General features: G+C 67.1%; 49 protein-coding genes and 1 pseudogene (1 of these 50 cut by a window edge). 33 read left to right on the forward strand and 17 right to left on the reverse strand.

The genetic code is table 11. The features are described from left to right. Nucleotides 1-329: 329 nt before the first annotated feature. Nucleotides 330-1625, forward strand: a pseudogene (locus tag K5K93_RS05560) (NAD(P)/FAD-dependent oxidoreductase); the annotation flags it as partial. A gap of 56 nt (nt 1626-1681) precedes the next feature. Here the strand turns inward: K5K93_RS05560 and K5K93_RS05565 are convergent. From K5K93_RS05565 to K5K93_RS05575, 3 genes are all read right to left on the reverse strand, one after another. Then, nucleotides 1682-2791: a polyamine ABC transporter substrate-binding protein gene (locus K5K93_RS05565; protein WP_222390060.1), complete on the reverse strand. Its 1110-nt coding sequence runs from the start codon at nt 2789-2791 to the stop codon at nt 1682-1684. Between the two features lie 91 nt (nt 2792-2882). Further along, a complete protein-coding gene (locus K5K93_RS05570; RefSeq protein ID WP_025875326.1) occupies nt 2883-4277 on the reverse strand; it encodes a glutamine synthetase family protein in 1395 nt (464 codons plus the stop codon). Next, nucleotides 4274-5035: a gamma-glutamyl-gamma-aminobutyrate hydrolase family protein gene (locus tag K5K93_RS05575; RefSeq protein ID WP_222390062.1), complete on the reverse strand. Its 762-nt coding sequence runs from the start codon at nt 5033-5035 to the stop codon at nt 4274-4276. Before K5K93_RS05575 ends, K5K93_RS05570 begins: the two co-directional genes overlap by 4 nt. 200 nt (nt 5036-5235) lie before the next feature. On the opposite strand from K5K93_RS05575, the gene K5K93_RS05580 reads away from it, so the two are divergent. After that, a complete protein-coding gene (locus K5K93_RS05580) occupies nt 5236-6474 on the forward strand; it encodes an FAD-binding oxidoreductase (protein ID WP_261311965.1) in 1239 nt (412 codons plus the stop codon). Between the two features lie 198 nt (nt 6475-6672). Beyond that, complete coding sequence (locus tag K5K93_RS05585) at nt 6673-8283, forward strand: MASE1 domain-containing protein (protein WP_261311936.1); 1611 nt, start codon at nt 6673-6675, stop codon at nt 8281-8283. An 82-nt stretch (nt 8284-8365) separates the two neighbouring features. Here the strand turns inward: K5K93_RS05585 and K5K93_RS05590 are convergent, their stop codons facing one another. Then, entirely contained in the window at nt 8366-8695 is a 330-nt protein-coding gene (locus K5K93_RS05590; protein WP_235189914.1) for a hypothetical protein, read from the reverse strand. Nucleotides 8696-8951: 256 nt separating this feature from the next. On the opposite strand from K5K93_RS05590, the gene K5K93_RS05595 reads away from it, so the two are divergent. Both K5K93_RS05595 and K5K93_RS05600 read left to right on the forward strand, forming a co-directional pair. Next, nucleotides 8952-10295: a diguanylate cyclase gene (locus K5K93_RS05595; protein ID WP_059063890.1), complete on the forward strand. Its 1344-nt coding sequence runs from the start codon at nt 8952-8954 to the stop codon at nt 10293-10295. 85 nt (nt 10296-10380) lie between these two features. Continuing rightward, entirely contained in the window at nt 10381-10842 is a 462-nt protein-coding gene (locus K5K93_RS05600) for a bacteriohemerythrin (RefSeq protein WP_025875341.1), read from the forward strand. On the opposite strand, the gene K5K93_RS05605 is transcribed toward K5K93_RS05600, so the two are convergent. Further along, a complete protein-coding gene (locus K5K93_RS05605) occupies nt 10843-12123 on the reverse strand; it encodes an MFS transporter (protein ID WP_033830743.1) in 1281 nt (426 codons plus the stop codon). Between the two features lie 147 nt (nt 12124-12270). Between K5K93_RS05605 and K5K93_RS05610 the strand changes: the two genes are divergently transcribed. Next, nucleotides 12271-12924 (forward strand): hypothetical protein, encoded by a 654-nt coding sequence (locus tag K5K93_RS05610; protein WP_229655671.1) that lies wholly within the window; start codon nt 12271-12273, stop codon nt 12922-12924. A gap of 6 nt (nt 12925-12930) precedes the next feature. Here the strand turns inward: K5K93_RS05610 and K5K93_RS05615 are convergent, their stop codons facing one another. Next, nucleotides 12931-14427, reverse strand: coding sequence for an aldehyde dehydrogenase (locus K5K93_RS05615; RefSeq protein WP_222390069.1), 1497 nt, complete (start codon nt 14425-14427; stop codon nt 12931-12933). 202 nt (nt 14428-14629) lie between these two features. On the opposite strand from K5K93_RS05615, the gene K5K93_RS05620 reads away from it, so the two are divergent. The 7 genes from K5K93_RS05620 to K5K93_RS05650 all read left to right on the forward strand — a co-directional run bounded on the left by K5K93_RS05620 (nt 14630) and on the right by K5K93_RS05650 (nt 23522). After that, complete coding sequence (locus tag K5K93_RS05620) at nt 14630-15982, forward strand: aspartate aminotransferase family protein (protein WP_222390072.1); 1353 nt, start codon at nt 14630-14632, stop codon at nt 15980-15982. A 63-nt stretch (nt 15983-16045) separates the two neighbouring features. Then, on the forward strand, nt 16046-16930 hold the full coding sequence (locus tag K5K93_RS05625) for a plasmid replication/partition related protein (protein WP_140226536.1): 885 nt from the start codon (nt 16046-16048) through the stop codon (nt 16928-16930). A 115-nt stretch (nt 16931-17045) separates the two neighbouring features. Then, the gene (locus K5K93_RS05630) at nt 17046-18332 is read left to right on the forward strand and encodes a DUF445 family protein (protein WP_093817793.1); all 1287 of its coding nucleotides are present in this window, start codon (nt 17046-17048) and stop codon (nt 18330-18332) included. A 584-nt stretch (nt 18333-18916) separates the two neighbouring features. Continuing rightward, nucleotides 18917-21142: a TonB-dependent siderophore receptor gene (locus K5K93_RS05635; protein WP_222390076.1), complete on the forward strand. Its 2226-nt coding sequence runs from the start codon at nt 18917-18919 to the stop codon at nt 21140-21142. Between the two features lie 108 nt (nt 21143-21250). Beyond that, nucleotides 21251-21571 carry a DUF3649 domain-containing protein gene (locus tag K5K93_RS05640; RefSeq protein WP_222390077.1) on the forward strand — a complete coding sequence of 107 codons (321 nt, stop codon included), beginning with the start codon at nt 21251-21253 and terminating at the stop codon, nt 21569-21571. Further along, nucleotides 21568-23196, forward strand: a complete 1629-nt coding sequence (locus K5K93_RS05645; RefSeq protein ID WP_025875359.1) for a PepSY-associated TM helix domain-containing protein — start codon at nt 21568-21570, stop codon at nt 23194-23196. The genes K5K93_RS05640 and K5K93_RS05645 overlap by 4 nt, the downstream gene beginning before the upstream one ends. Continuing rightward, nucleotides 23193-23522 carry a DUF3325 domain-containing protein gene (locus K5K93_RS05650; protein WP_032975662.1) on the forward strand — a complete coding sequence of 110 codons (330 nt, stop codon included), beginning with the start codon at nt 23193-23195 and terminating at the stop codon, nt 23520-23522. The genes K5K93_RS05645 and K5K93_RS05650 overlap by 4 nt, the downstream gene beginning before the upstream one ends. Before the next feature lie 154 nt (nt 23523-23676). Here K5K93_RS05650 and rlmKL read toward each other — a convergent pair whose 3' ends face one another. After that, entirely contained in the window at nt 23677-25815 is a 2139-nt protein-coding gene (gene rlmKL, locus K5K93_RS05655) for a bifunctional 23S rRNA (guanine(2069)-N(7))-methyltransferase RlmK/23S rRNA (guanine(2445)-N(2))-methyltransferase RlmL (RefSeq protein ID WP_222390079.1), read from the reverse strand. A gap of 144 nt (nt 25816-25959) precedes the next feature. After that, a complete protein-coding gene (locus K5K93_RS05660) occupies nt 25960-26487 on the reverse strand; it encodes an alpha/beta hydrolase (RefSeq protein WP_025875362.1) in 528 nt (175 codons plus the stop codon). 72 nt (nt 26488-26559) lie between these two features. Here K5K93_RS05660 and K5K93_RS05665 point away from each other — a divergent pair, with 72 nt between their 5' ends. After that, complete coding sequence (locus tag K5K93_RS05665) at nt 26560-27126, forward strand: N-acetylmuramoyl-L-alanine amidase (RefSeq protein WP_093817788.1); 567 nt, start codon at nt 26560-26562, stop codon at nt 27124-27126. A 213-nt stretch (nt 27127-27339) separates the two neighbouring features. On the opposite strand, the gene K5K93_RS05670 is transcribed toward K5K93_RS05665, so the two are convergent. The 3 genes from K5K93_RS05670 to K5K93_RS05680 all read right to left on the reverse strand — a co-directional run bounded on the left by K5K93_RS05670 (nt 27340) and on the right by K5K93_RS05680 (nt 29870). Beyond that, nucleotides 27340-28239 (reverse strand): sulfurtransferase, encoded by a 900-nt coding sequence (locus K5K93_RS05670; protein WP_222390081.1) that lies wholly within the window; start codon nt 28237-28239, stop codon nt 27340-27342. Next, nucleotides 28236-29039, reverse strand: a complete 804-nt coding sequence (locus K5K93_RS05675; protein ID WP_222390083.1) for a CoA pyrophosphatase — start codon at nt 29037-29039, stop codon at nt 28236-28238. The genes K5K93_RS05670 and K5K93_RS05675 overlap by 4 nt, the downstream gene beginning before the upstream one ends. A 129-nt stretch (nt 29040-29168) precedes the next feature. Continuing rightward, a complete protein-coding gene (locus K5K93_RS05680) occupies nt 29169-29870 on the reverse strand; it encodes an FKBP-type peptidyl-prolyl cis-trans isomerase N-terminal domain-containing protein (protein WP_025875366.1) in 702 nt (233 codons plus the stop codon). Between the two features lie 166 nt (nt 29871-30036). On the opposite strand from K5K93_RS05680, the gene K5K93_RS05685 reads away from it, so the two are divergent. The 16 genes from K5K93_RS05685 (at nt 30037) to rnt (ending at nt 43901) form a co-directional block, all read left to right on the forward strand. Further along, nucleotides 30037-30831 carry an enoyl-CoA hydratase-related protein gene (locus K5K93_RS05685; RefSeq protein WP_222390086.1) on the forward strand — a complete coding sequence of 265 codons (795 nt, stop codon included), beginning with the start codon at nt 30037-30039 and terminating at the stop codon, nt 30829-30831. A 4-nt stretch (nt 30832-30835) separates the two neighbouring features. Then, complete coding sequence (locus K5K93_RS05690) at nt 30836-31189, forward strand: hypothetical protein (protein ID WP_033830735.1); 354 nt, start codon at nt 30836-30838, stop codon at nt 31187-31189. Further along, nucleotides 31189-31878, forward strand: coding sequence for an endonuclease III (nth, locus tag K5K93_RS05695; protein ID WP_222390089.1), 690 nt, complete (start codon nt 31189-31191; stop codon nt 31876-31878). The genes K5K93_RS05690 and nth overlap by 1 nt, the downstream gene beginning before the upstream one ends. A 229-nt stretch (nt 31879-32107) precedes the next feature. After that, nucleotides 32108-33319, forward strand: a complete 1212-nt coding sequence (locus K5K93_RS05700; RefSeq protein WP_093817784.1) for an OprO/OprP family phosphate-selective porin — start codon at nt 32108-32110, stop codon at nt 33317-33319. Between the two features lie 110 nt (nt 33320-33429). Further along, entirely contained in the window at nt 33430-34209 is a 780-nt protein-coding gene (locus tag K5K93_RS05705; protein WP_222390091.1) for a hypothetical protein, read from the forward strand. Nucleotides 34210-34346: 137 nt separating this feature from the next. After that, nucleotides 34347-35366 (forward strand): phosphate ABC transporter substrate-binding protein PstS, encoded by a 1020-nt coding sequence (gene pstS / locus K5K93_RS05710; protein WP_025875374.1) that lies wholly within the window; start codon nt 34347-34349, stop codon nt 35364-35366. 497 nt (nt 35367-35863) lie between these two features. Next, the gene (pstS, locus tag K5K93_RS05715) at nt 35864-36952 is read left to right on the forward strand and encodes a phosphate ABC transporter substrate-binding protein PstS (RefSeq protein ID WP_025875376.1); all 1089 of its coding nucleotides are present in this window, start codon (nt 35864-35866) and stop codon (nt 36950-36952) included. An 82-nt stretch (nt 36953-37034) separates the two neighbouring features. Further along, nucleotides 37035-38003 (forward strand): phosphate ABC transporter permease subunit PstC, encoded by a 969-nt coding sequence (gene pstC, locus K5K93_RS05720; RefSeq protein ID WP_140226733.1) that lies wholly within the window; start codon nt 37035-37037, stop codon nt 38001-38003. Next, nucleotides 38003-38866, forward strand: coding sequence for a phosphate ABC transporter permease PstA (gene pstA, locus K5K93_RS05725; protein ID WP_132825510.1), 864 nt, complete (start codon nt 38003-38005; stop codon nt 38864-38866). Before pstC ends, pstA begins: the two co-directional genes overlap by 1 nt. 19 nt (nt 38867-38885) lie before the next feature. Next, complete coding sequence (gene pstB / locus K5K93_RS05730) at nt 38886-39716, forward strand: phosphate ABC transporter ATP-binding protein PstB (RefSeq protein WP_025875381.1); 831 nt, start codon at nt 38886-38888, stop codon at nt 39714-39716. Nucleotides 39717-39780: 64 nt separating this feature from the next. After that, nucleotides 39781-40488 (forward strand): phosphate signaling complex protein PhoU, encoded by a 708-nt coding sequence (gene phoU / locus K5K93_RS05735; RefSeq protein ID WP_049465163.1) that lies wholly within the window; start codon nt 39781-39783, stop codon nt 40486-40488. A 180-nt stretch (nt 40489-40668) separates the two neighbouring features. Further along, nucleotides 40669-41019, forward strand: coding sequence for a hypothetical protein (locus K5K93_RS05740; RefSeq protein ID WP_222390093.1), 351 nt, complete (start codon nt 40669-40671; stop codon nt 41017-41019). Further along, nucleotides 41006-41866, forward strand: coding sequence for a DUF692 domain-containing protein (locus K5K93_RS05745; protein WP_222390095.1), 861 nt, complete (start codon nt 41006-41008; stop codon nt 41864-41866). The genes K5K93_RS05740 and K5K93_RS05745 overlap by 14 nt, the downstream gene beginning before the upstream one ends. Continuing rightward, nucleotides 41859-42614, forward strand: coding sequence for a putative DNA-binding domain-containing protein (locus K5K93_RS05750; protein WP_222390097.1), 756 nt, complete (start codon nt 41859-41861; stop codon nt 42612-42614). Before K5K93_RS05745 ends, K5K93_RS05750 begins: the two co-directional genes overlap by 8 nt. Before the next feature lie 23 nt (nt 42615-42637). Next, complete coding sequence (locus K5K93_RS05755) at nt 42638-43159, forward strand: DoxX family protein (RefSeq protein WP_222390099.1); 522 nt, start codon at nt 42638-42640, stop codon at nt 43157-43159. A 157-nt stretch (nt 43160-43316) separates the two neighbouring features. Beyond that, entirely contained in the window at nt 43317-43901 is a 585-nt protein-coding gene (rnt, locus tag K5K93_RS05760) for a ribonuclease T (RefSeq protein ID WP_012510544.1), read from the forward strand. A gap of 346 nt (nt 43902-44247) precedes the next feature. Here rnt and K5K93_RS05765 read toward each other — a convergent pair whose 3' ends face one another. The 3 genes from K5K93_RS05765 to K5K93_RS05775 form a co-directional block, all read right to left on the reverse strand. Beyond that, nucleotides 44248-47268: a ligand-binding sensor domain-containing diguanylate cyclase gene (locus K5K93_RS05765; protein ID WP_222390101.1), complete on the reverse strand. Its 3021-nt coding sequence runs from the start codon at nt 47266-47268 to the stop codon at nt 44248-44250. 213 nt (nt 47269-47481) lie between these two features. Then, nucleotides 47482-48873: an ATP-binding protein gene (locus K5K93_RS05770; RefSeq protein WP_093817777.1), complete on the reverse strand. Its 1392-nt coding sequence runs from the start codon at nt 48871-48873 to the stop codon at nt 47482-47484. 6 nt (nt 48874-48879) lie between these two features. Beyond that, a complete protein-coding gene (locus K5K93_RS05775; RefSeq protein ID WP_025875399.1) occupies nt 48880-49608 on the reverse strand; it encodes a response regulator in 729 nt (242 codons plus the stop codon). Nucleotides 49609-49813: 205 nt separating this feature from the next. On the opposite strand from K5K93_RS05775, the gene K5K93_RS05780 reads away from it, so the two are divergent. Genes K5K93_RS05780 through K5K93_RS05790 form a run of 3 tightly spaced genes read left to right on the forward strand, consistent with a single transcriptional unit; the run spans nt 49814 to nt 54443 of the window. Next, nucleotides 49814-51052, forward strand: a complete 1239-nt coding sequence (locus K5K93_RS05780; protein WP_222390104.1) for an efflux RND transporter periplasmic adaptor subunit — start codon at nt 49814-49816, stop codon at nt 51050-51052. Further along, the gene (locus K5K93_RS05785; protein WP_025875403.1) at nt 51049-53007 is read left to right on the forward strand and encodes a MacB family efflux pump subunit; all 1959 of its coding nucleotides are present in this window, start codon (nt 51049-51051) and stop codon (nt 53005-53007) included. Before K5K93_RS05780 ends, K5K93_RS05785 begins: the two co-directional genes overlap by 4 nt. Then, the gene (locus K5K93_RS05790; protein WP_222390107.1) at nt 53004-54443 is read left to right on the forward strand and encodes an efflux transporter outer membrane subunit; all 1440 of its coding nucleotides are present in this window, start codon (nt 53004-53006) and stop codon (nt 54441-54443) included. The genes K5K93_RS05785 and K5K93_RS05790 overlap by 4 nt, the downstream gene beginning before the upstream one ends. A gap of 143 nt (nt 54444-54586) precedes the next feature. Here the strand turns inward: K5K93_RS05790 and rlmB are convergent, their stop codons facing one another. The 3 genes from rlmB to rnr all read right to left on the reverse strand — a co-directional run. Continuing rightward, complete coding sequence (gene rlmB, locus K5K93_RS05795; protein WP_025875407.1) at nt 54587-55330, reverse strand: 23S rRNA (guanosine(2251)-2'-O)-methyltransferase RlmB; 744 nt, start codon at nt 55328-55330, stop codon at nt 54587-54589. Between the two features lie 92 nt (nt 55331-55422). Then, nucleotides 55423-55917 (reverse strand): GFA family protein, encoded by a 495-nt coding sequence (locus K5K93_RS05800; protein ID WP_093817773.1) that lies wholly within the window; start codon nt 55915-55917, stop codon nt 55423-55425. Between the two features lie 85 nt (nt 55918-56002). Further along, nucleotides 56003-57524, reverse strand: partial view of a ribonuclease R gene (gene rnr, locus K5K93_RS05805; protein ID WP_222390108.1) — the 3' portion only. It continues 938 nt past the right edge of the window; only the last 1522 of its 2460 coding nucleotides appear in the window; its start codon lies beyond the right edge, outside the window — the gene reads right to left on this strand; it ends in the stop codon at nt 56003-56005.

Below are 57524 nucleotides of genomic sequence, written 5' to 3' on the forward strand. Positions count from 1 at the left end.
GTCTCGTGGCGGTGGTCAGTGCCGTACGGGAAGGTAGGGCAGGCGGCGCCGACGCGGAGTGAACGTGGCGATCGCATCAGCGTGAGACCCGACCACCGGCTTGTCGCCAATGGCCCGTTGGTGCAACGGCACCGACGCCCGGCGACCAACGCCTTCGCCTTGGTCCGTGGCCAATCCATGCAGATGCAACGTTTTTCAGAGCGGAAATCATTGACCCGGCACGCGCTGTCATTGGGGAATCACCTCGACCCTCAAGTGAATCCGACATGGCCCACTCCAAATCATCACCGGTTCTCCCCTGCTGCCCGTCCGCATCTACGCCGCGTGACGTCGTGATCATCGGCGCCGGCCAGGCAGGGCTGTCACTCAGCGCGGCCCTGCAGGAGGCCGGCGTCAAGCATCGGGTACTGGAGGCCGAGGCCGTGGGTGCCAGCTGGAAGCGCCGCTGGGATTCGTTCCAGACCAACACCGCCAACGCGACGATGGCCCTGCATGGCCACGCCTATGCCGGCGACCACCCGGATGGCTTCATGGCCGCACCGGAAGTGATCCAGCAGCTACGCGACTATGCCAGCGAAAGGTTACTGCCGATCCACGAAGGCTGCGCGGTCCTGCGTGTCACGCCCAAGGCGGGCGGCTACGCCATCGAATCCAGCCGCGGACCGATCCAGGCCGCTGCGGTGGTGGTGGCCACCGGCGAATACGGCCGTCCCCGGATGCCCCGCGTTCCCTTTGTGCCCGGGCCGGCACTGGCGGTACTGCACTCCAGCAACTACCGCAATGCTGGGCAGCTTCCCGATGGCGCGGTGCTGGTCATCGGCGGCGGCCAGTCCGGCGCGCAGATCGCCCAGGATCTCCGCGCCAGCGGCCGCAACGTGTATTGGTCGCTGGCCGAGCGCCATTCGCATACGCGCCGGCTGCGCGGCAAGGATTCGATGACCTGGTGGGACATGGCCGGACGCATCCACCAGCATGTGAGTGAATCGGCCGGGGTACTCGCCGGGGAGCCGGACGCGCTGCGCAAGGCCCGGACCGCAGAGTTCCCGCTGATTTCCGGCAAGGGACGCGCAGGCCTGGGCAGCTCGATCAGCCTGCTGTCGATGCATCGCAAGGGCATCACGCTGCTGGGCCGCCTGCAGGGCTTGGACGCGGACATCGCCCGCTTCGCCGATGTCCGCCCACAGCTGCGCACCGCGGTCGAGGCAACGCGCGCCGAGTACGCCTATCTCGATTCACTGGCAAGCGGGTACTACGCCACGCGGCCCGAACCGCGCACCGACGACGCCCGCTACATTCCCGAAGAGGTGTACCTGCACTGGGAGCCGGACGCCTCGCCGCGCAAACTGGATCTGAACGCTGCCGGCATCCGCTCGGTTGTCCTCGCCACGGGCTTCGTCGCCGAATGGCCATGGCTGGATGTTGACGGCGTGCTGGACGAACACGGTTATCCGCTCGGCGAGTTCGGTGTCTCCCCGCAGCCTGGCCTGTTCTTCATCGGCATGCACAACCTGCAGCGGATGAGCTCATCCTTCCTGTGCAACGGCGGTCGCGACGCGCGCGACCTGTTGCCCGCCATCCTGCGGCACCTTGGCCGGGCCGGTGGTGCCGCTTCCGGGAAGGGCTGAGGCCATCCGCCGGGCATGGCCCGGCGCTACCACTTTCTTCCAGCGGGCAGGACCGCTTACCTGCCGGTCTTCACCTCGGTCCACAGCCGGGTGTAGAGCTTGTCGGTCTCCGGCGTGTTGATCGAATAGGTGAACATCTTCGCCGCCACGTCGGCCGGCGGGTAGATGGTCGGGTCGGTGCGGATCGCCTCGTCCACCAGCGGGGTCGCGGTCGGCACCGGGTTGCCGTAGTGGATGAAGTTGGTGTTGGCCGCGGCCACCTTCGGTTCCAGCAGGTAGTTGATGAACGCGTAGGCCGCTTCCGGGTGCTTGGCATCCTTCGGGATGGCCAGCATGTCGAACCACTGCGGCGCGCCTTCCTTCGGGATCGAATAGGCCACGTGCACGCCATTGCTGGCCTCGGCCGCACGGTCGCGGGCCTGGATGATGTCACCCGACCAGCCCACCACCAGGCAGGTGCCGCCATTGGCCAGCGAGCCCACGTACTGCGAGGAGTGGAAGTTCTGCACGTACGGGCGGATCGACTTCAGCAGGTCCGCCGCCTTCTGCAGGTCGGCCGGATCGCCGCTGTGCGGATCCAGGCCCAGGTAGTGCAGCGCGATCGGAATCATGTCCGCCGGCGTGTCCAGGATGGTCACGCCGCAGTCCTTCATCTTGCTGATGTTTTCCGGCTTGAACACCAGGTCCCAGCTGTTTGCGATGTCGGTGCTGCCACCGAAGCGCTCCTTCAGCATGTCCACGTTGTAGCCGATGCCGGTGGTACCGATCATGTAGGGCACACCGTACTGGTTGCCCGGATCCTGGGTGGCGATGCGCTTCATCACCGCCGGGTCGAGGTTGGCCAGGTTCGGGATCTTCGACTTGTCCAGCGGCAGGAACACGCCGGCCTGGATCTGCCGGCCGAAGAAGTTCAGCGTCGGCACCACCACGTCGTAGCCGCTGTTGCCGGCCAGCAGCTTGGTCTCGACCATCTCGTCACTGTCGAACACATCGTAGGTGACCTTGATCCCGCTCTGCTTCTCGAAGTTGGGGATGGTGTCTTCGGCGATGTAGTCGCTGTAGTTGTAGACGTTCAGGACCTGGCTGTCCTGTCCGCCGCCGTTGCCGCCGCCACAGGCGGCAAGCATGGCGGAGGCCAGGCCGAGCGTGAGGATACGCAGCTTCATCGGGTGCTCCAGAATGCGGAAAGGGGGGCCGGCCGGGCCGGCGACGGGTGCCAGCCTACCCCCCGGCGACGGATTTTTCTATTCGCGGCCTTCACACGTTCAGCAGCAGGAACTCGCGCTCCCACGAACTGATCACGCGGAAGAAGGTCTCGTATTCCTTGCGCTTGACCGAGGTGTAGGCGCGGCAGAAGCGCTCGCCGAGCAGCGCCTGCAGCTCGCTGCACTGCTCCAGCCCATCCAGCGCTTCACCCAGCGAACGCGGCAGGTCGTAGCCCAGTTCCTTGGCGCTGCCGGTCACCGGCGCATCCGGCGCCAGGCGCTCACGGATGCCGAGCAGGCCACAGGCCAGGGTCGCGGCCATCGCCAGGTAAGGGTTGGCATCGGAGCCGGCAAAGCGGCTTTCCACCCGCATGTTCTCCGGCGTATCCAGCGGCACCCGCAGGCCGCAGGTGCGGTTGTCGAAGCCCCAGTGCACGTTGCTCGGCGAGACCTCGCCGAACACCAGGCGCCGGTAGGAATTCACGTTCGGCGCGAAGAACGCCATGGCCATCGGCACATATTTCTGCAGGCCGGCCAGGTAATGGGCGAACAGCGGACTGAAATCCTCACCACCATGCTCGCCGGTGAACACGTTCTGGCCGTCGCTGATGCGCAGCAGGCTCTGGTGGATGTGCATCGCACTGCCCGGCTCGTTCTCCATCGGCTTGGCCAGGAAGGTGGCATACACCCCATGGCGCATCGCCGATTCGCGCATGGTGCGCTTGAACAGGAACACCTGGTCGGCCAGGTCCATCGCATTGGCGTGGGTGAAGTTGACCTCCAGCTGCGCCGCGCCGGATTCGTGGATCAGCGTATCCACGTCCAGCTTCATCGCATCGCAGTAGTCATACATCAGGTCGAGGATCGGATCGAACTCGTTGACCGCGTCGATCGAGTACGACTGCCGCGCCGTCTCCGGGCGACCGGAGCGGCCCGCCGGGGGCAGCAGCGGGAAATCGGGATCGGTGTTCTTCTGCACCAGGAAGAATTCCAGCTCGGGCGCGACCACCGGTCGCAGGCCGAGCTCGGTATAGGCATCCAGCACCCGCCGCAGCACGTTGCGCGGCGCCAGCTCATGCGGCTCGCCGTTCTTGGTGTAGCAGTCATGGATGACCTGCGCGGTCGGGTCGGTCGCCCACGGCACCATGCGCACGGTGTCGGGGTCGGGGCGCAGGATCATGTCCGAGTCCGACGGCGAGGTCAGGTCGTAGTAATCGTCCGGAAATTCACCGGTGACGGTGGTCGCGAAGATGCCTTCGGGCAGGCGCGTGCCGTAATCGTGCGAGAACTTGTCGGCCGGGATGATCTTGCCGCGCGCATTGCCGGTGATGTCTGGAACCAGGCATTCGACCTCGGTGATGCGCCGCTCCTTCAACCAACGCAGCAGGCTGCTTTCCTGCGGGGGCGGGGGCGTGGCCGTCTTGCGCGGGCGCGTTCGGGAACTCATGGGGATTCCAGTCGATTCTGTTGGTGCTGCCGGCAAGCTTGGCCGAACGCACGGAAAATAGCGTGATAGAACGGCGTCTGCATGACACGCCACTCCGGGTGCCACTGTACGCCGAGCACGAATCGATGGCGCGGGCTGCGCGCTGCTTCGACCAGGCCATCATCGGCCCAGGCCTCGATCTGCAGGTCGTCGGCGACCTGCGCGATGCCCTGCCCGTGCACCGAATTGACCTGCACCCGATCGGCGGCACACCACTGCGCCAGCCAACCCCCATCGGCCAGGGTGATCGCGTGGGCCGGCCCATACTGCACCTCCACCGGCGCCTGTGGATCTTCGCGATGGTCGGCCAGGCCAGGCACTGCATGTACCTGCGGATGCAGCGTGCCACCGAGCGCCACATTCAATTCCTGGAATCCGCGGCAGATCGCCAGCACGGGTAGATCCATCGCCAGCGCCTCGCGCAGCAGGGCGAACGCAGTGGCGTCGCGCGCCGGGTCATGACAGTTGCCGTTCCAGGTGCGGCCCCCTTCGTAATGCTGCGGCTCGATGTTGCTGACCGCGCCGGTCAGCAGCAGGCCATCCAGGCCCTGCAGCCAATCGCGCGCCGGCAGCAGCGGCTGCAGACTCGGCAGCACCAGCGGTGTTGCCTGCGCAGCGTCAACCAACGCACGCACATACTTTTCCCCGGCCACCGCGAAACGATGATGGCCGAGCACGGTGCTGTCGGTGGGCAGGCCCACCCAGGGCAGGCGGCGCATGGGGCAACTCCTTGGCGTGGCATCAAGGTACGCGCCCGGCATCGACATCGGCAAGCCGCTGCCCTCACACCACGGGCGCCCGGCTTGGGCCAAACTATCGCTGTGAAGCCCGACCGTCCTCCTCCGCTCCGACGCCCTTTCCCGCTTGTGCGAGGCCGCCGGTGAGTGCCGCCTTCCCGCCCAGCTGGTACGCCAGCAGCCTGCCCGAACCGCCCGCATTGCCGCCGTTGCGCGGTGAACTGCATGCCGATGTGGCGATACTGGGCGCCGGCTATACCGGCCTCACCGCCGCACTGGAACTGGCCCTGCGCGGCCAGCGGGTGGTGGTGCTGGAAGCGCAGCGGATCGGCTGGGGAGCCTCGGGCCGCAATGGCGGCCAGGCGCTGGTCGGCTACGGCTGCGAAGTGGACGAGCTGGAACGCCAGCTCGGCCGCGAGGATGCGCGCCGCCTCTTCGACTGGTCGCGCGAGGCGGTACAGGCGATGCGCGCGCGCATCGACCGGCATGGCATCGAGTGCCATTGGGTGGAGGGCCACGCCAGCGTTGCCATCCGCGCACGCCACGAGCGCGACCTGCGCGCCAACTGCGAACACCTGCAGCGACATTACGATTACCCGATGCAGTGGTGGGAGCGCGATACCCTGCGTGGGCAACTGGACAGTCCGCGCTACCGCGCGGCGATGTTCGACCCGCTCAGCGCCCACCTGCATCCGCTGGCCTACGCCCGCGGGCTGGCCGATGCCGCGCGCGCAGCCGGGGTGGCCATCCACGAACAATCGCCGGTGACGCGCATTCAACGCGGCGCACATGCGGTGCTGCATACCGACCACGGCAGCGTGCGCGCGCCGCAGCTGGTGGTGGCCGGCAACGCCCTGTTGCAAGGGCTGGTGCCTGAGCTCGAGCGGCGCATCATGCCGGTCGGTACGTATATCGGCGCCAGCGCACCGCTGGGGGCCGAGCGCGCCCGTGCCCTGATCGGCAACAACATGGCGGTCTCCGATACGGCCTGGGCGCTGGACTATTTCCGGCTCAGCCATGACCACCGCCTGCTGTTCGGTGGCCGCGCCAGCTATTCCGCGCTGCCGCCGCCGGGTCTGCACCGGGTGATGCAGCGGCGCATGCACGAGGTGTTCCCGCAACTGGCCGACATCCCGCTGCAGCAGGTCTGGGGCGGTTATGTGGACATCACCCGCAACCGTGCCCCGCACTGGGGCCGGCTGGATGGGAATGTGTACTTCGCGCAGGGGTTCTCCGGCCACGGCGTGGCAGCGGCCGGGCTGGCCGGTGAAGTGATCGCCGAAGCCATCGTTGGCCAGAGCGAGCGGCTGGACGTGTTCCAGCGCCTGCGCCATGGCCCCTTCCCCGGTGGGCGCCTGCTGCGCATGCCGCTGCTGGTGGCGGCCATGTCCTGGTACAAGCTGCGGGATGCGTTGTGGTGAGCTGATCAGGAAGCGAGCTGAATCTACCGCCCGCCGAAAACTGTGAAACTCGTCGCCGCCGGTATTCCTGTGATGACTTTCTCACTTGCCGGGCCGAGCGCTGAGGCGATTGCATAATCGAACGCGTGTCGATACCGTCGCTGAGAACCGGGTCCCGCGGCGAATGGATGCTGACAGGGAACGTACTGTGAAGGGGTAGTGCGATTGAACTGGTGGAATGAAGGCCTGCAGCTGAAGTTGCGTATCCGCCCGGCGGGGCTGGTCCTTGCGCTGCTGTACGCCATTGCATGCTGGGCGTCGCGCCAGTTGTCGCTCGACCAGTTCTATCTGCCGGCCGGCGTCCGCGTCGCTGCAGTGCTGTTGTTCCCCCCGCGTTGGTGGCCATACCTGCTGCTGGGCGAATACGCCTACTTTACGCAGATGCGCGTGCCAATGATCGAGAAGTATGGGCTGGCCTGGATCGTACTTGGTTCGGCACTGCTGATGCCTGCCGTGATGCTGATCGTGCATCTCCACCGGAAAATGATGGTGACCACGAAGAATGCGTGGCTGATTTCAGTCGCGGCGGCTTCGGCGCTGGTGGTCACCGCGCTCAATCTGATGCTGGCACACCTTCTCTGGCCGACACCACCCGAGATGCCGGTGATTGCCAGCATCGCACGCTTGGTGGTTGGCGACTTCATCGGCATTCTGACCCTTGCGCCGCTCGCGTTGCTGTGGACACGACGGACCAGCAACGCCCGGTGGACGTCAGGCTTTGCCCCGCCTGCACTCGCCGCCCTGACGATGATGGCGATGATTGGTCTGTATGCCGCACAGCTGCCCTTGGACGAAGTCAATGCCAAGACGTCGATGCAGCTGCTGATGGCGCTGCCGGTCGTCGTGCTTACCTGCCTGTACGGCTGGCGAGGTGCGGCGATCGGAGTGCCCTCGCTCAACCTGATCATCGGCCTCACCACGCCCAGTCCCTACACGGGAGCATTCGATCCAGCCGCCTTCGCGACCCAGCAGATAATGGCGGTCACCGGCGCTGCACTGTTGGTGCTGGGGTCGCGCATTACCCACTACTACCACCGTTCGCGATTGGGCGAAGTGGGTGAAAGGGATGCGCTCAAGCATGCGCGAAATTCACTGGTGGCAAGCGAGCTAGATCTCCGCGAGCGCGCGCGGCACCTGAGGAAACTGGGGGACGGTATCGACACCTCGCTCAGCGAGGTGGTGAACTGGCTCAATGCTCAGGGCCATCCCACTATAGCGAACAGCCTTCTGCACATGGCTTCGGTCCATTCGCGACAGTTCAGGGAACAGACCAGCATGGTCTATCCGGCCGCGTTGGAACATCTCGGGCTCTATGTCGCCCTCCAGGCCGGCGGCGTACGTGAAAGCTGGGACCTGAGCCATCGGGTGATGCGCCCTCGCCTGCTCGGCGATCCCTGCCAGCTCAGCGTCGGCCTGCAGCTAGCCGCCTATCGCGCACTCACCGATGCTGTTTCGCTGTTGATCAACAGTGAATCAGGCCAGATCCGCATCCGCGTACGTTGCGGCCAGACAGGCGGACGCCGCGGCATCCTGATGACGGTCGCACTACTGGATTCATACCGCACCCTGTCACCGTCCACCGTTACCGCCACGGTCGAGCGCTTGGCTGGCCGGACGATTGCGTATGGCGGGACAGTGCAGTGCCATCGGAACCGGATACGGATGGCGATGGTGGAAACGGATGATTCCGCCGCCCTCGGCATGGCATCGTTCAACGCGATGGATCACGTAACGGCCTTCGGCCAGGGAAACTCGCAGACCCAGACCTGACGCCCGGGGTCTGCTCGGCCGCGTCCATCGTGGCAATCGCAGCGGCGCGGAGACCCCGACGCCGCTGCGCTCCTCACTGTCTTTAAGGTGTTTCGACCGACCAGATAACGTCGCTGCCGCTGCGGTAACGCACCAGCGAGAAATCACTGGCGCTGTAGATCTGCGAGCGGGTGGCACCTGCCGGTATCTGGATCTGCTGCTGGGGCAGCGAAACCCGGGCCGCGTTGTTGCCTGCTGGCAGCACCCAGTATGTGCCTCCAGCATTGCCGATGATCAACTGCACGTTTCCGAGCAGGTCATTCACCTGTAGATAGGTGATCCCATCGCGCTGGAATCCAAACAGCTGCCAGCTGGGGTCTTGACTGAGATTGATCGCGGCAGGACTTGCCTGACCCAGTCCAGCAGTTGCCAACGGCTTTCCATGGAAGTCCGACGGACCGCCCGCGAATGCCGGGGCAGCGGCGAGAATCAAAAATGCAGTGGTCGCACCAAAACATGAAAATCGCACAGTGACCTCCAGGTCGAAGTTAACATCAGGAACCTCCAGCAGATACTAACCGCTTCCCATCCAATCAATGTGCCAGGCGGCGGGTACGGACGTTTTTGTCCTAAAGTTGCACCTGAAACCGCCGCTATCGGTGCCGAGCCCTCCCACGTGAGCCCGCATCATGCCCGTCCTGCCGCAGGCCGCTGTCGATGGCGACCTGGCCGATCCGCTGCCGCAGCGCATCCTGCTGGTGGAAAATTCCCGTGCCTTCACCGGCATGCTGCGCGAAGCCATCGAACAGCGCCTGGAGCTGCCGGTGGTGGTGGCCAGCTCGCTGGCCGAAGCTGATCGCCTGCTCAGTGAAGAAGGCGGCTGGTTCCTGGTGCTGACCGGGCTGGTGCTGGCCGATGGCGACCGCGACGCGGTGGTCGAGTTCTTCCTCAAGCGCAACCTGCCGACGGTGGTGGTCAGCGGTGTGTACGACGAGGACCTGCGCAAGCGCGTGCTGCAGCAGCAGATCATCGATTACGTGCTGAAGAACACTCCGGGCAGCATCGACTATCTGGTCTGGCTGGTGCAGCGCCTGGAACGCAACCGGCGCATCGCCGCGCTGGTGGTGGACGACTCGCCGTCCGCACGCGGCTATGCCGCCGCCCTGCTGCGCATGTACGGTCATGAGGTGTACGAGGCAGCCGATGGCAGCGAAGGCCTGGCGGCGATCGAGGCGCACCCGGCGATCCGCCTGGCCGTGGTCGATCAGGAGATGCCGGGCATGCAGGGCGTGGAGTTCACCCGACGCCTGCGCACCCTGCGCTCGCGCGACAAGGTGGCGGTGATCGGCATTTCCGGCAATACCGATGCGTCGCTGATTCCGCGCTTCCTGAAGAACGGCGCCAATGACTTCCTGCGCAAACCCTTCTCGCGTGAAGAGTTCTTCTGCCGTGTCTCGCAGAATGTGGACCAGCTGGAACTGATCGGCACGCTGCAGGACCTCGCCACCCGCGATTTCCTCACCGGCCTGCCCAACCGCCGCTGCTTCCTGGAACAGAGCCAGCGCCAGCTGCCGCAACTGCAGCTGCATGGCCAGTGCGTGGCGGTGGCGATGATCGACATCGACCATTTCAAGCACATCAACGACACCCACGGCCATGAGGCCGGTGACGATGCACTGCGCGCGGTCGCCCGTGCTGTCGGCGACCACGCGCGAAGCCAGGACCTGATCGCGCGCTTCGGCGGCGAGGAATTCTGCCTGCTGGTGCCGGACATGGAACAGGACGAAGCCCTGCTCTATTTCGAGGAGCTGCGCCAGCGCATCGCCGCGCTGGAAGTGGACATCGGCAGTGCCACGCTGCGCATGACAGTCAGCATCGGCTTGTGCTGCCTGCGGCCGCAGCGTGATGCGCTGCACCGGCTGATTTCCGAGGCCGATCGCCAGCTGTACCTGGCCAAGGCCGGAGGCCGCAACCGGGTCAGCTGCACCACGGTGGCCAGCCCGCTGCGCCCGCGCGAGGCTGCGCTGTCCTGACAGGCATGCCTTGATCCAGATCAACGCCGCCCGTGCGCGGCGCCTCTACAGTCGGCCCCGACATCAGCATGAAGGGGAGCCGGGGATGGCACTACTGGTCTGGCAGGACGATCTGAACATCGGCATCGATGTGATCGATCAGCAACACCGCCGCATCATCGAAATGCTCAACCACCTGCACGTGGCGCAGACCAGCCTGCAGCGGGCAGCGGTGGGCGAAGTGATCGACGAGGTGGTGGACTACACCATGTCGCACTTCGCATTCGAAGAAGAGCTGATGGAAGAAGCGGGCTATCCATTCTGTGCCGCGCACAAGCGTGTGCATGAGGTCTTCATCAAGCGGGTATCGGAATACCGCATGCGCTTCCAGGCCGGTGAGGACATCAGTGACGAGTTGCGCACCATGCTCTCGCGCTGGCTGTTCAACCACATCCGCGGCGACGACCAGGCCTATGCCGAACAGGTCAAGCAGCACCTGAACCAGTTTGCCCGCGAGCACCAGAGCGGCGGCTGGCTGGGCCGCACGCTCAAGCGCTTCTTCGGCTGATCAGCGCTGGCGGCGCTGCAGGGCGAGCAGCGCGCACAAGGTGATCACTGCGGTCAGGCACAGGTAGTAGCCGACCGCGACCAGCCCATAACGCTCTGCCAGCCAGGTCGCCAGGTACGGCGCCGGGGCTGCGCCCAGAATGCCGGCCAGGTTGAACGACAGCGAGGCACCGGTGTAGCGCACTTCCACCGGATAGATTTCGGCCAGGAACGTGCCGCACGGGCCGTAGGTCAGCCCCATCAGGAACAGACCCAGGCACAGGAACGTCAGTACCAGCCACGGGCTGCCGGCCTGGAACAACGGCGCGAACAGCACACCGAAGCCGATGATCAGCACGCTGGCGATGGCCATCGTGCGGCGCGTTCCCCAGCGATCACCGTAGCGCGCCGACAGCGGGATGCCGGCGGCGAAGAACAGCATCGCCACCATCTGCATCAGCAGGAACTGCTCGCGGCTGTAGCCGAGCACGGCGGTGCCATGGCCGAGGCTGAACACCGTCATCAGGTAGAACAGCACGAAGGTGGCGAACGCCCCCAGCGTGCCCAGCAGCATCGGCAGCGGATGGTCGCGCAGCACCGTCCACATCGGCAGGCGCACCGGCGCCTTGCGCTCCAGCGCGCGCTTGAAATCCGGTGTCTCGTGGATGTTCAGCCGCACCCACAGGCCAAGGCCGACCAGCAGCGCGCTGGCAACGAACGGAATGCGCCAGCCCCATTGCAGGAAATCGTCCTGGCCCAGAAAGCGACCGAGCAGCAGAAAGATGCCGGCTGACAGAAGGAAGCCGATCGGTGCACCCAGCTGCGGGAACATGCCGTACCAGGCGCGCTTGCCCGGCGGCGCATTCTCGGTGGCCAGCAGCACCGCCCCACCCCATTCGCCGCCCAGGCCCAGGCCTTGGCCGAAGCGGCACAGCGCCAGCAGTGCCGGCGCCCACAGGCCGATCTGCGCATGGGTGGGCAGCAGGCCGATGGCGACCGTGGACAGGCCCATGGTCAGCAGCGCGGCCACCAGGGTGGCCTTGCGGCCGATACGGTCCCCGAAGTGACCAAACACCGCCGAGCCCACCGGGCGTGCGATGAACGCCACCGCGAAGGTGGCCAGGGACTGCAGCAAGGCGGCCTGGTCGCTGCTTTCCGGGAAGAACAGGTGCGGGAACACCAGCACCGCGGCGGTGGCGTAGATGTAGAAGTCGAAGAACTCGATGGTGGTGCCGATCAGGCTGGCCAGCAGGACACGGCGGGGAGAATTCACGGGTGGCGCGGCAGCGGTGATCGTCGACATCGGCAAGGCGGGTAACGGCGGATCGACCGATTCTGCCACGCTTGGCCGCCCCGCCGGGGCAATGGTTTCAGGCGACACCGAGGCCAACGAATTCTTTCCCGGGGGCCGCTACGCTGCACCACCGGTCCCTGCATGGATGCTTCACCGATGGGTTCTGCCGCCCCGCAGTCGTGCTCCGATTCCCCGCTGCTGCCTCGCCTGGCTGCATGGCTGGTGGTGCTGCTGGTGCATCTGCTGATGCTGTGGTGGCTGTTGCATGCGGGGCGCATCGCCTTGATCGCACACGACAATTCGCGGATCAGCCTGCGTTGGCTGCCGCCGGAAGCGCCGCCGATGAGCCGTCTGGTTGTCGATGCATCACGGCCGGCGGCTGCGCCGCACCAGGTTCCGCACGCCCCCGCGCTTCCTACTGCGCAGGCCAAGCAGCGCTCAGCGCATGTCGATCGGCAACGCAGCGCGGCTGCGCGCAACCAACCACTGAATCTGAGGCTGCCGGCTGGCAGCATCGATGGTGGCGATGGCATCACTGCCGAGGGTGTGGCCGCAAAGCTGATCGGCCGCCGTGAGGTGCATGCGGCGTTCGCCCCCCGTCGCCCACCTTTCCGGATCCACCGGCAAATGACGCCCGAGCAGATCCTGCAGGGTGTTGCCCAGATGCTCGGCACCTGGCCACCGGGCTACATGGTTGACCCGTGCACGCTGGGCCAGCAGGACATGCACTACTTCCAGAACGCAGTGGAGGAAGTGGACCGGCAGTTGCTGCGCGAGGCGGTGCTGCAGGTCAGTGCAAGCTGCCGGTAGCGCGGTCTACAGCTGGATCCAGGTGGCCTTGATCTCGCTGTACTTGTCGAAGGCGTGCAGCGACTTGTCGCGGCCGTTGCCGGACTGCTTGTAGCCACCGAACGGTGCCGTCATGTCACCGCCGTCCCAGCCGTTCACCCACACGCTGCCCGCGCGCAGTTGGCGGGCTACGCGATGGGCGCGTCCAAGATCCCGCGTCCACAGGCCGGCGGCCAGTCCATAGCGACTGTCGTTGGCCAAGCGCACAGCCTCGGCTTCGTCATCGAAGCCGAGCACCGCCAGCACCGGGCCGAACACTTCCTCGCGGGCCAATGCCTGTTCCGGGCGTACCTGGTCGAACACCGTCGGCTGCACATAGCAACCGCCCGCCTCCACTTCGGCCCTCTGGCCGCCCAGCAGCAGGCGCGCGCCATCGGCTTCGGCCCGGGCGATATCGGCCAGTACCTTGTCCACGTGCGCGGCATCGACCAGCGCGCCCATCGGTGCATCGGCCTCCAGCGGATGGCGGGGCTGCATGCGTTGGCCGTAGGCGATCACCTGGTGCACGAAGTCATCGCGGATCGAACGCTGCACCAGCAACCGCGAACCGGCGGTGCAGACTTCGCCCTGGTTGAAGAAGATGCCCTGCGCCACGCCCTTGGCGGCCGCATCCAGGTCCGGCGCGTCGGCGAACACCACGTGCGGGCTCTTGCCACCGCATTCCAGCCAGACCCGCTTGAGGTTGGAGCGCCCCGCGTATTCGAGCAGCCTGGCGCCGGTAGCGGTGGAGCCGGTGAAGGCCAGCACGTCCACGTCCATGTGCAGGGCCAGCGGCTCGCCCACGCGTGAGCCGTGACCGGGCAACACGTTGAGCACGCCGTCCGGCAATCCCGCTTCGGCCGCCAGTGCGGCCAGCCGCAACGCACTCAGTGGCGAGCGCTCGGAGGGTTTCAGCACTACTGAATTTCCCATCGCCAATGCCGGCGCGATCTTCCAGCACGCCATCAGCAGCGGAAAATTCCACGGCACGATGGCCGCCACCACGCCTGCGGCCTCGCGCGTGACCAGGCCCAGCTCGCGCGGACCGGTGGGGGCGATTTCACCGTACAGCTTGTCCACCGCTTCAGCGGTCCAGGTCAGGCAGCGCACCACGCCGGGCAGATCGATGCGACGCGCATCGCGGATCGGCTTGCCCATGTCCAGCGTTTCCAGCAGGGCCAGCTCATCGGCGTGCGTCTCCACCAGCGCGGCCAGCGCCAGCAGCACGCGCTTGCGATGGGTGGGGCTGGCCTGCGACCAGTGGCCTGCCTCGAACGTGCGGCGCGCCGAGGCCACTGCACGCTCGACGTCCTGCGCATCACAGTCGGCCACCGCACCCAGTACGCGCCCGTCGATCGGGCTGATGCAATCAAAGCGCGCGCCGCTGGCGGCATCCACGTAGCGGCCATCGACGAACGCTTGCCCGGGAATCGCCACGCGGCTGCGCAGGGCCTGCCAGTGGCTGCGGTCGGGGAAGTCGGCCATGGGTCGCTCCAGCAATCAACGTTCCTTGTTTATACCGGCGCGGCCGCGACCCCACCGTGATCGACCGCGCTGCGCGCTCGCCGGGCATGGCCCGGCGCTGCCACAAGGTCGAGGCCCGAACGGTAGCGCTGGGCCATGCCTGCCGACAGAACCGTGACGCGGCTGCGCTAGAGTCGCAACCATCGGACCCGATGGAGCCGGCATGAAAACCCCTGCAAGCGACCTGCACGACCTGGCCACCCAGCGCCCCGATTCACTGGACGCGTACTGGATGCCGTTCACTGCCAACCGCCAGTACAAGGGCGCGCCGCGCATGCTGGTACGTGCCGAGGGCATGCACTACGAGGACATCGATGGGCGCACCATCCTCGATGGCACCGCTGGCCTGTGGTGCTGCAATGCAGGGCACGCGCGCCGGCGCATCGTCGACGCGATCGCCGAGCAGGCCGCCACCCTCGATTACTCGCCGGCCTTCCAGATGGGTTCGCCGCCGGCCTTCGCCCTGGCGCAGCGGCTGGCGGCACTGGCCCCGGCCGGGTTGAACCACGTGTTCTTCACCAGCTCGGGTTCGGAGGCGGTGGATTCAGCGATGAAGATCGTGCTGGCCCACCACCGCCTGCGCGGCGAGGGACAGCGCACGCGCTTCATCAGCCGCGAGAAGGCCTACCACGGGGTCGGCTTCGGCGGCATGGCACTGGGCGGGCTGCCCAACAACCGTCGCCAGTTCGGCCTGCAGCTCGGCGGCGTGGACTACCTGCGGCATACCCTGGACCTGTCACGCAATGCGTTCAGCAAGGGCCTGCCACGCCAGGGCGCCGAGCTGGCCGACGATCTGGAACGGCTGATCGCCCTGCACGATCCGTCCACCATTGCCGCGGTGTTCGTTGAACCCATCGTCGGCTCGGCCGGGGTGATCCTGCCGGCGCCGGGCTATCTGCAACGACTGCGCGAGATCTGCGACCAGCACGGCATCCTGCTGGTGTTCGATGAGGTCATCACCGGCTTCGGCCGGGTTGGCATGGCGTTCGCCGCGCAGCGTTTCGGGGTCACCCCGGACCTGTTGACCTTCGCCAAGGGAGCCAGCAACGGCGCGGTGCCGCTGGGAGGCGTGCTGGTCGGCGACAGCGTGCATGCCAGCTTCATGCAGGGTCCGCCACAGGCCATCGAGCTGTTCCATGGCTATACCTATTCGGGCCACCCCTTGGCCTGCGCGGCGGCGTTGGCCACGCTGGACATCTACGCCGAGGAACGGTTGTTCGAGCGCGCGATCGAGCTGGGCGAATACTGGCAGGAGCGCCTGCACGCCCTGCAGGGGTTGCCGAACGTGATCGACATCCGCAACTTCGGCCTGGTCGGTGCGGTGGAGCTGGCACCGCGCAAGGACGCTCCCGGCAGCCGTGGCTACGAGGTGTTCCGCCGCTGCTTCCACGACGGGCGCCTGCTGGTGCGCTGTACCGGCGACATCATCGCGCTGTCACCGCCGCTGATCGTGGACAAGGCACAGATCGACCAGATCACCGGCACCCTGGGCGAGATGATCCGGGCCACCGCCTGAGGCCAGGCCGGTGCTGGTGAGCGGGTACAATGGGCGGTTCCGCTCCTGCCTGTTGCCGTGCCCATGAACATCGTCGTCAAAGAAGAACTCAAGGCCTACATCGACCCGCTCACCGCCGACGAACACGAGGCGCTGGAGCGCAGCATCCTCGCCGAAGGCTGCCGCGATGCGCTGGTACTGTGGGGCGACGTGCTGGTGGATGGACACAACCGCTTCGGCATCTGCCAGAAGCATGGCCTGCCGTTCAACACCGTGCAGAACACCCGCTTCCAGAGCATGGAAGACGTGCACCTGTGGATGATCGAACAGCACCTGGGCCGGCGCAGCGTTTCCGATTTCCAGCGCGGCGTGCTGGCCCTGCGCAAGCGCGACATCCTGTCCGCGCGCAAGCAGGTCGAACAGGCGCAGCTGCAGCGCGAAAGCGACGGCACCGCCGAGCCGGCCGACGAGGCCGGCGAAGACAGCCCGCCGTGGGAACCGGCGCCGAAGATCAGCCGCGCCGAACTGGCCCGCGAAGCCAAGCTGAGCACCAGCCAGGTGGGCATGATCGAGCGCATCCACGCCCAGGCTGCGGCCGAGGTGGTGGAAGCGGTGAAGGCCGGCGTGATCTCGATCAGCGCCGCCGCCGCCGTGGCCGACCTGCCGGAAGAAGAGCAGCGCGCGGCGGCTGCCGGTGGCAAGGATGAACTGAAGCAGGCTGCAAAGCGCGTGCGTGAGTCCAAGCGCAAGCCGCGTGCGCCGAAGCCTGAACCGGAGTCGGCGGAAATGGACTTCGAAGAGGCCAACGAGGATGAGATCGCCAGCCGCGATGCCGAGGTGCTGGCCGCGCTGGAGCAGCTTGGCGAGGATGCCCCGGCGCTGCGCCGCCGCGTGGTTGCCCTGACCCGCGAGAACGACACCCTGCGCGCACAGCTGGCCCATCTGCGCAGGCAGCTGGAAACGCTGTAACGGGTGGGTAGCGCCGGGCCATGCCCGGCGAGCGCAGCGGCGCCTGAAGCGCCGCCGGGCATGGCCCGGCGCTACCGATGCGTCGGCATCATTCGGTGACGGGTAGACTTCGGGCATGACGTCTGCCATCGATCCGCGCCGCGCCCAGCTGCGGCGCCTGAAAACCCTCGCCCTTGGCCTGCTGCTGCTGATGCTGGCCGGTTTTGCGGTCAGCCACTGGCAGGGCGAGCGTGGCATCTGGGCCTGGGTCTCGGCCTTCTGCGAAGCCGCCGCGGTCGGCGCGCTCGCCGACTGGTTCGCGGTGGTTGCCCTGTTCCGGCGGCCGATGGGCCTGCCGATTCCGCATACGGCGATCATTCCGCGCAGCAAGGAACGCATCGGCGACAGCTTGGCCCTGTTCGTGCGTGACCAGTTCCTGGAACCGACGGTGCTGCTGGCCAAGCTGCAGGTATTCGATCCAGCCAGCCGCCTCGGCAGCTGGCTGGCCGATCCCGGGCGTTCACGGATGCTGGCCGACATGGCCCGTGGCTGGGCGCTGCAGGCGCTGGACTTCTTCGATGAAGCTGCGGTGCGGCGGCAGCTGCACAGCTTCGTGGTGCAGCAGCTGCGGCAGTGGAACGCCGCAGCCACCGCCGGCGAACTGCTGGGCCTGCTGACCGCCGATGGCCGCCACCAGCGCGTGCTGGACGAAGGCCTGCAACGGCTGGGGCGCTGGCTGGAGCAGCCGGAAGTGAAGGAGCGCGCCTCGCAGCTGATCGTGCGCTACATCCAGCGCGAATGGCCGACGCTGTCGAGCACGGTGAACTGGGTCAAGCCGATCGATGAGATCGGCGACAGCCTTGCCGAACGCCTGGCGCGCGCGGTGCTTGAGGAGCTGCAGCAGGTGCTGGCCGAGCCGCAGCACCCGCTGCGCCAGGACTACGAACAATGGCTGGGCAACTACGTGCAGCGCCTGCGCGAAGACCCGGCACTGGCCGAGCGCATCGAGCAGCTCAAGCAGGAAATGATCGACCACCCTGCCCTGCAGGACTACGTGCAGGGCCTGTGGTCGCGCATCCATGCCAGCCTGCGCGGCGATCTGCAGCGCGAGGATTCGGCACTGGTCGGTCATCTGCAGCGCAGCCTGGCCTCGCTGGGTGACAGCCTGCAATCGGACCCGGCGTTGCGCGAGGCATTGAACCAGCACCTGCTGGAAGGCGCTCAGCGGCTCACCGGGCGCCTGCGCGAGGGCGTCACCACCCATATCGCGCAGACGGTGAAGAGCTGGGACGAACGTCATCTGGTCGAGCAGCTGGAACTGAGCGTGGGCCGCGACCTGCAGTTCATCCGCTTCAACGGCACCCTGGTGGGTGGGCTGATCGGGCTGCTGCTGCATGCGGCGACGGTGCTGTTCCGGTTCTGAGGGGGGGGCCCGGCCGGGCTGCGCCCGGCACCCGCAGAGGCGACAGCAACAACCGAAGCGAACGGCAACAGCGGGATTCCGTGAGATGGCGGGGTGGGTCCGCCGCCGGGGGACGCCGTAAATACGTCCTTGGTAGGCTCGATCGCGCCTTGCTCGTGTGCGCCGTCCTGCGCACACGGCAAGCCCGGGGTTGGGCGTCCTGCCCAACCCGCCCGACGCATGCCTCGGGCCCATGGCGCTCACGCCCCCGCCACCGGACCCACCCCACCTCCGACAGCTGTCCGGCTGAAGGCACCAACGGCATCGGATCCACATGTTCGGGGACGAATGGGGCTGTCACACTTGCTTAACGAAATGCGAATGCCTATCATTTACTGATCGGTTGTACGCTTAGCCAAGCGGGGCACGGAAGCACGCGCCCACCCGCCCCTTCGCCCGTGTACATCCCCCGACCACTGGGTCGCCTGCCTGCCGCAGGTGGCGCGCCGTCGATGGGAATCACGCTGGGTGACGTGCGCGGAGCGCATGGCTGCCATGGGTGCGTTTGCCATCGCCTGTTTTTTGTCCTGCATGGAATCGCACCGATGGCTTCTCCCCTGAATACTCCCCGCCCAACCCTGCTGGCCCTGGCCCTGACCGCTGTGATGATCGCCCCGCTGGCCCACGCCGATGCACCGCTCGCTGCCGATGCGCGCACGCTGGACACGGTGAAGGTGACCGCTGACGGCGAGATCGCAAACGGCTACACGGTGAAGAACACCCGCAGCGCGACCAAGCTGGATCTGTCGCTGCGCGAGACGCCGCAGTCGGTCACCGTCATCACCCGGCAACGGCTGGATGACATGGGGTTGTTCTCGTTGTCCGACGTGATGGGCCAGGTCACCGGCGTCAGCGTGTCGGTCACCGACAGCGAGCGCATCAGCTATGTTTCGCGTGGCTACACGATCGAGAACTTCCAGATCGACGGGATGCTCAACACTTTCGGTGGGTCGATCAAGACCAACACCGACAACGTCATCTACGAACGCATCGAAGTGATCCGCGGCGCCACCGGCCTGACCACGGGCGCTGGTGATCCGTCCGGCACCATCAGCATGGTGCGCAAGCGCCCCACCGACACCTTCCAGATGAGCAGCAACCTGACCATGGGGCGCTGGGGTAACCAGCGCCTGGAAGCCGACCTGGGCGGTCCCGTGGCCTGGGACGGGCGCATCCGCGCACGCGTGGTCGCGGCCAAGCAGCAGAGCGATTCGTTCCGCGATGTCTACAAGCTCGACAAGGACGTGTTCTACGGCATCGTCCAGGCCGACCTGACCGACAGCACCCTGTTCGAACTGGGCTATGAATACCAGTCACCGCACACCACGGGCGTTACCTGGGGCGTGGTGCCTTACTGGGGTGCTGACGGCAACCCGGCCAACCTGCCGCGCTCGACCAATCTGTCGGCGTCGTGGAGCGAATGGCCGATCATTGAAAAGACCACCTTCGCCCGCCTCGAACAGCAGCTGGGCAGCGGCTGGTCGCTGAAGGGCAGCGTCAGCCATGCCGTGCGTGATACCGATGGCAGCGTCTGGTACGGCGCAGCCGGCTACCCGCGCGCGGACGGCACCGGCGTCACCGCCTACGTCTCGCACTTCAACGAACACAGCACGATGGACGTGTTCGACGTCAACGTCGGCGGCCCGTTCCAGCTGTTCGGCCGCGAGCATGAACTGGTGTTCGGGCTGGGCCAGTCCGTGCGCAAGGGCGAATCCGAAGCGACCAGCTTCGACACCAGCGCACCGGGCTACATGCAGGTTCCCGACTGGCGCAACTGGACCGGCAAGGTGCCGGTCCTGCCGGTGACACGCTATGGCCGTCTTTCCTCGGAAAACGAGCTGCGCCAGCGCGCCGCCTACATCGCCGCGCGCCTGCGCCTGGCCGACCCGCTGCTGGCCGTGGTCGGCGCCCGCTATGGCAGCTGGGAAACCCGCCAGTGGGGCTACGGCTACGACACCAACGGCAACCGCAACCGCACCACCCGCACCGGCTACAAGCCCGACGACACGCTGACCCCGTACGCCGGCCTGGTCTACGACTTCAATTCGATGTTCAGCGGCTATGTCAGCTACACCGACATCTTCAAGCCGCAGAACTACCGCGACCGCAACGGCAACTACCTTGAGCCGGTGGTCGGCGACATGTACGAGGCTGGCGTCAAGGCCGAATTCTTCGGTGGCCTGCTGAACGCCTCGGCCGCCGTGTTTGAGGGCAAGCAGGACAACGTGGCCGAGATCGATGATTCGGTGCCGCTGAACTCGCTGCCCGACGGCGGCCAGGCCTATCGCTCGACCGGCAAGGGCAACAAGGTGAAGGGTTGGGAACTGGAAACCCAGGGCAGCATCGGCGAGCAGTGGAACATCTCGGCCGGTTTCGCCCGTACCCGGATCCGCAACGCCGCGGGTGTGCTGCAACGGACCACCACCCCGCAGGAAACCTTCCGCCTCAACACCAGCTGGCGGCCGGGCGGCATCGAAGGCCGCTTCTGGCTGGGCGGCGGCGTGACCTGGCAGAGCCGCATCTGGAACAACAGCACCAAGCCGACGGCCGACTACCTGAGCACCGGCCGCACCGAAAGTGCGCGCATCACCCAGGACGCGTTCTACCTGCTGAACCTGGCCGGTGGCTACCGCTTCAACGAGAACTTCAGCGCCCAGCTCAACATCAGCAACCTGCTGGACAAGAAGTACTACAACAACGTCGGCTTCTACCAGGGCGTGTACTGGGGCGAACCCCGCAACGTCAGCGTGACGCTGCGCTGGAAACTCTGATGACCTGATGGATGGTGCCGGTTCTGCGACCGGCACCCGGCCACGGATGGCCAACCCCGGCGCGCTTCGTTGCGCCGGCCTTCTCTTCATTCAACCTGCAGGACCGCCGTGGACCGCTCGCCCGCAACCGCCAGCCCCCGCCTCAGCACCTTCTTCGCCAACCCGCGATGGGGCGTGCTGTCCCGATCCCTTGCCTCCATCTTCGGCGGCTACGCGCTTGCCTCGATGACCACGGTGTTCTGTGCGCTGGCGCTGCCGGGCGCGCGCGGCCAGGCCGTGCTGACCGGCATGCTGCTGGCGATCCTGGTCGCCGCCTGCGCCGCGCTGTGGGCGTTCGCCACGCGCAGTGCGCTGCGTGCCTGGGTCGGCATTCTCGCCCCCACCCTGCTGTTGGCCGGCATTTCGCGCCTGCTGGGAGCGTGGGCATGAAGAATGGATTCCGCCAATCCATGGCCTGGCTGCATACCTGGACCGGCCTGCTGGTCGGCTGGCTGCTGCTGCTGATCTTCATGGCCGGCACCGCCAGCTACTACCGCGAGGAAATCAGCCGCTGGATGCGCCCGGAGCTGCCGCGCAGCACGGTCAGCACCGACGAAGCGGCGCAGCGCGCGGCCGACTACCTGCTGGCCAACGCACCACAGGCCGAGAGCTGGTTCGTCACCCTGCCGCAGCCACGCAATCCGGCCATGCAGATGTTCTGGCGGTTGCCGGCCGAGCTGGCCGACCCCAGCAAGGGCCGACGCGGCGCCTTCGGTGATGCCACCCTGGACCCGAACACCGGCACCGAGCTGAAGGCCCGCGAGACACGTGGCGGCGACTTCTTCTACCGCCTGCATTTCGACCTGCACTACATTCCCGTGCTGTGGGCGCGCTACCTGGTGGGCTTCTGCGCGATGTTCATGCTGGTGGCCATCATCACCGGCGTGATCACCCACAAGAAGATCTTCAAGGACTTCTTCACCTTCCGGAAGGACAAGGGCCTGCGTTCCTGGCTGGACTTCCACAACGTCAGCGCGGTGATGGCCCTGCCTTACCACGCGATGATCACCTACACCGGCATCGTCACGTTGATGATCATGTACCTGCCGTGGGGAGTGAACGTGGCGTACGGCACCGACCAGGATGCGTTCTACGCGGAGGCCTTTGGTGGCCTGCCCGAGGTCACCGCGCCCGCCGAAGGCAAGGCAGCGCCCCTGCCGCTGCGGCAGCTGCTGGACAGTGCCCGCACGCATTGGCACGGCACCGAGGTCGCCGGTTTCAGCGTTGCCAATCCCGGTGCCGCCAATGCGGTGATCGACATCCGCCAGCGCGATGGCAAACGCCTGTCCATCGATACCCCGGCGCTGCGCTATGACATGGTCACTGGCGCGCTGCTGCAGGAAACGCCGCCTTCCGGTGGCGCCACCGCCACCCGTGGCGTGCTGTATGGCCTGCACCTGGCCCGCTTCGCCGATTGGGGCCTGCGCGCGTTGTTCTTCCTGTCCGGCCTGACCGGCTGCCTGATGGTGGCCAGCGGCGTGGTGCTGTGGGCGGTGAAGGAGCGGCCGAAGCATGCCAAGAGCGGTCGCACCGGCTTCGGCCTGCGCCTGGTCGATGCACTGAACATCGGCGCCGTGGCCGGTCTGCCGATCGCCTTTGCCGCCTATTTCTGGGGCAACCGCCTGCTGCCGCTGGGCTTGGCCGAGCGCTCCAACGCCGAAGCGAACGTGTTCTTCTACGCGTGGGGCGCCTCGCTGCTGGCAGCCTTCATCTGGCCCAAGCGGATGATGTGGGCGTGGCAGCTGTACATCGGCGCGGCCGCGTTCGCGCTGATTCCGGTAGTGAACGCGCTGACCACCCACGCGCACCTGGGCGTCACCTTGTTCAACGGTGACTGGGCATTGGCCGGTTTCGACCTGTCGATGATCGCCTTCGGCGCCATGCTGGCCCTGTGCGGCTGGCGCATGCAACGCTGGACGCCGCCGCTGACTGCCGCCGAGAAGAAGAAACGCGCGGCGGCCGCTGCAGCGACGAAGGCACCGGCCGATGCAGTGGAAGCGGAGGCCAGCGCATGATGCTGCTGGTACTGGGGTTGTCGTTCACGGCGTTCACCGCGCTGTCGCTGGCGATGGAAAAGCATCAGCAGGAACTGCACGGCAAATCCGCGGCATCACCGGCACGGCGCACGCAATGGCGGGTGCTGGGCTGGGTACTGCTGACGGTGGCTTTCGCACTGTGCGTGGTCGACCACGGCTGGGCGATGGGCCCGGTGCTGTGGCTCGGCGCGCTCACCCTGGGTGGAATCGTGCTGGCGTTCGCGCTGTACCCGTACCGGCCGAAATGGATCGCGCCGCTGGCGATCGCGTTGCCGGTGATCGGGCTGGTGGTGGCGCTGTTGTAACCCGTGCGGTGGGCCGCATCCACGCATGGCGTGGATCTACTACGGCTCTCATCCACGCATGGCGTGGATCTACCGGACCCACGCTCGCCGGGCATGGCCCGGCGCTACCGTTCTGCGCGCACGTGGGTAGCGCCGGGCCATGCCCGGCGACGCGTCACGCCAGGCGCTTCAGCTCCCACGCACGATGGATGCGCGCGTTGCGCTCGAAATCCGGGCCGATGGTGCTGGCGCTGATCTCGCGGCACTGGGCGAATTCGGCGATGGCGTTCTCTTCCAGCTTGAAGCGGCGGAAGTTGTTGGAGAAGTACAGCACGCCACCCGGCGCCAGTCGCGCGACGGCCGCACGCAGCATCTTCACCTGCTCGCGCTGTACGTCGAAGTCCTCGGCGCGGGCCGAGTTGGAGAACGTCGGCGGGTCGCAGAAGATCACGTCGTACTGGCCGCGATCGCCTTCCAGCCAGGCCATCGCATCGGCCTGCACCAGCAGGTGCTGATTGCCGCCCTGCCCGTTCAAGGCCAGGTTGTCGTAGCACCACTGCAGGTAGGTGGCCGACAGATCGACGCTGGTGGTGCTGGCCGCACCGGCCACCGCCGCCTGCACGCTGGCCACGCCGGTGTAGCAGAACAGGTTGAGGAAGCGCTTGCCGCGCGCCTGCTCGGCCATCAGCCGGCGCAGCGGGCGATGGTCGAGGAACAGACCGGTATCGAGATAGTCGAACAGGTTCACCTGCAGCAGCGCGTTGTTCTCGCGTACCACGAGGAACTCATCGCGCTGCTCGAAACGGCCGTACTTGCTGCCGCCCTTGCCACGTTCACGCGATTTCATCGATACCTGTTCCGGCGGCACGCCGAACACCTCGCGCGCAGCGGCCAGCAGTTCATTGCGGCGGCGGCGCACGTCGTTCTCGGGAATCGCGGCCGGTGCAGCGTATTCCTGCACATGCAGGAACGTGCGGCGCTGGCCGCCATCTTCCTCGTACACGTCGATGGCCGCTGCGTATTCCGGCAGATCGGCATCGTAGGCACGGAAACAGGTGATGCCTTCGCGCGCGCGCCAGCTCTTGAACTTCTTCAGGTTCTTGCGCAGGCGGTTGGCCACCATCTGCGCGCCTTCGCTCAGCTCGCGCACCTGTGCCGGGTCGCGGCCCGGCACCGCGATCGGATCGCAGACGATCAGTGCGCATTCCAGCGCACCATTGAACATCTGGTACTTCTTGCCCGCACGCAGGCCGGTGGCGAACGCCAGTTCGTCATTGCCGCACAGCAGGCTGGCGCGCCACTGCGGCACGGCCTTCTGCAGGGCATTGCCCAGCTTGCGGTACAGCGCCGGATCGGCGGCCAGGCGCTCGTCATACGGCGGGTTGCAGACCACCGCGCCGATCTCCTGCTCCGGGGTGGGCAGGTCAGCCACATCGGCGCGGGTGAAGCGGATGGCATGGGCGACGCCGGCAACTTCGGCGTTCTCGCGCGCGGCCTGGATCGCCACCGGGTCGATGTCGCTGCCGTGGATGACCGGCTTCAGCGCGGCAAGGCCGGTCGCTTCGCGATCACGCGCTTCGCTCTGGATGGTTTTCCAGGCAGCCTTGTCGAAGCCCAGCCAGCGGCTCGGCGGCAGGCTGCCATGGCGCATCAGGCCGGGGGCGACATCGGCCGCCATCAGCGCGCCTTCGATCAGCAGGGTGCCGCTGCCGCACATCGGGTCCAGCAGGCCGCCACCGGCAGCGTGCAGGCGCGGCCACTGTGCGCGCATCAGCAGCGCGGCAGCCAGGTTTTCCTTCAACGGCGCGTCATGCGCCGCACCGCGCCAGCCACGGCGATGCAGCGGGCCGCCGCCGAGGTCGATCGACAGCGAGGCGCGGCCCTTGCGCAGCGACAGGTTGACGCGCACGTCCGGCAGGTCGGTGTTGACCGAAGGGCGCTCCAGCCCTTCGTCACGCATGCGGTCGACGATGGCGTCCTTGATCCGCTGCGCGGCGAAACGGGCATGGGTGATCTTGTCGCCGGACACATGTGCGTCCACCGCTAGGGTCATCTCGGGCCTGATGTGTTCGTGCCACGGCAGCGCACGCACGCCGTCGTACAGCGCCTGCTCGTCCGGGCATTCGAATTCGTCGATCGGCCACAGCACGCGGCTGGCCAGCCGCGACCACATCACGATCCGCAGCGCCTGCTCCAGTTCGCCATCGGCGTTGACGCCGGCGATGGTGGCGGTGGCCTTTTCCAGGCCCAGGGCCGACAGCTCATCGGCAAGCAGGTATTCCAGGCCCTTGGCGCAGGAGACAAAAAATTTCACGGGATCGGTTCGCAGGTGGTCAGGCACGGCAGGGGGCCGGGCCATTCGGAAGGGAGGGCCGTAGGCACGGCCGGCAGGCCCGCGCCGGGGGCGGCGGGCCTGCCATTGTAGTCAATGCGGGCCGGCGCGCCGTGCGCCCGGGCTTCACAGCTGCCGCAGCAGGCGCTCGAAGGCCTGCGCAGAGGCTTCCACGTGGTGCTCCAGGCGATGGCCATCGTCCACCAGCAGCAGCTGCGCCGAGCGCGCCTGCGCCCAGGCGATGACTCCGGCGGCCGGCACCACCTCGTCATGCCAGGCCTGCACCACCGTGGTCGGCACCGGCGCGGCATCCAGCGCCGGCATCGGGCCCATGGTGGTGGGCGGCACCATCAGGAACAGGCCCGCCACCGGCACCTGCAGCGATGCGATGGCGGAGATGTAGGCGCCCAGGCTGGAGCCGGCCAGCACCACCGGCCCCTGCGCAGCGGCAGCGGCCGTGCGCTCGATGAGGCGTTGCAGGCGGGTGCGCACGTCGCCCACGCGGCTGACCTGGCTCATCGCGTCCAGGTCGGTGTAATCGGGGCGCTCATGGGTCCAGCCCAGTCGCTCGGCGACTTCGGCCAGCGCGGTGACCTTGGTCGCCTCCGGGCCGCTCTCGAAGCCGTGGGACAGGATGCAGTGACCGCGGCTCATGCGTGCGCTCCCACGGAGCGGATCGACAGCAGAAGGGAAGGCAGTTTCATCCGGCAATGCTAGCATCGCCGCATGCCCAAACCGCTCCTGCCCGGCCTGCAGCTGCAGCCGTTGCCCTACCACGACCGCCTGCCACTGCGCGATCCATCCAGCCTGGCGATGGTGGTGATCCACTGCACCGAACTGCCCGACCTGGCGACCGCCCGGGAGTACGGCGAGCGCGTGCTGTACGACAGCGGCGCCGGCAACAGCGGGCATTTCTACATCGACCGCGACGGCAGCGTGGTGCAGTACGTGGCGCCGGAGCGCATCGCCCACCACGTGCGCGGCATGAATGCCGATACCGTGGGCATCGAACTGGTCAATTCGGGGCGCTACCCGCACTGGCTCGACAGCCGCCACCAGGCGATGGACGAGCCGTACACCGAAGCGCAGCTGCTGGCGCTGGAACAGCTGCTGCAGGCACTGGTGGCTCGTTACCCGTCGCTGCGGCGGATTGCCGGACATGACCAGTTGGACCTGGAGCAGGTGCCGGCCAGTGATGACCCGGCGGTGACCGTGGCGCGCAAGCGTGATCCGGGCCCGTTGTTCCCGTGGGCGCGGGTGCTGGCGAAGGTGCCGTTGCAGGGGTTGGGATGATGGGCAGGGCTGCGCCCTGGGTACACGCCATCGCATGCGCGCTGTCGCTCCCACGCTTCGCTGCGCGAAACGCGGGCCCCACTTACCAGCTCCCAGACCCCCGCCGCTTCGCGGCCGCCCCCTGACTCAGGGGGCTCTGCCCCAGAGATGAACCGGTGGCCAGCAGATCCACGCCATGCGTGGATGAACGTCAAATCGACCAACCCGCATTGCTCAGGCGCCGGTGGCGACCGGTCGGCTGCTGTCGCTGACCCAGCCACTCCAAGAGTCCGCGTAGATGCGTGCGCCGGACAGGCCCGCGCTTTCCATCGCCAGCAGCAGGTGGCAGGCGGTCACGCCCGAGCCGCACATCAGCACCACGCGTTGCGGGTCCTGGTTGCCGATCACGCCCTGCAACTCGGCACGCAGTTCCTGTGCATCGCGCAGGCGGCCGTCCAGCACGTTCAACGCAAACGGGCGATTGAGCGCGCCCGGTACATGGCCGGCGACCGGGTCCAGCGGTTCCACCTCACCGCGGAACCGCTCGCCCGCGCGGGCATCGACCAGCCAGCCCGGCGCATGCTTGAGGCGTGATTCGATCTCGTCCGCGCTGGCGACCTGGCTGCCATCGAAGCGCCCCGGATACGCGGGCAACGCCGTGACCTCGCTGCTGCCGGTCGCCAGCGGCTGGCCGGCGGCCTGCCACGCGGCGATGCCGCCATCGAGTACGGCCACGTTCGCATGCCCTATCAGGCGCAGCAGCCACCACAGGCGCGCGGCGGCCATGCTGCCATCGCTGCCGTCATACACCACCACCTGCGTGTCGGTGCCGATGCCCCATTGCCCCAGTCGTGCGGCGAACGCATCGCTGTCGGGCAACGGGTGGCGGCCATGGCCTACCCGCGTCAGATCGGACAGGTCGCGGTTGAGATCGGCATGCACTGCGCCGGGAATGTGTCCCTGCGCGTAGAGGCTGTTGCCCGCCTGCGGGTCGGCAAGCGATGCACGCGCGTCGACCACGCGCACGGTGCTGGCGGTCGCGCGGGCATCGACCACGCGTACCCCATCGCCCAAGGCCGCAGCCAGGGTCGCAACATCGACAAGGGTGGTCCACGGCGGGTCGATCGGCTTCATTGCACTTGCTCCAGGCGGCGACGCAGGTTGTACAGGATGGCCGCGGTGGCGCCCCAGATGCGCTGGCCGGGCCAGCCATATTCAAGGACATGGCGGACGCGGCCGCGATGGTTGATTTCGACCTGGCGCAGGTTGTCGGCGGCCATCAGATAGTCCAGCGGCACTTCGAACACCTCGGCCACTTCGCTGGGCTGCGGGACCGCCACGAACTCCGGATCGATCACTGCCACCACCGGGGTCACCCGGTAGCCGGTGATGGTCACGAACGGATCGAGATATCCCAGTGCCTGCACCTGTGTCGGCGCCAACGCGATTTCTTCCTGGCTTTCGCGCAGTGCGGCAGCCAGCGCATCGCGATCATCGGGCTCGGTACGGCCACCGGGGAAGCCAACCTGGCCACCATGTTGCCGCAGGGTTTCGGTACGCCGGGTCAGGATCACCTGCGCACCGTTGGCGCGCGGCACGATGCCAGCCAACACCGCCGCCTCGACCGGTGGGCCCGGAGGCAGCAGGTCATCCAGTTCACTGCGGTTCCAGCCGTCACCTGCCGGCGGTTCGGCCAGCGGATGCAGCGCGCGCAGCAGCCGCTCATGATCGGCCAACGACCCTCGCAGCGACTGCTGCAGCTGTTGGCGCAGGGGCAGCACACGCTGCAGGACATGGCTGCGTTCGCTGTCGCTCATCGACGACCACCGTGCGATTTCGTCGATATGCCGCCCGCATCCGGCGCAGCGCCGGTTGCGATCCAGCTTGCAGACGTTGATGCAGGGGCTTGCGACAGCACGCGCCGTTTCTTCCATTGTTTGCACCGGTCAACAGTAGCGCGAATGGGCTGAATTTGGGATGGGCCCCGCACGGCTGCAGCGTGGTGCAGAAACAAAAACGCGCCGGTGGGTTCACCGGCGCGTTGATGTTGACGCTGTTTCTTCTTACTTGACGCTGATCAGCTTGATCTCGAACTGCACAGCCACGTTCGGCGGGAACGGGGTGCGCGGGTCGGCGCCGTAGGCCTGATCCGGCGGCAGCGAGACTTCCCACTTCGAGCCTGCCGGCATCTGCAGCAGGGTCTCACGCATGGCCTTCATTTCGACTTCGCTGACCTTGATCGACGGAATCTGCTGGGCCGGGCGGGCTTCGGTCGGGCGCTGGCCGTACGGGAACGGACCGGCCACTTCCAGCTGCACGGTGCTGGCCTGGGTCGGCTTGGCACCCTTGCCGGCTTCGATCACACGGTACTGAACGCCGCTCGGCAGGGTCTGCACGCCCGCCTTTGCCTTGTTCTGCGCCATGAACTGATCGCTCTTGGTCTTGTTTTCGGCAGCAGCCTTTTCGTACTCGGCCTTGGCGGCCTGGGCACGGCCCTGCTCGCGCTTCTGGAACGCTTCAACGGCCGGCTTCAGCTGCTCGGCGGTAATGGCCGGCTGCTTCTTGGCGTAGGCGTCCTGCAGGCCCTTCACCACCGAGTTGATGTCCAGCTGCTCACCGCGACCGGTCAGCTCCGCCAGGTTGTTGCCGTAGTCGTAACCGAAGTAGTAGCTCAGCTTGCCCTTCTCGGACGCGATGTCCTGGGCGAAGGCATTGCCCGTCAGGGCCAGGGCCGCGACGGCGACCGCGATAGAACGCAACTTCATCAAACAGTTCTCCAGGGGTGGTAACTCAGGGACGTTCTGCGCCGCCCTGAGGCGACGGGTTAGGATAACGGCCACAACGTGTAACCGCTACTCACCACGCAGGCTATGACCTGTCTGCGTTTACAGAGTTCAATCTCACTTTTTTTTAACGTTCCAGGAGTTTCCCGTGGTCGAGGCCCCCGCTCCCCACCCGGTCGACGTCAGCGATGATGGCGCCGTCCGCACCATTACCGTGCAACGCCCGGACAAGCTCAACGCCCTCAACGCCGCCACCCTGCAGGCCCTGGCCGAGGCGTTTGGCGACGCCGCCGCCGACCCGGCGGTACGGGTGGTGGTGCTGACCGGGGCTGGCCCCAAGGCGTTCGTGGCCGGGGCCGACATCGCCGAAATGAACACCTTGAGCGCGGTTCAGGGACGTGATTTTTCCCTGCTCGGGCAGGCCCTGATGCGCCGAATCGAACGCATGCCCAAGCCGGTGATCGCCCGGGTGAACGGATTTGCGCTGGGCGGCGGGCTGGAACTGGCCATGGCCTGCCATCTGCGCATCGCCGCCGATTCGGCCAAAGTCGGCCAGCCGGAGATCAATCTCGGCCTGATTCCCGGCTTCGGCGGCAGCCAGCGCCTGCTGCGCCTGTGTGGCCGCGCGGCCACGCTGGAACTGTGCCTGCTGGGCACCCCGATCGACGCCGCACGCGCACTGGCCCTGGGCATCGTCAACGAAGTGGTGCCCGCCGCCGAGCTCGACGCCCGCGTGCAGGCCCTGGCCCGGCAGCTGGCACAGTCGGCGCCGCTGGCGCTGCGTGGCCTGCTCGACGCGGTGCACGTGGGCGGCGAATGCAGCCTGGAGGCCGGCCTGGAACACGAAAGTGCGCAGTTCGGCCTGCTGTTCGCCACCGAGGACATGCGCGAAGGCACCAGCGCCTTCCTGCAGCGCCGCCCCCCCGCCTTCCAGAACCGCTGACGCCATGGCATCCCGACCCAACCCCGTGCTGCTGTTCGCCCGGGTCCAGGCAGACGATCCCGATGGTGCGCTGCAGGCTGGACTGATGGACTACGTGGTGCGGCCTGGCGATGAGCGGCTGCTGCCCGATCATCCGGACCTGCCCGACCGCCTGTGCCAGATGCAGTTGCAACTGCAGCGTGCATGGGCGGCGCGCGAACGTTTCCGCGCACGCGCCGTGCGCCTTGCCCGCCGCGAGGCCGAGCGTGATGCGCGGCGGACGCCCGCGCCGGCACCGGACGTCAAACCCGCCCTGCCTGCCGCCGCGGCCGCCATCCTCGCCCGGGCCAAGGCCCGCGCCGCCGGCAAGGAGCAGTAATGGCGACCGCGAAGAAGACCGCGCGCGCACCTGCGCGCCGCGGCAGTACGATGCCGCGTGCCGACGTGGTGGAAATGTTCACCCGCCTGCGCGAGCTCAACCCGCACCCGAAGACCGAGCTGGAATACAGCTCGCCGTTCGAACTGCTGGTGGCGGTCGCGCTGTCTGCACAGGCCACCGACGTCGGCGTCAACAAGGCCACCCGACGCCTGTTCCCGGTTGCCAACACGCCGGCGAAGATCCTCGCGCTGGGCGAAGAGGGACTGAAGAAGTACATCGCCACCATCGGTCTGTTCAACGCCAAGGCGAAGAACGTGATCGCCACCTGCGCGCTGCTTCTTGAGAAGCACGGTGGCCAAGTGCCACGCGATCGCGACGCACTGGAAGCCCTGCCCGGTGTCGGCCGCAAGACCGCCAACGTGGTGCTCAACACCGCCTTCGGCGAACCGGTGATGGCGGTGGACACGCACATCTTCCGTGTCGCCAACCGCACTGGACTTGCGCCCGGAAAGAACGTGCGCGAGGTTGAAGATCGACTGGTCAAAGCGATTCCCGCCGAGTTCCTGCTCGACGCGCACCACTGGCTGATCCTGCACGGCCGGTACGTGTGCAAAGCGCGCAAACCGGATTGCCCGGGCTGCGTGATTGCCGACCTGTGCCGGTTCAAGGACAAGACACCCGCGGAGTGACGGCGCCATCCACGCATGGCGTGGATCTACTGGAAAATCCATCCACGCATGGCGTGGATCTACTGCAACCGGGGCGCAATCCGCGCGTCATACGTAACCGGTTTCAATGGCAGGCCCAGCCGTGACGGGGCCTGCGGCGGATCGCCGCCGTGCGCGAACTGTCACATTTACGCAATCTTCACGTTTTAGCCTGCGCGCATCTTCCCACCTGCCTGCAAGGCTCCTCTCCATGAAACTGCATCACCAGCTCCTGACGATCGCCGTGGCTGCTGCGCTGTACGTGCCGGCCGCCCACGCCGAAGTCGCCATCGATGTGATCGGCGGTTCGGAAATCACCTTCGAAGGCCTGGTCCAGGCCGACGGCAACTGGTACGACAATGACGTCGTGGACCTCAACGGCGGTGACGCCGGCAACGGCAAGAACAGCGAATTCGAACTGCGTCGCGCCGAGCTGGTGCTGAAGGGCAAGGGCCCGGGCAACGTGGAATGGGTCGTGGGCTACGACGCCAAGGCCGACAAGTTCCTCGACACCAACGTGAAGTACAAGCTGCTGGGCAACGCCAACCACTTCATCCAGGTCGGCCAGTTCAAGCAGCCCAACAGCCTGGAAGAACTGTCCAGCACCAAGAACAACGACTTCATCTCCAAGGCTGCGGTCACCAACACCTACGCTGTCGCCCGGCGCCTGGGCGGTGCCTACAGCTACGGCCAGGACAACTGGTCGGTCACCGCCAGCGCCTTCGGCCGCGAACTGACCCGCAACCTGGCCCACGGCAGCGGCTACGGCGCACGTGGCACCTGGGCACCGATCAACGAGAAGGGCCAGGTCCTGCACTTCGGCCTGAGCTACGTCGACTACGACACCGACGCAGACACCCTGCGCGTGCGTGCCCGCCCGAACGCCGACCTGGCCACCGCGCGCCTGGTCGACAGCGGCAACCTGGTCGACACCGACCGCGTCAGCACCATCGGCGCCGAAGCGATGTACTTCCAGGGCCCGTTCAAGGCCCAGGCCGAGTACTACACCAGCAAGGCCAAGCGCCTGGCCAACGACAACTACACCAGCGACGGCTACTACGTCAGCGGCGTGTGGAATGTCACCGGCGAAAGCTGGAGCTACAAGGGCGGCACCCCGGGCACCGGCCTGCCGAACAACCCGGCTGGCGGCCAGTGGCAGCTGGGCGTGCGTTATGACCACATGGATCTGAACGACGGCAACCTCGCCGCCAATCCGGTGGCCGGCCGTCCGCCGATCGTCGATGGCGTGCTCGGCGGCAAGATGGACATCTGGACCGTCGGCGCGAACTGGTACTGGCGCTCGAACTTCAAGCTGATGCTCAACTACGTGATGGTCGACAGCAAGAAGTACAGCTCGACCGCCCGTGGCTTCGTCAACGACGATCCGAACATCCTGGAAGCCCGCGCGCAGTTCTTCTGGTAAGCCCGGAAGCACGCGTTCGAACGAAGGCACGGCCCAGGCCGTGCCTTCGTCGTTGTGGGCAGGCGGTGGCCGCGCGATGATGCCCTGCCCTGTCGACAAGGACCTTCGGGATGCCTTCTTCGCTCCGCCTGCGCCGCCTGCTTTGCGGTGTCCTGCTCGCTGCCCTGCCCGCCACTGCGTTCGCCTGTGACGATGCGGATGCCGTGCGTGAGGCCGCATATCGGCAGTTGCCGGCCGGCGCGCTGCCGGTCACGGCACGTTTCACCGATGCGGACAGCACGGCCTGCCGTGCGTGGCCCGCACAACCCGGCACGACCCTGCTGGCCGTCGCGCAATGGGCCGCCCCCGCCTCGGAAGAGGCGCGCGGCGGCGACCTGGACCTGTTGCTGATCGATACCGCCAGTGGCCAGCCGCTGGCCTGGACCCGCGTGGCCGATGCGGTCAGCAGTGATGCGCTGCGCTTTGCCGGACTTCGCCTGGACACGGCACGCTGGCAGCTGGATCCGGCCACCCGCGCGTTCGGCGTGCGCATGGACTACAACGGCAGCTCAGGCCCCAACCCGTTCGCGCAGACCGAACTGCAGTTGTTCGTACGCGAGGGCCGGCAGCTGCGCCGGGTGCTTGCCCCGCTGGCCGTCAGTGGCAGTCGCGGCGAATGGGATACGCGGTGCGCCGGCGAGTTCAGCCGCTTCGAGCGCACGCTGGAAATGGGCAGTGCCAATGCCGCTGGCCTGGCGCCGATCGTGGTGCGCGAAAAGCGCACCGATACGATCAGCGTCGCCGCCGGTGACGACTGCCATGCCACCGACACGACGGCACCCGCACAGCGCTGGACACTGCAGCCCCGCGACGGTCGCTATGCCGTTCCGGAGGCGCTGCGCGGGCTCTGAAAGGCGGGCTTGGGGCACCGCCATGACGGCTGTCACGTTCGCGTCATATGACAGACGCGGGCGTGTCATGGAACCGTTATGGAATGTGCACCGAAACGTCGGGCAGCCGCCCCTCGACCACCCCAGGAGTCTCTCCCGTGATCCACGCCTTCAAGTCGCGCGCCGCCGTCGCCATTCTGGCCGCGTCGTCCGTGTTCGCCGCCAACGCCGCCGATGTCACCGGCGCGGGCGCCTCGTTCATCTACCCGGTGATGTCCAAGTGGTCGGCCGACTACAGCACCGCCACCGGCAAGAAGGTCAACTACCAGTCGATCGGTTCCGGCGGTGGTATCGCCCAGATCAAGGCAGCGACCGTGGACTTCGGTTCGTCCGACGCGCCGTTGAAGCCGGAAGAGCTGGCTGCCGCCGGCCTGGCCCAGTTCCCGTCGGTGATCGGTGGCGTGGTGCCGGTGATCAATGTTGCTGGCGTCGCCCCCGGCGCGCTGAAGCTGGACGGCCCGACCCTGGCCAACATCTTCCTGGGCAAGATCACCACCTGGAACGACCCGGCCATCGCCGCCCTCAACAGTGGCCTGACCCTGCCCAGCGGCAAGATCACGATCGTTCATCGTTCGGACGGCTCGGGCACCACCTTCAACTTCGTCAACTACCTGTCCAAGGTCAGCCCGGAGTGGAAGAGCAAGGTCGGTGAAGGCACTTCGGTACAGTGGCCGGCCGGCATCGGCGGCAAGGGCAACGAAGGCGTTGCTGCCTACGTGAAGCAGATCAAGGGCGGCATCGGCTACGTCGAACTGTCCTACGCGCTGCAGAACAAGATGTCCTACGCGGCGATGAAGAATGCGGCCGGCAAGATCGTGCAGCCGTCGGACGCCTCGTTCTCGGCCGCTGCGGCCAGCGCCGACTGGGCCAACGCCCGTGACTTCTACCTGGTGATGACCAACGCCCCGGGCGCTGATGCATGGCCGATCACTGCCACCAACTTCATCCTGGTGCGCAAGCAGCCGAAGAACGTGGCGGGCGCCAAGGCCACGCAGGAGTTCTTCCGCTGGGTCTACAAGAATGGCGATGCGCAGGCCAAGCAGCTGGACTACGTGCCGCTGCCGGACGCGCTGGTGCGCCAGATCGAGACCTACTGGACGCAGAACCTGAAGTACTGAGTTCGTTGCAAGGCGTTCCCCCGCAGGAACGGGGCCGGCGGGTCCTCTCTCCCCCGCCGGCCCCACCGGGCGCTGGATCCTTCGGGGTCCGGCGCTCTTCTTTTCTGCAGGGTTGTCTGCTGCGGTTGGTCGTGAAAGGCGCTGCGCCTCCTCGAATGTGGCATAGCGGCGATGGGCCGGGCTGCGCATGACACGCCGCAAGTACCTCCTTGCAGGCTCGGCCCAACGCCGCCTGATGGTTCATCGGGGGCGCGGTGGGGTCATGGGAGGCAAGGAGCGGGGGCAACGGTTGCCCGGCCCTCCGCCACGCCGGGGACCGCGCACAAGCGCAGTTGGGGCTGTCAGCCGACCCGGTAGCCAACCGTGAATCCCGCGAAACCCTTGCCAGAACGTGATCCAGGACACCTCTGTCATGGACGTCATACGGCTGTAACAAAAACATCATTTCATAGCCGCATCCGCCGACACCGTCGGCTCTACCCCGCTATGGAGTGACCATGAAACTGCACTCGGCCAGCCTTGCCGCCCTTTCCCTGGCCATCGCCCTGGGCCTGTCTGCCTGCGGTGGCGACAAGCAGGCCGCACAGCAGCCGGCCGCTGACGGCGCCGCTGCTCCGGCCGCTGCCGGCGACAAGGTGACCGCTGAGGTCTCCGGTGCCGGCGCCTCCTTCATCTTCCCGCTGGTGTCCAAGTGGTCGGCCGACTACAACACCGCCACCGGCGCGAAGATCAACTACCAGTCGATCGGTTCCGGTGGTGGCATCGCCCAGATCAAGGCCGGCACCGTTGATTTCGGTTCGTCCGACAAGCCGCTGAGCAGCGACGAGCTGGCCCAGGCCGGCCTGGCCCAGTTCCCGTCGGCCATCGGCGGCGTGGTGCCGGTGGTCAACATCGACGGCCTGGAAGCCGGCAAGCTGCGCCTCAGCGGCGCCCTGCTCGCCGACATCTTCCTGGGCAAGGTCAAGACCTGGAACGACCCGGCCATCGTCGCCGCCAACCCGGGCGTGACCCTGCCGGACGGCAAGATCACCATCGTCCACCGTTCGGATGGTTCGGGCACCACCTTCAACTTCTCCAACTACCTGTCCAAGGTCAGCCCGGAGTGGAAGAGCAAGGTCGGCGAAGGCACCTCGGTGCAGTGGCCGGACGGCGTGGGTGGCAAGGGCAATGAAGGCGTTGCTTCCTACGTGAAGCAGATCAAGGGCTCGATCGGCTACGTCGAACTGGCCTATGCCCTGCAGAACGCGATGCCGTACACCTCGCTGCAGAACGCGGCCGGCACCTGGGTGCAGCCGAACGCTGAAACCTTCGCCGCCGCTGCCGCCAGCGCCGACTGGGCCAGCGCCAAGGACTTCAACCTGGTCATCACCAACGCCCCGGGCGAGCAGGCGTGGCCGATCACCGCCACCAACTTCATGCTGATGCAGAAGAAGCCGAAGGATGCCAAGCGCAACCAGGATGCGCTGGCCTTCTTCAAGTGGGCCTTCGAAAGCGGCCAGACCCAGGCCAACGAACTGCACTACGTGCCGCTGCCGGCCGAGCTGGTCAAGCAGATCGAAGCCTACTGGGCGACCGAACTGAAGTGATGGACCCGACGGTGCCCGCCACGTGCGGGCACCGTCTCCTGCACATCGTGCTGCCCCGCCCCTTCCTGGCCCTGCCGTCCCCATGAATGCCATCGCCCAGCCTGTAGCCGCCCCGTCCACGCGTGACATGCGTGATGCCCGCAACGACAAACTGTTCCGATGGGTGCTGGTCGGCACCGTCATCTTCGTCCTGATCGCGCTGGCCTGCGCCGCACTGTCGATGCTGTGGGGTGGTCGCCACGCTCTGCAGATGCAGGGCCTGAGCTTCTTCTTCTCCTCCGACTGGAATCCGGTCGAAAACAAGTTCGGCGCCCTCGCCCCGATCTACGGCACCCTGGTCACCGCCCTGATCGCGATGGTCATCGCCGTACCGGTCAGCTTCGGCATCGCCTTCTTCCTCACCGAAGTGGCACCGCGCTGGCTGCGTGGCCCGGTTGGTACCGCCATCGAACTGCTGGCGGGCATTCCCTCGATCATCTACGGCATGTGGGGCCTGTTCGTGCTGGTGCCGGTGATGACCGAGTACGTCACCCCGTTCCTCAACGAAACCTTGGGCGAATGGCCGATCATCGGCCCGGTGTTCCAGGGCCCGCCGCTGGGCATCGGCATGCTCACCGCCGGCTTCGTGCTTGCGATCATGGTCATCCCGTTCATCTCCTCGGTGATGCGCGAAGTGTTCCTGACCGTGCCGACCCGCCTGAAGGAATCGGCCTACGCTCTGGGTTCCACCAAATGGGAAGTGAGCTGGGACATCGTGCTGCCCTACACCCGCTCGGCGGTGATCGGTGGCGTGTTCCTCGGCCTGGGCCGCGCACTGGGCGAGACGATGGCAGTGGCCTTCGTGATCGGCAACAGCGTGCGCCTGTCGCCGTCGCTGCTGGAACCGGGCACCACCATCGCCGCACTGATCGCCAACGACTTCGGCGAAGCCACTGAAACCTACCGCTCGGCGTTGCTGCTGCTCGGCTTCGTCCTCTTCATCGTCACCTTCGTGGTGCTCGCCATCGCCCGCCTGATGCTGATGCGCCTGTCCCGCAAGGAGGGCAACTGATGTCCAGCACCGCTGACTCCCTGTACCTGCGCCGCCGCATCGGCAATGTCATCGCCATCGCGCTGTCTTGCGCCACCGCGCTGTTCGGCCTGTTCTTCCTCGGCTGGATCCTGTTCACCCTGGCCTCCAAGGGCCTGGCCGGCATCAACCTGGATCTGTTCACCAGGATGACACCGCCGCCGATGCAGGAAGGCGGCCTGGCCAACGCCTTCTTCGGCAGTGCGGTGATGTGTGCGCTGGCAATCGGCATCGGCACCCCGCTGGGTGTGCTGGCCGGCACCTGGCTGGCCGAGTACGGCAACGCCCGCAAGGCCGGCACCGTGGTCCGCTTCGTCAACGACATCCTGCTGTCGGCCCCGTCCATCGTGCTGGGCCTGTTCGTCTACACCCTGTACGTGATGCAGACCGGGGGCAGCTTCTCCGCCTTCGCCGGTGCACTGTCGCTGGCCTTCATCGTGCTGCCGGTGGTGGTGCGTACCACCGACGAGATGCTGCGCCTGGTGCCTTCGCAGATGCGCGAAGCCGCGCTTTCGCTGGGCATTCCGCAGTGGAAGGTGATCGTGCAGGTGCTGTACCGCAGTGCCTCGGCCGGCATCATCACCGGCATCCTGCTGGCGCTGGCCCGCATTTCCGGCGAGACCGCACCGCTGCTGTTCACCGCCTTCGGCAACCAGTACTGGAACAGCAACGTGTTCCAGCCGATGGCCTCGGTGCCGGTGGTGATGAACCAGTTCGCCGGCAGCCCGTACGAATCCTGGCAGGTGCTGGCCTGGGCCGGCGCTCTGGTGCTGACCGTGTTCGTGCTGCTGGTCAGCCTCTCTGCGCGCGGCATCCTGCTGCGCAACCGTATCTCCCATGACTGACCTTTCCGTGGATACCGCCATGAACGACCTTTCCAACGCCGTGCCGATGCAGCGCATCGTCGTGCCGGCCTCGCACGAGAACCTGCACGCTCCGGCCCCGGTCAAGCTCGCCGCGCGTGGACTGGACTTCTACTACGACAAGTTCCACGCCCTGAAGGGCATCAACCTGGAGATCCCGGAAAAGCGCGTGACCGCGCTGATCGGTCCCTCCGGTTGCGGCAAGTCGACCCTGCTGCGCATCTTCAACCGCATCTACGCGCTGTATCCGAAGCTGGAAGCGCGCGGTGAGGTGATCCTCGACGGCGAGAACATCCTGTCGCCGAAGTACCCGATGAACCGCCTGCGCAGCAAGGTCGGCATGGTGTTCCAGAAGCCGGTGCCGTTCCCGATGACCATCTTCGAGAACGTGGCCTACGGCATCCGCCACCACGAGAAGCTGTCCAAGGCGGACATGGCCGACCGTGTCGAGCACGCGCTGCGCCAGGGCGCGCTGTGGGACGAAGTGAAGGACAAGCTCAACCAGAGCGCGCTGGGCCTGTCCGGTGGCCAGCAGCAGCGTCTGTGCATCGCCCGTGCCGTGGCCCTGCGCCCGTCGGTGCTGCTGCTGGACGAGCCGACCTCGGCGCTGGACCCGATCTCCACCAGCCGCATCGAGCAGCTGGTGGAAGAGCTCAAGCACGAGTACACCATCGTGATCGTCACCCACAACATGCAGCAGGCCGCGCGCGTGTCCGATTACACCGCCTTCATGTACCTGGGCGACCTGATCGAACACGACCGCACCGAAGTGATCTTCTCGCAGCCGTCCAAGCAGCAGACCGAGGATTACATCACCGGCCGGTTCGGCTGATCGGCGCTGACGCTTCGCCACCTGTCCCAGCCAGGCGCGCCTGGCTCTACCTGGATTGCAGAACATGAACCTTCCCAACGACCACATCGTCAAAAGCTACGACGAAGAGCAGCAGCGCCTGGTGGCCGAGATCGTGCGCATGGGCGAGATGGCCGTCGCCCAGCTGGAGGCGTCGATGGACGTCATCGAGAAGCGCGATGAGAACGCCGCCCATCGCATCATCGCCAACGACGAAGCGATCGATGCGCTGGAACAGCAGATCAGCCACGACGTGATGCGCCTGGCGCTGCGTGGCCCGATGGCCCGCGACCTGCGCGAGATCCTCGCCGGCCTGCGCATTCCGGCCGACATCGAACGCATTGGCGACTACGCGGCCAACGTCGCCAAGCGCTCGATCGCGCTGGGCAAGGTGCCACCGCTGCCGCAGATCCAGGGCCTGCGCGCCCTCGGCCGCCTGGCCGCACAGCAGGTCCGCCGCGCCATCGCCGCCTACCGCGACAACGACGCCGATGCCGCGCTGGAACTGCGCGAGGACGACGCCCGCCTGGATGCGCAGTACACCGCGCTGTTCCGCGAGCTGCTGACCTACATGATGGAAGACCCGCGCAACATCACCCCGTGCACCCACCTGCTGTTCATGGCCAAGAACCTGGAGCGCGTGGGCGACCATGCCACCAACATCGCCGAGAACGTGTGGTTCCTGGTGCACGGCGAACAGCCGCTGCCGCCGCGCCAGAAGCGCGACGAGACCTCCAGCGCGGGCGATATCTGATACTGCACTGCAACACCGGATTCGACTCCAGGGTGGCCGCTGTCCTCGTGACAGCGGCCTTTTTGCTGGCGCTGTAATACTTCTCACGAAAATTTGAATTCCCGGCGAGGATTCGTTGAGTAGGATCGCTGCACCATCGCTTCACCACGGGCACCCGCCCACCACCCAGGAGCACGACCGATGAGCACCTCCAACAAGACGCTGTCCCTGCTGACCGCCACCGCCCTGGCCGCAGGCCTCGGCATGACCGCCTCCGCTTCGGCCCTGAGCATGACCGACCTCGCCCAGGGCTACCTGGTGGCCGGCCAGGCCGCCAAGGCCACCGACGCGAAAGCGACCGATGCAAAATCCGCCGACGCGGCCAAGCATGCCGAAGGCAAGTGTGGCGCCGACGGCAAGAGTACTGAAGGCAAGTGCGGCGGCGACAAGGGCAAGGCAGCGGCCGGTGCGGACACCAAGGCCAAGACCGGCGGCGACAAGAAGTCGGCCGAAGGCAAGTGCGGCGAAGGCAAGTGCGGTGGCAAGCACTGACGTCCGCGCCGGCGTCGTCCACCCGCGGTCGCCGCTTCCTGCGGCGGCCGTGGGCCTGGGCCTGCGCCGCGCCCTGCTGCAGGACCTGCGCGATGCACCGGCCGGCGATTTCGATTTCCTCGAATGCGCGCCGGAGAACTGGATCGGTGTCGGTGGTCCCGCGGGTGACGCGTTGGCCGAACTGGCGGCGCGCCATCCGCTGAGCTGCCACGGCCTGTCATTGTCGCTGGGCGGCAGTGCCCCCCTGGATACCCAGCTGCTGGCCCAGGTCGGTACGTTCCTGCAACAGCATCAAGTGCCGCTGTACAGCGAACACCTGAGCTACTGCAGCGACGAAGGCCACCTGTACGACCTGCTGCCGATTCCATTCACCGATGAAGCGGTACGCCACACCGCTGCCCGCATCGCCCGGGTGCAGGACATTCTCGGCCGTCGCATCGCCGTGGAAAACGTGTCGTACTACCTGGCGCCGGACCCGACGATGGACGAACTGGCCTTCACCACTGCCGTACTGGCCGAGGCCGACTGTGATCTGCTGCTGGACGTCAACAACGTCTACGTCAATGCCTGCAACCATGGCTACGACGCCGATGCCTTCATCGCCGGCCTGCCCGCACAACGCATCGTCTGCCTGCACGTGGCCGGGCACCTGGACGAGGCGCCGGACCTGAAGATCGACACCCATGGCAGCCCGGTGATCGACCCGGTGTGGGACCTGCTGGCACGCACCTACGCCCGTATCGGCCCACGCCCCACCCTGCTCGAACGCGACTTCAATTTCCCGCCCTACGCCGAGCTGCGGGGCGAACTGCAGACCATCCACCGCCTGCAGGCCGCCCATGGCTGACGCCCCCGAACGCCTGCGTGCGCAGCAGCACGCGTTCACCGCGCACCTGCGCGACCCGGCGCAGGTACCGGCGCCGCCCGGCATGGACCCGCGTCGAGTGGCCGTGTACGAACGCCTGCTGTTCAACAATCTGCTGGGATTGTTGAGCAATGGCTTCCCGGTCTGCGTACGCCTGCTGGGCGAACCGGACTGGCGTGCACTGGTGCGCCACTATTTCGCCAGCCACCATTGCCACACCCCGTTGTTCACCGAACTGGCTGCCGAGTTCGTGCAGTGGCTGCAGGTGCAGCCGGAGCTGCCGCATCCGGCGCTTGCCGAACTGGCCCACTACGAGTGGGTGGAGACCGCGCTGTACCAGCTGCAGGCCGATCCGCTGCCGGAACCGGGCGACATCGATCCGCTGCAGGTGCCGCTGCGCCGCTCACCGCTGGCCTGGCCGCTGCTGTACCGCTGGCCGGTGCATCAGCTGGGTAGCGAGGATGCACCGTCGCAACCACCGGCAGAGCCCACCGGCCTGCTGGTGCGGCGCGATGCTGATGGCGCGGTGCGATTTGCCACCCTGACCAGCCTCGCAGTGCATCTGCTGACCCTGATCGGCGAGTCCCCCGGGGCCACCGGCCAACAACAGCTGCAGCAACTGGCCGCCCTGCACCACCTCGATCCTGGGACATTGGCCGCCCCTGGCGCGCAACTGCTGCAGCAGTTCCTGCGTGCTGGCGTGATCGGTCCGCTCCCCGCTTCACCCTGACGCCCCTTCCAGGAGATACACCGATGAAGACCCCGACCCTGGCCGCCGCACGCGGCCAGCTGGACCGTTTCGCCCCGTGGTTGGCCCCCCTTGGCCTGCGCCTGCTGCTTGCCTGGGAATTCTTCGAATCCGGGCGCGAGAAGCTGCACGGGCAGAACTGGTTCGCCGATCTGCAGGATGCCTTCCCGTTTCCGTTCGACCAGCTGCCCGCTGCGCTGAACTGGCAATTGGCCACCTGGTTCGAACTGGTGGGCGCAGCGTGCCTGCTGTTCGGCTTCGGCACCCGTTTTGCCGCCGCCAGCCTGCTGGTGCTGACGGCTGTGGCAACGTACGCGGTGCACTGGCCGGCCGAATGGAGCTCACTGGGCGATCTGGCAATGGGCTATGCGATCAGCGATCAGGGCTTTGGCAACTTCAAACTGCCGCTGCTGTTCATGGCGATGCTGTTGCCGCTGCTGTTCACCGGCGCTGGGCGCCTGAGCGTGGATGCGGTGCTGGCGCGCTGGTATCCGTCGGGCCCCATGGCGCGGCCTGTGCTCCGGTAGATACCGACCCTGGTCGGCGCGCAGTGTGCCAACCAAGATTGGCACCTGCCAGGATCCGGGGCGCTCAGGGTCGCTCTGCTAGAATCCATGCATGACCGACCCCACTTCCGCACCTGCCGCCCTCCCTGTTTCCGACGTACCCCAGGCACAGCGCGCGATGTCACAACGCTTCCGCGGCTTCCTGCCGGTGGTGGTGGATGTTGAAACCGGCGGCTTCGACAGCCAGCGCAACGCGCTGCTGGAAATCGCCGCCGTGCCGATCGAGATGGACGAGAACGGCCTGCTCTACCCCGGCCAGACTGCCAGCGCCCACGTGGTGCCGGCAGAGGGGCTGGAGATCGACCCGAAGTCGCTGGAAGTGACCGGCATCATCCTCGACCACCCGTTCCGGCTGGCCAAGGAAGAGAAGGCCGCGCTGGACCACATCTTCACCCCGGTGCGTGCAGCGATGAAGAAATACGGTTGCCAGCGCGCGATCCTGGTCGGCCACAACGCCCATTTCGACCTGGGCTTCGTCAACGCCGCGGTGGCCCGTACCGGGCACAAGCGCAACCCGTTCCACCCCTTCAGCGTGTTCGACACGGTCACCCTGGCGGGCATTGCCTATGGCCAGACGGTGCTGGCGCGCGCGGCCAACGCGGCTGGGCTGGGTTGGGATGCCAACGAGGCGCACAGCGCGGTGTATGACACCGAGCAGACGGCGCGGTTGTTCTGCACGATCGCCAACGCCTGGCCGCGGTGAAGCAGCCAACGGCGGAGCCCCTCGTGGCGGGCTGACAGCGATTCCTGGGCAGGCCGGACGGGTGGACTGCGCAGGGGACGCTGCAAGTACATCCCTGTAAGCTCGGTCGCCGCATCCATGCGGCTCACGCCCCTGCGCAGCCCACCCGCCCGGCCACGGACAGTTTCCCGGGCGCCACGGAAAGATCAGAAAAGCGGGAGCAACAGCGGGTCGCTGCGCTCGATGGGTCCTGCCGGCTAGGGCTGTGGTGAGTCACCTTTTTGGTGGGTGCCGACCGTTGGTCGGCACGCCGATTGGTACGGCAATGCCAGTAGATCCACGCCATGCGTGGATGCTTTGCAGTGGATCAACCGATGCTCGTGCGATCCCTGCCGTCACTCTTCGCACGGTACAACGCGCGGTCGGCGCGCTGGTACAGCAGTGCCGGGGTGCGGTCGTCGCCGTCCAGTTCCACCAGGCCGGCGCTGAAGGTCACCCGCAGGCCAGGGATGCCGGCCCAGTCCGGATGGTCATGGAACAAGCCACGCAGGCGCGCGCACAGCTGCGCCGCCTCCTCCAGCCGGGTGTCATTGAGCAGCAGCGCGAATTCTTCGCCGCCGGTGCGTGCCGGCAGGTCCGAATCACGGCTGGCGGCGGCGATCACCTGGGCCACTTCCACCAGTACCGCATCACCGATGCTGTGGCTGTGCTGGTCGTTGACGTCCTTGAAGTGGTCGATGTCCAGCACCACCAGGCACAGCGGATGGCCGCTGCGCTGGGCGCGGGCGAAGTCGCGGGCCAGCGCCTCGTCGAAGCCGCGACGGTTGGCCAGCCGGGTCAGCGCGTCTTCGCGGGCCTGCCGTTCGAACGCCTCGGCCTGCCGCGCCAGGCGCTCGGCCAGCTCGGTCTTCTCCTGGTTCAGCGCCTGCAGGTGCACGGTCTGCGCCTGCAGGTCGAAGGTGGCCTCGTCCACGCGCCGTGCCAGGCGCAGGTTGCTGGCCTTGTACTGCTGCAGCAGGAAGCGGTACAGCGCCACCAGCGCGGACAGCAGCACCAGCCCGATCAGCGCCTGCACGCTGCGCCGCTGCCACCAGAACGGCTCGACGGTAAAGCTCCACACCGCTTCCTGATGACCCCAACTGCCCCCCGGGTGCGCGGCGGCCACGTGCAGCGTGTAATCACCCGGCGGCAGGCCGACGAATTCCACGCTGCGCTGCGGGCCACGTTCCACCCAGCCGTTGTCCAGCCCTTCCAGCCGCGTGCGGTAGCGGATGCGGTCGGACATCAGGTAGCTCAGGCCCACGTAGCTCACTGCAAGCCGTCGCCCACCGGGAATCAGGTTGCGCTCCGGGCCTTCCCAGTGCACCGGCGCACCGTCGACCTGTACGTTCTCGATTGCCGCAGGCGGTGCGGGACGTTCACGGAAACGCTGCAGCCGCTGCGGATCGACCGTGCTCAAGCCGCCGGCGGTCACCACCCAGAACGTGCCGTCCTGGCGCAGGATCGCCGAGGGACCGGAGCTGCCGTTGGCCTGCGCATTGGCCATGCCGTCGATATCGTTGTAACGCTCCACCGTGACCCGCGGCGCGCGTCCGTCGGCCACGGCGTTGAGCGTGGCCATGTCGGTGCGCAATACTCCGCGGTTGCTGCTGATCCACACGTTGCCCAGTCGGTCGGGCACCAACTGGAACACCGCATCCACCGGCATGCCCTGCTCCAGGCCCACCCGTGCCAGCGTCCCCGCCTGCCAGCGGTACAGCCCACGGTCACTGCTGATCCACATCGCATCGCCGATCTGGTGGAAGCCGAACACGCTGCGGCCACCGCCCAGCGGCGCCAGGTCGATCGACTGCACCTGGTCACCGCGCAGCACGCGGACGCCTTCAATGGTGCCGATCCACAGATTTCCCTGGTGATCGTGTTCCAGCGCGGTGGTCAGGCCTGCCGGCATGCCAGCAACCGTGGGCACGGTTACCTTGTCACCTTCGATACGGACCACGCCCTTCTGCGTCCCCGCCCAGACCACGCCGTCAGGCGCGATGCTGATCGCACGGATGTTGCCGCCGGGCAGGCCATCGGCCGCCGCGTAGTTGTGGCGAAGCCGTCCATCGGCGTGCAAGCGGTAGATGCCGTCGCCGAAGGTGCCCACCCACAGATCGCCGCCGGCATCCTGGGCCAGGCTCAGCACCGAAGGCGCCTTGCCACCGCGGTTGTGCAGCGGTATCGCACGGAATCGACCGTCCGCGGTCTGCAGGTCCAGGCCACTGGCGCTGCCCACCCACAGGTGGCGGTCCCGGTCTTCAAGCACCGTGCGCACGTAGTCGCCGCTGAGGCCGTCGCGTTCGGTGTAACTGCTGAACAGGGTTTCGCGCAGGCGGTACAGGCCGCCGTTGGCGCCTACCCAGATGCTGCCCTCAGCGTCTTCGCGCAGGCTGACCACTCGCCCGCCCGGCAGGTTCAGGCCCGCTGGCAGGCGCTCCAGGCCGTGCGCCGAGATGCGCAGCAGGCCCTGGTTCTCGGTACCCAGCCACAGGTCGCCATGGCGGTCCTGCAACATGGCCGTCAAGTGCAGCTGGCCGGGCAGCCGGTGCACCAGCACCAGGCGATCATCCTCCACCCGGTACAGGCGCTCGCCCGCGACGATCCACAGCGTCCCATCAGGCGCGCGGTAGGGCCACGACAGGCCCTTGTCCACGCCCCACGCCGCCGGCGCGCGCTGCAGTACGCCAGCGGTGTCGCGCAGCACCAGGCCATCGAGGGTGCCGATCCAGACCCGGTCCTGCGCGTCGACCGCCATCTTGGTGAAACTCATCGCCAGCGGCAGGTCCGGCGGCGGGCGCTGGTAGACGATGCCCTTGTCCGGGGCCAGATAGCCGATGCCTTTGCCCTCGTACAGCAGCCACAGGCGACCTTGGCTGTCCATCTGCATGGACTGGATCAGCACCTGCGGCGTATCCGGTTGATGTTCCCAGACCCGCCACTGGCCGTCGCTGCCGCGGTGGCTGACATTGCCGCGCGAATCGCTGATCCACAGACCGCCCTGCGGATCGACCAGCAGCGCGCCGATGCCGTTGTCGCGCAGCCCCGGCCGGGTGCTGCGGTCGAACACGGTGAAATCCAGGCCGTTGTAGCGCACCAGGCCTTCCCAGGTGGCGAACCACAGGTGGCCTTCCGGGGTCTGCGCGATGTCGCGCAGCGAGTTGTGCGGCAGACCATTGCGCGAGGTCCACACGTCGATGGCGTAGTCGCGCAACGGCGGCGCGCCACTCTGCGCGGCCAGTGGCGTGGCAATCGCCAGCAGCAGCCACAGCACACCCACCCGCAGCAGGCGACCGATGTTCTCCGCGTGGCGCCCCGCCCGGCGCCTGCCCGCCCCCTGCCCGCCCATCAGCGCAGCGGCGGCGGCCAGCTGCGGATGCCGGTGGCGGCAGCAGACGCGAACAGGGACAGCTGCACCGCGCAGGGCGGCATGCCGGCAGGAACAGGCAGGCTCATCGGACGAAGAATGGGGAGGTACGCAGATGATAGGGCAAACCCTGTCACCGGCGTCACCGCGCCCGCGCAGCCCGGCGCAACCGGGCCGGGTCCGGGATCGATGCTGCTAGCGCGCCTCGGCGCTGGTCGACCACTGCACCACCGCTTCCAGCCCACCTTCGGGGCGGTTGCGCAGCCACAGTCGGCCCCCGTCCTTCTCGGCCAGCGCGCGGGCGATGGTCAGGCCCAGGCCGGCACCGCCGGTCTCGCGCGAACGGGATGTCTCCACCCGCACGAACGGGTCGAACACGGCTTCCAGCTGGTCATCGGCCAGCCCGGGGCCATCATCGGCGATGACCACCGTGATCGTGCCCTCGCCGCGCTCGACACGTACCCGGGCGCGTTGCGCATACATCACCGCGTTGTCCACCAGGTTGGAGAACAGGCGGTGCATCGCCAACGGGCGCAGCATCAGTACCGCGCCGCTGCGGCCTTCGAAAACGACGTCGGCGCCGTCCTCGGCGGTGTCCTCGACGATGCTCTCCAGCAGTGAATCCAGATCCAGCGCGGCGCGCTGTTCGGCACTCTCCGCACTCCGGGCCAGTTCCAGCCCCTCGCGTACCAGTGCCTGCATCGCAGCCAGGTCGCCGATCAGGCGCTCGCGCAGCGCCTCGTCGGTCACGTTTTCCAGGCGTAGGCGCAGCCGGGTCAGCGGCGTCTGCAGGTCATGGGTGATCGCCGCCAGCATCTGCGTACGTTCGGCCAGGTGGCGCTGCAGCCGATGCTGCATGGCATTGAAGGCTTCGGCGGCACGCTGCACCTCACGCGGCCCGCGCAGCGGCAAGGGTGCCCGCTGCAGGTCATCGCCCAGGTCCTCGGCGGCGGCCGCCAGCTCCTGCAGCGGCGCACTGGCCATGCGTGCGACCACGTAGGCCAGCACGGCGATGGCCAGCACCAGCAGGGTCAGGAACAGCGGGTCCACGGCGAGGATGCCGTTGTGTGCGATCGCCGGCGAATCCAGGGCGAGCTTCAGCAACGTGCCGTCGTTGAGCACCACGTCCACCGCCCGGCACTTGGGCGGGATGAAGGTGGGATCGCGTTCGCGTGGCGGCTTGCGGTGGCCCGGCGGTGGCGGCGGCAGCAGGTCCTGCAGCTTGGGAATGCACGAACGGAACGAGGCAAAGTGCACATGCGCCCGCGACACCGGGCCCGGGCGGTCTTCCAGTACCTCCATCAGCGCCTTGTCGGCCCGCCCGATGCGGGCGCCGGGCTGCAATGCCCGCACGCTGGGGCCACCGATCTCCAGCAGCCGCTCGCGCAGCTCCGGGTTGCCGTCGAGCAGGTTGATGTAGCCCTGCAGGCGGTCGGCGATGCGGTTCAGGTTCTGCCGCTCGAATTCCTGCTGCCGCTTGGAACTGGCCAGCATGGTCGCGCCGATCGCGGCCACGCTCATGCCCAGCAGCAGGATCACGAACAGCCGTCCGACCATCGAGGACAGGAAGTGGCGCAGGCGCTTCATCGCGGCCTATTCCAGGTTGACGGCCGAGGCCAGCACGTAGCCTTCGTTGCGCACGGTCTTGATCAGGCCATCGGGGCCACCGTCATCGGCCAGCTTGTTGCGCAGCCGGCTGACCTGCAGGTCGATCGCCCGGTCCTGCGCTTCATAGTTGCGGCCGCTGCTGAGGGCCACCAGCTGCTCGCGCGAGAGCACCTTGTTGGCATGGGCGATGAACACCCGCAGCAGGCGGAACTCGGCGCCGGACAGCACCACCACGCGCCCGTCCGGATCGACCAGGTGGCGATGCTCCAGGTCGAAGATCCAGCGTGAGAAACGCGCACGGCGCACCGCCAGCGGTTCCAGGTTGGCCGGCAGCGCTTCGGTACGGCGCAGCACGTTGCGGATGCGCGCCAGCAGTTCACGCGGCTCGAACGGCTTGGCCAGGTAGTCGTCGGCGCCCATTTCCAGGCCGAGTACGCGGTCGATCGGCTCGGCGCGCGCGGTGAGCATGATCACCGGCGTGTTCGAGCGCGCGCGAAGGTCGCGACACAGGGTCAGGCCATCCTCGCGCGGCAGGTTGAGGTCGAGCACGATCAGGTCCACGTGTTCGCGTTCCAGCAGCTGGCGCATGCTGGTGCCATCGGCGGCGGTGCTGACCTGGTAGCCAGCACGGCCGAGCTGCTCGGCCAGCAGGGTGCGGATATCGTTGTCGTCATCGACGATCAGCAAACGGTGCATCGGGTTTTCAGTCTCCATGTCGCGAATCATCCCGTGTCGGCAGCTGAACCGCATCCAGGCCAATGCGTACCACTGTATCCCCCGCAGTGCGGGATACCTGCTGATACGCAGTCTCGCAGACAGTGTTACACAGAGACACACCCCGAGGATTGAGCGCGGTGTCGCTCGATCTTCACAATGCCCACCAACGCCGCCACTGCGGCCCCCAGAGTGAAGCCGCCACGTGATCTCCCGCCTGTTGCCCGCGACCCGCAAGGGTCGCCTGATGTTGATCGCCCTGCTTGTCCTGATCGCCGCTGTATCCGTGTGGTGGCTGCTGCGCAAGCCGGCCGCACCGGCGCTGGCGACCACCCCGGTCAGCCGCGGCGACATCGAGCAGACGGTGGAAGCTACCGGCGTGATCGACGCCTACAAGCTGGTCAGCGTCGGTGCGCAGGCCTCCGGCCAGATCAAGTCGCTGAAGGTGCAGCTGGGCGATACGGTGAAGGAAGGCGACCTGATCGCCGAGATCGACGCCACCACCCAGCAGAACCAGGTGCTCAACGCGCAGGCCTCGCTGGACCAGGTGACCGCGCAGCGCGCAGTGCAGCAGGCCACCCTGCGCCAGGCCGAACTGGAGTTCGCACGCCAGCAGCAGATGCTGGCTGCCGAAGCCACCTCGCGCCAGGAATACGATGCCGCCGAGGCCCAGCTGAAGACCGCGCGTGCGCAGCTGCAGTCCTACGAGGCGCAGATCAAGGGCCGCGAAACCGAGCTGGGCACTGCCCGTGCCAACCTGGCCTATACCCGCATCGTCGCGCCGATGGACGGCACCGTGGTGGCGGTGGTGGCCGAGGAAGGCCGCACGGTGAACGCCAACCAGACCGCGCCGACCATCGTGATGCTGGCACGGCTGGACGTGGTGACCGTCAATGCCGAGGTGTCCGAGGCCGACGTGGTCAAGATCAAGGCCGGCATGCCGGTGTACTTCACCACGCTGGGTGACCCGGACCGCAAGTACCACGCTACGCTGCGGCAGATCAATCCGGCACCGGCGTCGATCGCCAACGAAAGCTCGTCCAGTTCCAGCAGCTCGTCCAGTTCCAGCTCCAGCAGCGCGGTCTACTACAACGCGTTGTTCGACGTCGAAAACCCCGATGGCACCCTGCGCATCGACATGACCGCACAGGTATCGGTGCTGCTCAAGCAGGCCAAGGGCGTGCTGATGGTGCCGGCCGTGGCACTGGGACCGAAGTCGCGCGATGGCGAGCGCATCGTGCGGGTGGTCGACGACAAGGGCCAGCCGCAGCCGCGCAGGATCAAGGTCGGCATCAACAACGGCGCCAACGTCGAGGTCCTGTCCGGCCTGAAGGAAGGCGAGCGCGTGGTGGTCGGCGAAGGCGGCGCTGCGGCAGCCGCTGGCGGCGGCAACCGTGGCGGCATGCAGATGCGGGTCGGCGGCCCGGGCATGGGGCGCCGATGAGCATGACGGCTCCACTGCTGCGCCTGCGCGACCTGCGGCGCGAATTCCCTGCCGGCGAGGATGTCATCGCCGTGCTGCGCGACGTCAACCTGGACATCCATGCCGGCGAGATGGTGGCGATCGTCGGCCAGTCCGGGTCGGGCAAGTCCACGCTGATGAACATCCTCGGCTGCCTGGACCGCCCGACCCGTGGCAGCTACCAGGTGGCGGGCCGCGAGACCGGGAAAATGGCGCCCGACGAGCTGGCCGAGCTGCGCCGCGAGCACTTCGGTTTCATCTTCCAGCGCTACCACCTGCTGGGTGATCTCGACGCACGCGGCAATGTGGCCGTGCCGGCGGTGTATGCCGGCAGTCCCGGCCCGGTGCGCACCGCCCGTGCCGAGCAGCTGCTGCAACGGCTGGGCCTGGCCGACCGCATGCACCACAAACCCGGGCAGCTGTCCGGTGGCCAGCAGCAGCGCGTGTCGATCGCGCGCGCGTTGATGAACGGTGGCGAGGTGATACTGGCCGACGAACCGACCGGCGCCCTGGACACGAAATCCGGCGAAGAGGTGATGGCCATCCTCGGCGAACTGCATGCCGAAGGCCACACCATCATCATCGTCACCCACGACATGAGCGTGGCCGAGCACGCACAGCGCATCATCGAGATCCGCGACGGCGAGATCATCGCCGACCGTGCCAATCCGGCCGCACCCAGCTACCGTGCGCAACGCGAGCCGAGCACCGGCGTGGCCCATGGCAGCAGCTGGCAGGCCGCCCGCGACCGCTTCACCGAAGCGTTCCGGATGGCCCTGCTGGCGATGAACGCCCATCGCCTGCGTACCTTCCTGACCATGCTCGGCATCATCATCGGCATCGCTTCGGTGGTCTCGGTGGTGGCACTGGGCAACGGTTCGCAGCAGCAGATCCTGCAGAACATCAGTGCGCTGGGTACCAACACCATCGACGTCTACCCCGGTCGCGGCTTCGGCGACATGCGTTCGGCGCGGGTGCAGACCCTCAAGGCCAGCGATGCCGATGCCCTGTCACGGCAGAGCTACGTCGACAGCGCCACCCCCAGCGTGTCCAGTTCGGTCACCGCGCGCTACCGCAACCAGTCGGCCACCGCGCAGATCAGCGGCGTCGGCGAGCAGTACTTCCGGGTGAAGGGCGTGAGCCTGCTCAGCGGCAGCTTCTTCGACACCGACGCGGTGAAGGGGCTGGGCCAGGTGGCGGTGATCGATGAGAACACCCGGACCCAGTTCTTCCCCGACAGCGATCCGATCGGCCAGGTGATCCTGCTTGGCAACGTGCCGGTGCGGGTAGTCGGCGTGGCCAAGAAGCAGAGCTTCGGTTTCGGCGGCAGCACCAGCCTGAGCGTGTTCGTGCCCTACACCACGGTGATGTCGCGCATGCTCGGGCAGAGCCACGTTTCCAGCATCACCGTGCGGGTGAACGATGAAACGCCGATGGATGCGGCGCAGGAAGCGATCACCCGGCTGCTGACCATGCGCCACGGCACCGAGGACTTTTTCCTCAGCAACAGCGCCGAGATCCGCGACACCATCGAACAGACCACGCGCACGATGACCCTGCTGATCGGCGCCATTGCCGCCATCGCCCTGCTGGTCGGTGGCATCGGCGTGATGAACATCATGCTGGTCTCGGTGACCGAGCGCACCCGCGAGATCGGCGTGCGCATGGCGGTGGGGGCGCGGCAGAGCGACATCCGCCAGCAGTTCCTGATCGAAGCGGTGCTGGTATGCCTGCTCGGCGGGTTGCTTGGCATCGGCCTGGCACTGCTGATGGGCGTGTTGATCGGCCGGTTCGCCAGTGATTTCCAGGTGCTGTTCTCCACCGCTTCCATCATTGCCGCCTTCGCCTGTTCGACCCTGATCGGCGTGGCCTTCGGCTTCCTGCCGGCACGCAGTGCCGCCCAGCTCGACCCGGTGGAGGCCCTGGCCCGCGAATGAAGACGATGACCCGACTGCCCTTCCCCGCTCCCTCGCGCCTGCTGCTGTCCGGCGCCGTGCTGCTTGCACTCTCCGCCTGCGCTTCCGTGGGCCGCTATCCGGTCGAAGACCCCAGCGTTGCCGCCACCTATGGTCGTGGCGATGCGACCCTCAACGCACCGGCCGACGACCCACGCAGTGGCCTGGACACCCCGGCCCGTGACGTCCGCCAGGACACCTGGTGGACCGGCTTCGGCGACGAGCGCCTCGACCGCCTCGTCGCGCAGGCGCTTGCCGCCAACAGCGACCTCGGTGCGGCCGGGCTGGCGGTGCAACGTGCACGCCTGCAGGCCGGGCTGGCCAGCAACGCGCTGTGGCCGCAGCCTTCGTCGTCCGGCGTGAGCGGCAGCGGCAGCCGCGCCACCGACCAGGCCGACGACTGGCGCCGCAGCTATTCCACCGGCGTGTCGCTGGGGTGGGAGATCGATCTGTGGGGGCGCCTGCGCACCCAGCGCGACATCGCCCGCTGGGAGGCCAACGCCAGCGAAGAAGACCGGCAGAACACCGCCCTGCTGGTGATCGGCGATGTCATCAACCAGTACTGGGCACTGGCCTACCTCAACCAGTCCATCGCCACCGGCCAGGCCAACCTTGAACGGCTGCAACGCACCCACGAACTGGTGCAGGCACGCTTCGATGCCGGTGCGGTTTCGCGCCTGGAAGTACGCCAGGCACTGCAGAACCTGCAGTCGCAGCGTTCGGCGCAGAGCGCGCTGGAACAACAGCGGGTGGAGGTGCGCAACGCGCTGACCGTGCTGCTGGATGGCACGCCGTGGCCGCAGCAGGACGAACCGCAGAACCTGCTGGAGGCGCAGAGCCCGACCATTGCCGAAGGCCTGCCCGCCGACCTGCTCGGCCGCCGGCCCGACCTGCGCGCGGCCGAACTGCGGCTGCGCAACAGCCTGAAGACGATCCGGGTGACCGCCACCCAGTACTACCCGGCCCTGAGTCTTACCGGCAGCTTGGGTTCCAGCGCCACCTCGCTGGGCGATGTGCTGCGCAATCCGGTGGCGACGCTGGGAGCCGGGCTGTCGCTGCCCTTCCTCAACCTGCAGCACGCGCAGCTGGATACGGACGTGGCCGGCACCAACTACCAGATCGCCGCCACCAACTTCCGCAAGACGCTGTACACCGCGCTGTCGGAGGTGGACAACGCCTTGTCCGCACGCGAGCAGCTGCTGCGCCAGGTAACCGCGTCGCAGGCGTCCTACGATGAAGCGGTGGAAGTGGAACGTGCGCAGGAAGTGCGCTATCGCGTGGGCGCCACCGATCTGCGCACCTGGCTGGAAGCGCAGCAGACCCGGCGCGACGCGGAACTGTCACTGGCACGGGTGCGGCAGAGCCAGTTGAACAACGACGTGACGCTGTTCAAGGCGCTGGGAGGCAGCGCGGGGTAAGGCGCTGCGTCATGCATGTAGTCGGTAGCGCCGGGCCATGCCCGGCGATTCCCTGCGGCAGCACGACGTGTACCGCGCTGCACGATCGCCGGGCATGGCCCGGCGCTACCGGGAGCGCGTGACACGCCCCCGATCGCTGCCGATCAACCGCGCTGGCGCACGGCCTCGAACAGGCTGACACCGGCAGCAACCGAGACGTTCAGGCTCTCGATCTCGCCCGGCATCGGAATCTTGACCAGGCCATCGCAGTTTTCGCGGGTCAGGCGGCGCAGGCCGTCGGCTTCGCCGCCCAGCACCAGGGCGATGTTGCCCTTCAGGTCCAGCTGGTACAGCGACGCAGTCGCCTCACCGGCCAGGCCGTAGATCCACACGCCCTGCTTCTGCAGGTCCTTCAGGCAGCGCGACAGGTTGGTCACCGCCACCACCGGAATAAGGTCGGCAGCGCCGGCCGAGGTCTTGCGCACGGTGGCGTTGACCGTGGCCGACTTGTCCTTGGGAATGATCACGGCGGTAGCGCCGGCAGCGGCGGCCGAGCGCAGGCAGGCGCCGAGATTGTGCGGGTCCTGCACCTCGTCCAGCACCAGCAGCAGGGCCTTGCCTTCCGCAGCCGTGACCAGCCCTTCCAGCTCGTTCTCGTTGTAGGTGCGGGCGGCGGCATAGCGTGCGGCCACGCCCTGGTGGCGCACCGAACCGCCCACGCCGTCCAGCGCCTGGCTGTTGACCTTGCGCACGTCGATGCCCTTGCGGCGGGCGTTTTCCTCGATTTCGACCAGGCGCGGGTTCTTCGCACCGGCCTCGACCAGCACTTCGCGGACGTTCTCGGCGTCGTTCTCGATGGAGGAGGCGACGGCGTTGACGCCGACGATCCACTGGCTGTTCTTGCTCATGCGGGCAGGACCGGAAAGGGGGTGGCTATGGTAGAGCATCAGGGGCGGCCGCGCTTCGCGCTCGCCGGACATGGCCCGGCGCCACCCACCGTTCACCCTTCGGCCGAACGGCTGCGCGGCGGCCAGTGCGGGGTGTCGTGGTCGGGATGCTGGTGGGACACGACCGTGGCCAGGAATTCCAGCGCGGCCATGTCCTGTTCCGTACGGCGTGCCGGCAGCCGGCCCAGCCCATCGACGAAGGGCAGCTTGCGCTCGACGCCGTACTGAAGGGTCGGCGGCAGTCGTTCAGGCTGGTCGAACGCACCGGCGGCCACCGCCACGCCATCGGGGGCCTCATAGGTCAATGGCGTGCCGCAGTCGGCGCAGAAGCCGCGCCGCACTACGTTGGACGACTGGAAATAGCGCGGTTGGCCACGGGTCCAGCTGAACTGCACACCGCGCACCGACACCAGTGGCGCGTAGTAGGCGCCGAAGGCCTTCTGGCACATCCGGCAGTGGCAGATCGAGCTGTCGGTCAGCTCGCCCCGCGCCTGGAAACGGATCGCGCCGCACTGGCAGCCGCCGCTGTATTCGGGTTGGCCCTGCATTGCTGCTTTCCTCCGGAACCTCGTGCCAACCAACGGTTGGCACCTACCGGGTGAGGTGGGTGCCGACCGTTGGTCGGCACGGCTTTCAATACTTCTTCTTCGCGCGCTTGGCCGGCTTGCCGCGCTCGGGCAGCGGGGCCGGGCCTGCTTCCTCTTCCTCGCCCTTGTGCTCGACCAGGCGGAAGTCGATCTTGCGTTCTTCCATGCTGGCCTTCAGCACCAGGATGCGCACCTGGTCACCCAGTCGGTAACTGCTGCCGCGGCGCTCACCGGTCAGCGTCTTGCGGGTCGCGTCGAACTTGTAATAGTCCTGCGGCAACTGGGTCACGTGCACCAGGCCCTGCACCTTCGAGTCGGCCAACTCCACGAACAGGCCGAAGCTGGTCACGCCGCTGATCACGCCGTCGAACTGGCCACCGACGTGTTTTTCCATCCACGCCGCGCGGTAACGCTCATCCACTTCACGCTCGGCCTCATCGGCGCGACGCTCACGCTCGGAACACTGCAGTGCCAGTGCTGCCATCTCGCGGGCGGTGTAGGTGAACTTGTCCAGCGGCTTGCCCGACAGCGCATGCTTGATCGCCCGGTGCACCAGCAGATCCGGGTAGCGACGGATCGGCGAGGTGAAGTGCGCATACGCTTCCAGCGCCAGGCCGAAGTGGCCGTTGTTGTCGGGGCTGTACACGGCCAGGCTCTGGCTGCGCAGCAGCACCGATTCCAGCAGCGTGGCATCGGGACGGTCGCGGATCTTCTTCAGCAGCTTGGTGTAATCACCCGGGCGCACCTTCGACCACGGCGGCAGGCTCAGCTTGAACTCCTTGAGGAATTCCAGCAGATCGGCGTACTTGGTCTCCGGCGGCTTCTCATGCACGCGGTAAGGCGCCGGCACATGGCGCGACAACAGGTACTTGGCCGCCTCCACGTTGGCCGCAATCATGCATTCCTCGATCAGCTTGTGCGCATCGTTGCGCACCAGCATGCCGGCCTGGGTGACTTCACCGCGGTTGTCGAGCACGAAGCGGACTTCGCTGCTTTCAAACTCGATCGCGCCACGCTTGCTGCGCGCCTTCGACAGCACCTTGTACAGCTGGTGCAGGCGCTGCACCTGCGGCAACAGGTCACCGATGAAGGCCTTGGCACCGGCATCGTCCTCGCCCACCGCCTGCCACACCTGGGTGTAGGTCAGGCGCGCATGCGAATTCATCACCGCTTCGTAGAAGCGCGAGCCGGTCACCTGGCCCTCGCGGTCGATCTGCATGTCGCAGACGAAGCACATGCGGTCGACCTTCGGCATCAGCGAGCAGATGCCGTTGGACAGCGTTTCCGGCAGCATCGGCACCACGAAGCCCGGGAAGTACACCGAGGTGGCGCGCTTCTGTGCTTCATCGTCCAGCGGCGTGCCGGGACGGACATAGTTGGAGACATCGGCAATGGCGACCACCAAACGGAAGCCATCGGCGTTCGGCTCGCAGTACACCGCGTCGTCGAAGTCCTTGGCGTCCTCGCCATCGATGGTGACCAGCGGCGTGCTGCGCAGGTCGACGCGGCCGCCGATCATCGCCGGCTCGACCACCAGCGGTACCGCGGCGGCTTCGTCCAGCACCTCC

Source organism: Stenotrophomonas sp. DR822 (assembly GCF_019793815.1).
GTDB classification, from domain to species: domain Bacteria; phylum Pseudomonadota; class Gammaproteobacteria; order Xanthomonadales; family Xanthomonadaceae; genus Stenotrophomonas; species Stenotrophomonas indicatrix.

Excerpts from the sequence above, each read along its gene's own strand:
- K5K93_RS05565 (WP_222390060.1), bottom strand. The coding sequence starts at position 2,791 with ATGAAGCTGCGTATCCTCACGCTCGGCCTGGCCTCCGCCATGCTTGCC.
- K5K93_RS05570 (WP_025875326.1), bottom strand. The coding sequence starts at position 4,277 with ATGAGTTCCCGAACGCGCCCGCGCAAGACGGCCACGCCCCCGCCCCCG.
- K5K93_RS05575 (WP_222390062.1), bottom strand. The coding sequence starts at position 5,035 with ATGCGCCGCCTGCCCTGGGTGGGCCTGCCCACCGACAGCACCGTGCTC.
- K5K93_RS05595 (WP_059063890.1), top strand. The coding sequence starts at position 8,952 with ATGCCCGTCCTGCCGCAGGCCGCTGTCGATGGCGACCTGGCCGATCCG.
- K5K93_RS05600 (WP_025875341.1), top strand. The coding sequence starts at position 10,381 with ATGGCACTACTGGTCTGGCAGGACGATCTGAACATCGGCATCGATGTG.
- K5K93_RS05605 (WP_033830743.1), bottom strand. The coding sequence starts at position 12,123 with ATGTCGACGATCACCGCTGCCGCGCCACCCGTGAATTCTCCCCGCCGT.
- K5K93_RS05610 (WP_229655671.1), top strand. The coding sequence starts at position 12,271 with ATGGGTTCTGCCGCCCCGCAGTCGTGCTCCGATTCCCCGCTGCTGCCT.
- K5K93_RS05615 (WP_222390069.1), bottom strand. The coding sequence starts at position 14,427 with ATGGCCGACTTCCCCGACCGCAGCCACTGGCAGGCCCTGCGCAGCCGC.
- K5K93_RS05620 (WP_222390072.1), top strand. The coding sequence starts at position 14,630 with ATGAAAACCCCTGCAAGCGACCTGCACGACCTGGCCACCCAGCGCCCC.
- K5K93_RS05625 (WP_140226536.1), top strand. The coding sequence starts at position 16,046 with ATGAACATCGTCGTCAAAGAAGAACTCAAGGCCTACATCGACCCGCTC.
- K5K93_RS05630 (WP_093817793.1), top strand. The coding sequence starts at position 17,046 with ATGACGTCTGCCATCGATCCGCGCCGCGCCCAGCTGCGGCGCCTGAAA.
- K5K93_RS05635 (WP_222390076.1), top strand. The coding sequence starts at position 18,917 with ATGGCTTCTCCCCTGAATACTCCCCGCCCAACCCTGCTGGCCCTGGCC.
- K5K93_RS05645 (WP_025875359.1), top strand. The coding sequence starts at position 21,568 with ATGAAGAATGGATTCCGCCAATCCATGGCCTGGCTGCATACCTGGACC.
- K5K93_RS05650 (WP_032975662.1), top strand. The coding sequence starts at position 23,193 with ATGATGCTGCTGGTACTGGGGTTGTCGTTCACGGCGTTCACCGCGCTG.
- K5K93_RS05660 (WP_025875362.1), bottom strand. The coding sequence starts at position 26,487 with ATGAGCCGCGGTCACTGCATCCTGTCCCACGGCTTCGAGAGCGGCCCG.
- K5K93_RS05665 (WP_093817788.1), top strand. The coding sequence starts at position 26,560 with ATGCCCAAACCGCTCCTGCCCGGCCTGCAGCTGCAGCCGTTGCCCTAC.
- K5K93_RS05670 (WP_222390081.1), bottom strand. The coding sequence starts at position 28,239 with ATGAAGCCGATCGACCCGCCGTGGACCACCCTTGTCGATGTTGCGACC.
- K5K93_RS05675 (WP_222390083.1), bottom strand. The coding sequence starts at position 29,039 with ATGGAAGAAACGGCGCGTGCTGTCGCAAGCCCCTGCATCAACGTCTGC.
- K5K93_RS05680 (WP_025875366.1), bottom strand. The coding sequence starts at position 29,870 with ATGAAGTTGCGTTCTATCGCGGTCGCCGTCGCGGCCCTGGCCCTGACG.
- K5K93_RS05690 (WP_033830735.1), top strand. The coding sequence starts at position 30,836 with ATGGCATCCCGACCCAACCCCGTGCTGCTGTTCGCCCGGGTCCAGGCA.
- nth (WP_222390089.1), top strand. The coding sequence starts at position 31,189 with ATGGCGACCGCGAAGAAGACCGCGCGCGCACCTGCGCGCCGCGGCAGT.
- K5K93_RS05700 (WP_093817784.1), top strand. The coding sequence starts at position 32,108 with ATGAAACTGCATCACCAGCTCCTGACGATCGCCGTGGCTGCTGCGCTG.
- K5K93_RS05705 (WP_222390091.1), top strand. The coding sequence starts at position 33,430 with ATGCCTTCTTCGCTCCGCCTGCGCCGCCTGCTTTGCGGTGTCCTGCTC.
- pstS (WP_025875376.1), top strand. The coding sequence starts at position 35,864 with ATGAAACTGCACTCGGCCAGCCTTGCCGCCCTTTCCCTGGCCATCGCC.
- pstC (WP_140226733.1), top strand. The coding sequence starts at position 37,035 with ATGAATGCCATCGCCCAGCCTGTAGCCGCCCCGTCCACGCGTGACATG.
- pstA (WP_132825510.1), top strand. The coding sequence starts at position 38,003 with ATGTCCAGCACCGCTGACTCCCTGTACCTGCGCCGCCGCATCGGCAAT.
- pstB (WP_025875381.1), top strand. The coding sequence starts at position 38,886 with ATGAACGACCTTTCCAACGCCGTGCCGATGCAGCGCATCGTCGTGCCG.
- phoU (WP_049465163.1), top strand. The coding sequence starts at position 39,781 with ATGAACCTTCCCAACGACCACATCGTCAAAAGCTACGACGAAGAGCAG.
- K5K93_RS05740 (WP_222390093.1), top strand. The coding sequence starts at position 40,669 with ATGAGCACCTCCAACAAGACGCTGTCCCTGCTGACCGCCACCGCCCTG.
- K5K93_RS05750 (WP_222390097.1), top strand. The coding sequence starts at position 41,859 with ATGGCTGACGCCCCCGAACGCCTGCGTGCGCAGCAGCACGCGTTCACC.
- K5K93_RS05755 (WP_222390099.1), top strand. The coding sequence starts at position 42,638 with ATGAAGACCCCGACCCTGGCCGCCGCACGCGGCCAGCTGGACCGTTTC.
- rnt (WP_012510544.1), top strand. The coding sequence starts at position 43,317 with ATGTCACAACGCTTCCGCGGCTTCCTGCCGGTGGTGGTGGATGTTGAA.
- K5K93_RS05765 (WP_222390101.1), bottom strand. The coding sequence starts at position 47,268 with ATGGGCGGGCAGGGGGCGGGCAGGCGCCGGGCGGGGCGCCACGCGGAG.
- K5K93_RS05770 (WP_093817777.1), bottom strand. The coding sequence starts at position 48,873 with ATGAAGCGCCTGCGCCACTTCCTGTCCTCGATGGTCGGACGGCTGTTC.
- K5K93_RS05775 (WP_025875399.1), bottom strand. The coding sequence starts at position 49,608 with ATGGAGACTGAAAACCCGATGCACCGTTTGCTGATCGTCGATGACGAC.
- K5K93_RS05785 (WP_025875403.1), top strand. The coding sequence starts at position 51,049 with ATGAGCATGACGGCTCCACTGCTGCGCCTGCGCGACCTGCGGCGCGAA.
- K5K93_RS05790 (WP_222390107.1), top strand. The coding sequence starts at position 53,004 with ATGAAGACGATGACCCGACTGCCCTTCCCCGCTCCCTCGCGCCTGCTG.
- rlmB (WP_025875407.1), bottom strand. The coding sequence starts at position 55,330 with ATGAGCAAGAACAGCCAGTGGATCGTCGGCGTCAACGCCGTCGCCTCC.
- K5K93_RS05800 (WP_093817773.1), bottom strand. The coding sequence starts at position 55,917 with ATGCAGGGCCAACCCGAATACAGCGGCGGCTGCCAGTGCGGCGCGATC.